General features: G+C 75.3%; 49 protein-coding genes and 1 pseudogene (1 of these 50 running past the window's edge). 24 read left to right on the top strand and 26 right to left on the bottom strand.

The window, feature by feature from the left end:
* Positions 1 to 432: the 5' portion of a large conductance mechanosensitive channel protein MscL gene (gene mscL / locus ACIA8Q_RS29135; RefSeq protein ID WP_360222286.1), read on the bottom strand. The gene continues 18 nt to the left of window position 1, outside the view; the window shows 432 of its 450 coding nt (coding positions 1-432); its start codon is at positions 430 to 432; its stop codon lies off the left edge, out of view.
* 286 nt (positions 433 to 718) lie between these two features.
* Positions 719 to 1,864 carry a glycosyltransferase family 4 protein gene (locus tag ACIA8Q_RS29130; protein WP_360222289.1) on the bottom strand — a complete coding sequence of 382 codons (1,146 nt, stop codon included), beginning with the start codon at positions 1,862 to 1,864 and terminating at the stop codon, positions 719 to 721.
* A 378-nt stretch (positions 1,865 to 2,242) separates the two neighbouring features.
* On the opposite strand from ACIA8Q_RS29130, the gene ACIA8Q_RS29125 reads away from it, so the two are divergent.
* The 3 genes and pseudogenes from ACIA8Q_RS29125 to ACIA8Q_RS29115 form a co-directional block, all read left to right on the top strand.
* Positions 2,243 to 3,457, top strand: a complete 1,215-nt coding sequence (locus ACIA8Q_RS29125) for a glycosyltransferase family 4 protein (RefSeq protein ID WP_360222292.1) — start codon at positions 2,243 to 2,245, stop codon at positions 3,455 to 3,457.
* A 223-nt stretch (positions 3,458 to 3,680) separates the two neighbouring features.
* A complete protein-coding gene (locus ACIA8Q_RS29120) occupies positions 3,681 to 4,355 on the top strand; it encodes a thiol:disulfide interchange protein DsbA/DsbL (RefSeq protein ID WP_363365572.1) in 675 nt (224 codons plus the stop codon).
* Positions 4,237 to 4,572, top strand: a pseudogene (locus tag ACIA8Q_RS29115) (alpha/beta fold hydrolase); the annotation flags it as partial. The gene ACIA8Q_RS29120 and the pseudogene ACIA8Q_RS29115, both read left to right, overlap by 119 nt.
* A gap of 53 nt (positions 4,573 to 4,625) precedes the next feature.
* Here the strand turns inward: ACIA8Q_RS29115 and ACIA8Q_RS29110 are convergent.
* Together ACIA8Q_RS29110 and ACIA8Q_RS29105 are read right to left on the bottom strand one after the other, a co-directional pair.
* A complete protein-coding gene (locus ACIA8Q_RS29110) occupies positions 4,626 to 5,372 on the bottom strand; it encodes a class I SAM-dependent methyltransferase (RefSeq protein ID WP_360222295.1) in 747 nt (248 codons plus the stop codon).
* 78 nt (positions 5,373 to 5,450) lie between these two features.
* On the bottom strand, positions 5,451 to 6,599 hold the full coding sequence (locus ACIA8Q_RS29105; RefSeq protein ID WP_360222298.1) for a glycosyltransferase: 1,149 nt from the start codon (positions 6,597 to 6,599) through the stop codon (positions 5,451 to 5,453).
* A gap of 57 nt (positions 6,600 to 6,656) precedes the next feature.
* On the opposite strand from ACIA8Q_RS29105, the gene ACIA8Q_RS29100 reads away from it, so the two are divergent.
* Positions 6,657 to 7,430 (top strand): glutamate racemase, encoded by a 774-nt coding sequence (locus tag ACIA8Q_RS29100; RefSeq protein WP_387907192.1) that lies wholly within the window; start codon positions 6,657 to 6,659, stop codon positions 7,428 to 7,430.
* 739 nt (positions 7,431 to 8,169) lie between these two features.
* On the opposite strand, the gene ACIA8Q_RS29095 is transcribed toward ACIA8Q_RS29100, so the two are convergent.
* The gene (locus tag ACIA8Q_RS29095; protein ID WP_396317947.1) at positions 8,170 to 8,310 is read right to left on the bottom strand and encodes a hypothetical protein; all 141 of its coding nucleotides are present in this window, start codon (positions 8,308 to 8,310) and stop codon (positions 8,170 to 8,172) included.
* 745 nt (positions 8,311 to 9,055) lie between these two features.
* On the bottom strand, positions 9,056 to 10,138 hold the full coding sequence (locus tag ACIA8Q_RS29090) for a polysaccharide deacetylase family protein (protein ID WP_396317946.1): 1,083 nt from the start codon (positions 10,136 to 10,138) through the stop codon (positions 9,056 to 9,058).
* A gap of 349 nt (positions 10,139 to 10,487) precedes the next feature.
* On the opposite strand from ACIA8Q_RS29090, the gene ACIA8Q_RS29085 reads away from it, so the two are divergent.
* From ACIA8Q_RS29085 to ACIA8Q_RS29075, 3 genes are all read left to right on the top strand, one after another.
* Positions 10,488 to 10,760, top strand: a complete 273-nt coding sequence (locus ACIA8Q_RS29085) for a hypothetical protein (RefSeq protein ID WP_360222307.1) — start codon at positions 10,488 to 10,490, stop codon at positions 10,758 to 10,760.
* 225 nt (positions 10,761 to 10,985) lie between these two features.
* Positions 10,986 to 11,534 carry a sugar transferase gene (locus ACIA8Q_RS29080; RefSeq protein ID WP_363365569.1) on the top strand — a complete coding sequence of 183 codons (549 nt, stop codon included), beginning with the start codon at positions 10,986 to 10,988 and terminating at the stop codon, positions 11,532 to 11,534.
* Between the two features lie 26 nt (positions 11,535 to 11,560).
* Entirely contained in the window at positions 11,561 to 12,049 is a 489-nt protein-coding gene (locus ACIA8Q_RS29075; protein ID WP_360218614.1) for an NUDIX domain-containing protein, read from the top strand.
* A gap of 168 nt (positions 12,050 to 12,217) precedes the next feature.
* On the opposite strand, the gene ACIA8Q_RS29070 is transcribed toward ACIA8Q_RS29075, so the two are convergent.
* Positions 12,218 to 12,754 carry a PTS fructose transporter subunit IIA gene (locus ACIA8Q_RS29070; RefSeq protein WP_360218617.1) on the bottom strand — a complete coding sequence of 179 codons (537 nt, stop codon included), beginning with the start codon at positions 12,752 to 12,754 and terminating at the stop codon, positions 12,218 to 12,220.
* Positions 12,755 to 13,071: 317 nt separating this feature from the next.
* Here ACIA8Q_RS29070 and ACIA8Q_RS29065 point away from each other — a divergent pair, with 317 nt between their 5' ends.
* From ACIA8Q_RS29065 to ACIA8Q_RS29055, 3 genes are all read left to right on the top strand, one after another.
* Positions 13,072 to 13,311 (top strand): DUF397 domain-containing protein, encoded by a 240-nt coding sequence (locus tag ACIA8Q_RS29065; protein WP_360218712.1) that lies wholly within the window; start codon positions 13,072 to 13,074, stop codon positions 13,309 to 13,311.
* 869 nt (positions 13,312 to 14,180) lie between these two features.
* Positions 14,181 to 14,675, top strand: coding sequence for a hypothetical protein (locus ACIA8Q_RS29060; protein ID WP_360218620.1), 495 nt, complete (start codon positions 14,181 to 14,183; stop codon positions 14,673 to 14,675).
* Between the two features lie 317 nt (positions 14,676 to 14,992).
* Positions 14,993 to 16,453, top strand: a complete 1,461-nt coding sequence (locus ACIA8Q_RS29055) for an acyl-CoA dehydrogenase family protein (RefSeq protein WP_396317945.1) — start codon at positions 14,993 to 14,995, stop codon at positions 16,451 to 16,453.
* Positions 16,454 to 16,463: 10 nt separating this feature from the next.
* On the opposite strand, the gene ACIA8Q_RS29050 is transcribed toward ACIA8Q_RS29055, so the two are convergent.
* Positions 16,464 to 17,678 carry a phosphotransferase gene (locus tag ACIA8Q_RS29050; protein WP_360218626.1) on the bottom strand — a complete coding sequence of 405 codons (1,215 nt, stop codon included), beginning with the start codon at positions 17,676 to 17,678 and terminating at the stop codon, positions 16,464 to 16,466.
* Positions 17,679 to 18,149: 471 nt separating this feature from the next.
* Between ACIA8Q_RS29050 and ACIA8Q_RS29045 the strand changes: the two genes are divergently transcribed.
* Positions 18,150 to 19,631: a hypothetical protein gene (locus ACIA8Q_RS29045; RefSeq protein WP_360218629.1), complete on the top strand. Its 1,482-nt coding sequence runs from the start codon at positions 18,150 to 18,152 to the stop codon at positions 19,629 to 19,631.
* A 123-nt stretch (positions 19,632 to 19,754) separates the two neighbouring features.
* On the opposite strand, the gene ACIA8Q_RS29040 is transcribed toward ACIA8Q_RS29045, so the two are convergent.
* Positions 19,755 to 20,396 (bottom strand): hypothetical protein, encoded by a 642-nt coding sequence (locus ACIA8Q_RS29040; RefSeq protein ID WP_396317944.1) that lies wholly within the window; start codon positions 20,394 to 20,396, stop codon positions 19,755 to 19,757.
* Between the two features lie 288 nt (positions 20,397 to 20,684).
* On the opposite strand from ACIA8Q_RS29040, the gene ACIA8Q_RS29035 reads away from it, so the two are divergent.
* Entirely contained in the window at positions 20,685 to 22,172 is a 1,488-nt protein-coding gene (locus ACIA8Q_RS29035) for a HEAT repeat domain-containing protein (protein WP_360218635.1), read from the top strand.
* A gap of 211 nt (positions 22,173 to 22,383) precedes the next feature.
* On the opposite strand, the gene ACIA8Q_RS29030 is transcribed toward ACIA8Q_RS29035, so the two are convergent.
* The 3 genes from ACIA8Q_RS29030 to ACIA8Q_RS29020 form a co-directional block, all read right to left on the bottom strand.
* On the bottom strand, positions 22,384 to 23,226 hold the full coding sequence (locus ACIA8Q_RS29030; protein ID WP_387907251.1) for an undecaprenyl-diphosphate phosphatase: 843 nt from the start codon (positions 23,224 to 23,226) through the stop codon (positions 22,384 to 22,386).
* Positions 23,227 to 23,414: 188 nt separating this feature from the next.
* On the bottom strand, positions 23,415 to 24,263 hold the full coding sequence (locus tag ACIA8Q_RS29025) for a class I SAM-dependent methyltransferase (protein ID WP_360218641.1): 849 nt from the start codon (positions 24,261 to 24,263) through the stop codon (positions 23,415 to 23,417).
* Between the two features lie 66 nt (positions 24,264 to 24,329).
* Entirely contained in the window at positions 24,330 to 24,866 is a 537-nt protein-coding gene (locus tag ACIA8Q_RS29020; RefSeq protein WP_360218644.1) for a PadR family transcriptional regulator, read from the bottom strand.
* 175 nt (positions 24,867 to 25,041) lie between these two features.
* On the opposite strand from ACIA8Q_RS29020, the gene ACIA8Q_RS29015 reads away from it, so the two are divergent.
* Positions 25,042 to 25,833: an alpha/beta hydrolase gene (locus ACIA8Q_RS29015; RefSeq protein WP_360218715.1), complete on the top strand. Its 792-nt coding sequence runs from the start codon at positions 25,042 to 25,044 to the stop codon at positions 25,831 to 25,833.
* A gap of 55 nt (positions 25,834 to 25,888) precedes the next feature.
* Positions 25,889 to 26,815: an aminoglycoside phosphotransferase family protein gene (locus tag ACIA8Q_RS29010; protein WP_396317954.1), complete on the top strand. Its 927-nt coding sequence runs from the start codon at positions 25,889 to 25,891 to the stop codon at positions 26,813 to 26,815.
* Between the two features lie 101 nt (positions 26,816 to 26,916).
* On the opposite strand, the gene ACIA8Q_RS29005 is transcribed toward ACIA8Q_RS29010, so the two are convergent.
* From ACIA8Q_RS29005 to ACIA8Q_RS28985, 5 genes are all read right to left on the bottom strand, one after another.
* A complete protein-coding gene (locus ACIA8Q_RS29005; protein WP_360218647.1) occupies positions 26,917 to 27,807 on the bottom strand; it encodes a biotin-dependent carboxyltransferase family protein in 891 nt (296 codons plus the stop codon).
* A gap of 15 nt (positions 27,808 to 27,822) precedes the next feature.
* Entirely contained in the window at positions 27,823 to 28,461 is a 639-nt protein-coding gene (gene pxpB, locus ACIA8Q_RS29000) for a 5-oxoprolinase subunit PxpB (RefSeq protein WP_360218650.1), read from the bottom strand.
* Positions 28,458 to 29,234, bottom strand: a complete 777-nt coding sequence (locus ACIA8Q_RS28995; protein ID WP_360218653.1) for a 5-oxoprolinase subunit PxpA — start codon at positions 29,232 to 29,234, stop codon at positions 28,458 to 28,460. Before ACIA8Q_RS28995 ends, pxpB begins: the two co-directional genes overlap by 4 nt.
* A 132-nt stretch (positions 29,235 to 29,366) precedes the next feature.
* Positions 29,367 to 29,939 (bottom strand): hypothetical protein, encoded by a 573-nt coding sequence (locus ACIA8Q_RS28990; protein ID WP_360218656.1) that lies wholly within the window; start codon positions 29,937 to 29,939, stop codon positions 29,367 to 29,369.
* Positions 29,940 to 30,230: 291 nt separating this feature from the next.
* Positions 30,231 to 31,268: an IPT/TIG domain-containing protein gene (locus ACIA8Q_RS28985; RefSeq protein ID WP_396317943.1), complete on the bottom strand. Its 1,038-nt coding sequence runs from the start codon at positions 31,266 to 31,268 to the stop codon at positions 30,231 to 30,233.
* 174 nt (positions 31,269 to 31,442) lie between these two features.
* Between ACIA8Q_RS28985 and ACIA8Q_RS28980 the strand changes: the two genes are divergently transcribed.
* The 4 genes from ACIA8Q_RS28980 (at position 31,443) to ACIA8Q_RS28965 (ending at position 39,492) form a co-directional block, all read left to right on the top strand.
* Positions 31,443 to 32,981, top strand: coding sequence for a hypothetical protein (locus tag ACIA8Q_RS28980; RefSeq protein ID WP_396317942.1), 1,539 nt, complete (start codon positions 31,443 to 31,445; stop codon positions 32,979 to 32,981).
* Between the two features lie 145 nt (positions 32,982 to 33,126).
* Positions 33,127 to 34,002 (top strand): hypothetical protein, encoded by an 876-nt coding sequence (locus ACIA8Q_RS28975; protein ID WP_360218661.1) that lies wholly within the window; start codon positions 33,127 to 33,129, stop codon positions 34,000 to 34,002.
* A 37-nt stretch (positions 34,003 to 34,039) separates the two neighbouring features.
* Entirely contained in the window at positions 34,040 to 38,623 is a 4,584-nt protein-coding gene (locus ACIA8Q_RS28970) for a hypothetical protein (protein ID WP_396317941.1), read from the top strand.
* A gap of 104 nt (positions 38,624 to 38,727) precedes the next feature.
* Entirely contained in the window at positions 38,728 to 39,492 is a 765-nt protein-coding gene (locus tag ACIA8Q_RS28965; protein ID WP_396317940.1) for a metallophosphoesterase, read from the top strand.
* A gap of 52 nt (positions 39,493 to 39,544) precedes the next feature.
* On the opposite strand, the gene ACIA8Q_RS28960 is transcribed toward ACIA8Q_RS28965, so the two are convergent.
* Both ACIA8Q_RS28960 and ACIA8Q_RS28955 read right to left on the bottom strand, forming a co-directional pair.
* Positions 39,545 to 39,898 (bottom strand): hypothetical protein, encoded by a 354-nt coding sequence (locus tag ACIA8Q_RS28960; protein ID WP_360218670.1) that lies wholly within the window; start codon positions 39,896 to 39,898, stop codon positions 39,545 to 39,547.
* Positions 39,899 to 40,134: 236 nt separating this feature from the next.
* Positions 40,135 to 40,830, bottom strand: a complete 696-nt coding sequence (locus tag ACIA8Q_RS28955; RefSeq protein WP_360218673.1) for an FCD domain-containing protein — start codon at positions 40,828 to 40,830, stop codon at positions 40,135 to 40,137.
* 154 nt (positions 40,831 to 40,984) lie between these two features.
* Between ACIA8Q_RS28955 and ACIA8Q_RS28950 the strand changes: the two genes are divergently transcribed.
* Both ACIA8Q_RS28950 and ACIA8Q_RS28945 read left to right on the top strand, forming a co-directional pair.
* Positions 40,985 to 41,539: a gluconokinase gene (locus ACIA8Q_RS28950; RefSeq protein WP_396317939.1), complete on the top strand. Its 555-nt coding sequence runs from the start codon at positions 40,985 to 40,987 to the stop codon at positions 41,537 to 41,539.
* Positions 41,539 to 42,927, top strand: a complete 1,389-nt coding sequence (locus tag ACIA8Q_RS28945) for a gluconate:H+ symporter (RefSeq protein ID WP_360218679.1) — start codon at positions 41,539 to 41,541, stop codon at positions 42,925 to 42,927. The genes ACIA8Q_RS28950 and ACIA8Q_RS28945 overlap by 1 nt, the downstream gene beginning before the upstream one ends.
* A gap of 163 nt (positions 42,928 to 43,090) precedes the next feature.
* Here ACIA8Q_RS28945 and ACIA8Q_RS28940 read toward each other — a convergent pair whose 3' ends face one another.
* Positions 43,091 to 43,711, bottom strand: a complete 621-nt coding sequence (locus tag ACIA8Q_RS28940; protein ID WP_360218682.1) for a TetR/AcrR family transcriptional regulator — start codon at positions 43,709 to 43,711, stop codon at positions 43,091 to 43,093.
* A 61-nt stretch (positions 43,712 to 43,772) separates the two neighbouring features.
* Here ACIA8Q_RS28940 and ACIA8Q_RS28935 point away from each other — a divergent pair, with 61 nt between their 5' ends.
* A complete protein-coding gene (locus ACIA8Q_RS28935) occupies positions 43,773 to 44,993 on the top strand; it encodes an amidohydrolase family protein (RefSeq protein ID WP_396317938.1) in 1,221 nt (406 codons plus the stop codon).
* A 55-nt stretch (positions 44,994 to 45,048) separates the two neighbouring features.
* Here ACIA8Q_RS28935 and ACIA8Q_RS28930 read toward each other — a convergent pair whose 3' ends face one another.
* The 6 genes from ACIA8Q_RS28930 to mmuM form a co-directional block, all read right to left on the bottom strand.
* The gene (locus tag ACIA8Q_RS28930) at positions 45,049 to 45,546 is read right to left on the bottom strand and encodes a hypothetical protein (protein WP_396317937.1); all 498 of its coding nucleotides are present in this window, start codon (positions 45,544 to 45,546) and stop codon (positions 45,049 to 45,051) included.
* Between the two features lie 312 nt (positions 45,547 to 45,858).
* Positions 45,859 to 47,454, bottom strand: coding sequence for a glycerol-3-phosphate dehydrogenase/oxidase (locus ACIA8Q_RS28925; RefSeq protein WP_360218688.1), 1,596 nt, complete (start codon positions 47,452 to 47,454; stop codon positions 45,859 to 45,861).
* 152 nt (positions 47,455 to 47,606) lie between these two features.
* The gene (glpK, locus tag ACIA8Q_RS28920) at positions 47,607 to 49,127 is read right to left on the bottom strand and encodes a glycerol kinase GlpK (RefSeq protein WP_360218691.1); all 1,521 of its coding nucleotides are present in this window, start codon (positions 49,125 to 49,127) and stop codon (positions 47,607 to 47,609) included.
* Between the two features lie 90 nt (positions 49,128 to 49,217).
* Positions 49,218 to 49,955, bottom strand: a complete 738-nt coding sequence (locus ACIA8Q_RS28915; protein ID WP_387908364.1) for an MIP/aquaporin family protein — start codon at positions 49,953 to 49,955, stop codon at positions 49,218 to 49,220.
* A gap of 273 nt (positions 49,956 to 50,228) precedes the next feature.
* Positions 50,229 to 50,993, bottom strand: a complete 765-nt coding sequence (locus ACIA8Q_RS28910) for an IclR family transcriptional regulator (protein WP_360218697.1) — start codon at positions 50,991 to 50,993, stop codon at positions 50,229 to 50,231.
* 118 nt (positions 50,994 to 51,111) lie between these two features.
* Positions 51,112 to 52,056 (bottom strand): homocysteine S-methyltransferase, encoded by a 945-nt coding sequence (gene mmuM / locus ACIA8Q_RS28905; protein ID WP_360218700.1) that lies wholly within the window; start codon positions 52,054 to 52,056, stop codon positions 51,112 to 51,114.
* 159 nt (positions 52,057 to 52,215) lie between these two features.
* On the opposite strand from mmuM, the gene ACIA8Q_RS28900 reads away from it, so the two are divergent.
* Genes ACIA8Q_RS28900 through ACIA8Q_RS28890 form a run of 3 tightly spaced genes read left to right on the top strand, consistent with a single transcriptional unit; the run spans position 52,216 to position 55,865 of the window.
* Positions 52,216 to 53,118, top strand: coding sequence for an NUDIX domain-containing protein (locus ACIA8Q_RS28900; protein ID WP_360218703.1), 903 nt, complete (start codon positions 52,216 to 52,218; stop codon positions 53,116 to 53,118).
* Positions 53,119 to 53,152: 34 nt separating this feature from the next.
* Entirely contained in the window at positions 53,153 to 53,701 is a 549-nt protein-coding gene (locus tag ACIA8Q_RS28895; protein ID WP_360218706.1) for an NUDIX domain-containing protein, read from the top strand.
* 43 nt (positions 53,702 to 53,744) lie between these two features.
* On the top strand, positions 53,745 to 55,865 hold the full coding sequence (locus ACIA8Q_RS28890) for an acetoacetate--CoA ligase (protein WP_387908369.1): 2,121 nt from the start codon (positions 53,745 to 53,747) through the stop codon (positions 55,863 to 55,865).
* Positions 55,866 to 55,983: the final 118 nt, after the last annotated feature.

Genomic DNA, 55,983 nt, shown 5'->3' with positions numbered 1-55,983 from the left:
CTGCGTCTGCGCCGGGAGACCCGGCCGGCCGGACACCTCCGAGGTGCAGAAGGAGCAGCGGCTGGCCGCGGCCGGGATCGAGCTCAGGCACTCCGGGCAGTCCACCTTCGCGGCCGGCGCCGGCTTGGCCGATTCGAACCGCGCCTGCAGCTTGCCGACCGGCACCACCACGGCGAAGTAGATCACCGCGGCGACCAGCACGAACCCGATCAGCGCGTTGACGAAGACCCCGTACGGGAAGCGGGTGCCGGCCACCTCGAAGGTCTTCTGGGTGAAGTCGCCGACGGCCCCGGTCGCGACCCCGATGAGCGGGGTGAGGAAGGCGGTGACGAAGCCGGTGACCACGGCGGTGAAGGCCGCGCCGATCACGATGCCGACCGCGAGGTCCACCACGTTTCCGCGCAGCAGGAAGCTGCGGAATCCCTTGAACACCGGGTGACTCCAAATCCGAAGGGGGCAGGGGGAGATGGGGCGGCGCGCCGGGCCCCGGCCGGACATCCTGCCGACCTGGCCGGGTCGAGGTCCAACCGCGTTCACCCGAACCGCGTAACCGGCCCGGCGCCGCGCGGGGCGTCCCCGGGCCTCGCGGGGTCGCTCCGCGTACGGGCCGATCGCGTGCCTGCTGCGCGTGCGGGTCGGTCGCGTTGCCCGCTGCGCGTGCGGGCCGTTGGCGGCCCCGCTCCGCGTACGGCTCGGTTGCGTGCGCCCGCGCCCCGGCTCAGACCGGCCGCACCCGCAGGGCCCGCTCGTAGAACTCGACCATCTGCGCCGACACCTGAGGCAGCGTGAAGGACGTCAGGAACCGCGCCCGCGCCGCCTTCGCCCGCTGCCGCGCCGCAGCCCGGTCGTCCAGGGTGTCCGTGAGCGCGGCCGCCAGAACGGCGGGTTGCTCCGGCGGCACCAGCCGCGCGTAGTCCTCCGAGCCGACCGTCTCGCGCAGTGCCGGGACGTCCGTGCAGACCAGCGGCACCCCGATGCCCATCGCCTCGATCGCCGTGCCGCCCTGGCCCGCCCAGCGGGACGGCACGGCGACGGCGTCGGCGGCGGCCATCAGGTCGGCGACGTCCTCGCGCGGCCCGAGCAGACGGACGTTCCCGGCCGCCTCGGCGAGCGTCCGCAGCCGTCCGCTCTCCGGGCCGGCCGCCCCCGCCAGCAGCAGCACGGCCTCCGGTTGCTCGCGCCGGACCGCCGGCCAGGCCGCCAGCAGGACGTCCAGGCCCTTGCGGTACTGCTGGCACCCGGCGGCGAGCACCACCGGTGCGTCCGGGGCGAGTTCCAGCGCGGCGCGGACGGCGGCCCGCCGCTCGGGGGTGGCGGTGCCCAACAGGTTCGGGTCGAGGCCGCGCGGCACCACGTCGATGCGCCGCCGGGGCACCCGCAGCCGCCGCGCCATGGTGGTGGCGACGTGCCGGGTGAGCGCGTGGAAGCGGCGGGGGCCCCGGGCGGTGGCCGTGTCGAGGGCCCGTCCGGCGCGGGTCCGCCAGGGGCCGCCGTCGTGCGTGCTGAGCTGCGCGGGCCCGTACGCCGGGTCGAGCAGGCTGGAGACCACGGGGGTGCGGGTGGCCAGCGCGGTGGCCCGGCCGAGCACGTCCGTGGTGTGGCGGGTGGTGTGGAGGAGGTCGGGCCGGCGTTCGCGGACCAGGCGGCGCAGCGCCGCGGCCGTCCCGGCGCGGCTGAGCCGGCCGACGGCGAACACGGTGGCGCCCGCCGCCGTCAGCTCCGGCTGCCAGCCGCCGGGGGAGTCGTGCAGATGGGCGACGTCCAGGGTGACGCCGGCGCGCACCAGGTGGGGCGCCATCTCGACCAGGGCGCGCTCGGCCCCGCCGGTCCGGTTGACGCTGTCGAGCAACACGAGTACCTGCACCGGCCACCCCCGCCCGCTGCGGGCGCGCCCGTTCTCCCGTGCCGGACGCCCCCTGACTGGCGATCAGCATCGCAGGTGACCGACCGGCCCGCCAGCGATTTGGCCCGCCCGGGTGGCGAACTCCCGTCGTGCGGGCGAAGGTTGGGGGGTGGCCGGGTTACGCCGCGGGGTCGGCCGGGGTGGTGCCGGGGTGGTGCCGGGGACCGGACGCGACCGACGGCTCGGGGGTGGTGCGTGTCACGGGGCGCACAGCGGTCGCAACCGGCGCACGGCCGCGGCCGACCCGCGCACGACAGGTGTATTCGCGCGGGCGCACGGGCCACCACCAGGTTGCGCGAAGGGGCTGTACCGCGCGGGGCGCTGTGCCAAGGTCGGTCCATGCCCGACCATACGTCGGCCGATCCGGCCGGAGCCCGTCCCCGTGTCCTGCACCTGATCAGTGATCCACGCCGCGGCGGCGCCCAGAACCTCGCCCGTGACCTCCACCGGGAACTGCGCCGCCGGGGCCAGGCCTCCGCCCTGTGCGCCCTCGCCCCGCAGCCCGCCGCGCCGCCCGCGCGGTTCGCGGCGCCCGCGCTGCCCGGGCCCCGCGCCGAGGACGGCGGCGAGGACGAGCCGGACATCCTCCCCGGCGCCTGCGCCGGGCTCCCGGGCGCGGCCAACGCCGCGGTCCTCGGCGCCGGGCGCCTGCGGCCCGGCACCCTGCGCTCGCTGCGCGCCGCCGCCCGCGCCGCCGACGTGGTCCTCGCGCACGGCTCGGACACCCTGGCCGCCTGCGCCCTCGCCCTGGCCGGCACCCGGACGCCCTACGTCTACGTCTCCGTCGGCCACCCCCGCTACTGGACCGCGACGCGGCTGCGCCGGGTGCGCGGGGGTGCGCTGATGCACCGGGCGGCCGCCGTCACCACCCTCACCGACGAGGCCCGGATCGTCCTGGAGGAGCAGTTCCAGCTGCCCGAGGGCAAGGTCCGGGTGATCGCCAACTCCCGTGCCGCGGAGAGCTATCCGCCGGCCGGCGGCCGGGACGACAGACGTGCGGCCCGGCACGAGCTCGGCCTGCCCGCGGACGTCCTGCTGGTCGCCTGGATCGGGGCGATCGCCCCCGAGAAGCGGCTCGACCTCGCCCTCGACGTCCTGGACCGCCTGCCGGACGTGCGGATGGCCGTGGCCGGGGACGGCCCGCTGCGCGAGGCGCTGGCCCGCCACCCGGCGGCCGCCCGCGCACACTTCCTCGGCGCCCTGCCCGACCCGGCCCCGCTCTACCGGGCCGCCGACGCGCTGCTGCTCACCAGCGACAGCGAGGGGGTGCCGGGCGCGCTGATCGAGGCGGCGCTGGCCGGCGTGCCGGCGGTGGCCACCGACGTCGGCTGGGTGCGCGAGGTGGTCCGGGACGGCGCCACCGGCGCGCTGGTGGCGCCCGGTGACCCGCTGGCCCTCGCCGAGGCGCTGGCCAAGGTGCTGGCCTGCAACCGGGCTGGCCTTGGCGCGGCCGCCCGGGCGCACGCACTGGAGAACTTCGAGCTGGGCGCGGTGGTGGACGACTGGCAGCGGCTCGTGGCCGAGGTGTGGGCGGGATCGGGGCCGGGCTCCTGACGGTGCCGGCGGGGCGGCCCCGGCGGTCGGTGGCGGACGGCGGCGGACGGCCCTCCGCGGGCGGCGGCGGCCGGGGCGGTTCCCCTCGGCCGGGCCCGGTTCCCGTCGACCGGGCCCGGTTCCCGCCGGTCGGGCGGTGGGGGCTGCGCCGTTCGGGCGAATCCGGGCCGCCGGCCCGGGGCCGACTCGACGGTAACGAACCGTCACCGGCACACTGCCCGGTGTGAACTCGAAGTCGCTGCTGCGGTCCGCCGTCCTGCTCGCCGTCGCCGCGGGGATCGCCGCATTCCCCGTCCAGGCCGGCGCGGCGTCCCACCAACCCCCCTCCGAGGGGGCCCAGTTCGTGAGGCTCGACCATCCGCAGCCGGTGCGCGAGAGCGCCCGCGCCGAGGCGGTCGAGTTCTTCTGGTACGACTGCGGCCACTCCCAGCAGCTCGAACAGCCCCTTCAGGCCTGGGCCGAGAAGCACCGCGCGGACGTCGACCTGCGCCGGGTGCCGGCGATCTGGCCGGGCAGTCCGGAGGAGGCCGTGCAGCGCGGCCACGCCCGGCTCTACTACACGCTGGAGCGCCTGGGCCTGGTCGAGCGCCTGCAGGTCGCCGCCTTCCGTTCGGTGCACACCGACAAGGCCGACCTCACCTCCGAGGTCACCGCCACCGACTGGGCGGTGCGCCACGGCGTCGACGCCGAGGTCTTCCGCACGGCGTACCGCTCGCCGGAGGTCAGGCGCGCGGTGGACGACGCCGCGGCCCAGTTCATCCGCTACGGGATCAACGAGCTGCCGACGGTGGTCGTCCAGGGCGAGTACCGGACCTCGCCGAGCAAGGCCGGTGGCGTCGACGCGATGCCCGAGGTGCTGGACTACCTGGTGCAGCAGGAGCAGCTCCAGCACAACTGACCGTGGACGAGGCGGTGGTGACGCGGGATCGGTGGATTCGCTGGTGCTCTGGGGCCGCAACGACCCCTTCTTCACCGAGGCCGGCGCCCGCGCCTACCTGCGCGACCTGCCCGCGGCCGAACTCCACGTCCTCGACACCGGGCACTTCGCCCTCGAGGAGAAGCTGCCCGAAATCGCGCCGCTGATCGACGACTTCCTGGCCCGCACGCAGAAGTAGGCACGTCCGGGCGGGCGTTCGGCCAGTACGGGCCGTTCCGGCCGGCCGGCCGTTCAGTTCCGGCGCAGCAGGTAGGTGACGAAGCCCAGCGTCCCCCGGTAGCCGTGCAGCCACTCCCGGCGGTGCCGGTCCACGGCCTCCCGGGCGGCCGGCGCGTCCGGGTGCTCCGGGTGGTCCAGCACCCACTCGGCCAGCGAACCCGTCCAGGCGAACTCGTAGTCGTCCCACTCCTGCGGGCTGCTCACGTACCCGGACACCGGCGTCCAGCCGTCCGCCAGCACCCGGTCCGTGGTGGCCGCCAGGTCCGCGTAGTCGTCCCGCTCGGCACCCAGCCCGTCCAGCACCGCCCGGGACGGCTCGCGCTCCCAGAACGCCTCGCCGACCATGACCAGGCCGCCCGGGGCCAGGTGATCGCGGGCCGCCGCCAGGGTCGGCGACAACCCGCCGAAGGCGTGCGTGGAGCCGACGCACAGCACCAGGTCGAAGGGCTCGACGGCGGTGAACTCCCGGGCGTCCAGGTGGTGCAGGCCGAGCCGGCGCACCACGCCGAGCGCGGTCGCCGTCTCGCGGGCCCGGGTCAGCGCGGCCGGGTCGAGGTCCACTCCCACCGCCCGCCAGCCCGGGCGCGCCGCCAGCGCGCGGACCAGCCACGCGCCCTCGCCGCAGCCGAGGTCCAGCGCGCGGCCGGCCTCCGTCCGCGCGGTCGCCCGGTCCAGCAGCCTGGCCACCGACTCGTCGGCGATCGGCGCGGCGATCGGGTGGTGGGCGTGGGCGAGGCGCGAGATCGTCTGACGGTCCATCCGAGCAGTATGGAGCGGACCGGCCCGCGGCGCCCGGCTTTGCGCCGGGTCCGGCCGACGGGGAACCGCCGGCGGGGCTCAGGCCTGCGAGTACGTCCGGCCCTTCCACGCCGCGCCCCGGCCCCGCCAGTGCTGCACCGCCGAGTCCACCGTCATCAGCAGGTAGAGCGCGGCCGTGAACGGCAGCAGCAGCACGGCCGCCGCCGGCTGCCGGTAGTAGCGGACCATCGGCAGGTACGTCCCCGCCATCAGCGCCCAGGCCGCCCCGCCCGCCACCGCCACCGCCGGCACCCCCGCCACCAGCCCGGCCACCGTCGCCAGCGGTGGCACCAGGTACACCAGCCCCAGCCCCAGCACCGTCCCGGCCAGCAGCAACGGCGAGTGCCGCAACTGGGCGTAAGCACTGCGCGACACCATCCGCCACAGCTGCTCCAGCCGCGGGTACGGGCGGACGCTGTCCACCTCGTCGGCCAGCCCCAGCCAGGTCCGCCCGCCGGAGGACTTCACCGCGCGGGCCAGCGAAACGTCGTCGATCACCGCCCCGCGGATCGCGGCCACCCCGCCCGCCCGCTCCAGCGCCTCCCGCCGCACCAGCGAACAGCCGCCCGCCGCGGCGGCCGTCCGGCCACCCGGGCGGTTGCTCCGGCGGAACGGGTACAGCTGGGCGAAGAAGTAGACGAAGGCCGGCACGATCAGCCGCTCCCAGCCGGTCTCCACCCGCAGGCGCGCCATCTGCGACACCAGGTCCAGCCCGTTGGACTCCGCCGCCGCCACCAGCTCCGCCAGCGACTCCGGGCCGTGCGCGATGTCGGCGTCCGTCAGCAACAGGTACTCCACGTCCGGACCGGCCAGCTCCACCCCGTGCCGCAGCGCCCACAGCTTGCCCGTCCAGTCCGGGGGCAGCGGGGGCGGCGTCGTCACGGTCAGGTCCAGTCCGTCCAGCGTCCGCAGCTCCGCCGCCAGCGCGCCGGTGCCGTCCGAACTGTGGTCGTCCACCAGGATCACCCGCGCTCGCCCGGGGTACTTCTGCGCCAACAGCGTCGGCAGGCTCACCGGCAGCACCTGCGCCTCGTCCCGGGCCGGCACCACGACCACCGCCTCCGGCCATCGCACCGGCGGACGACGCGGCGGCAGCCGCACGTCGGTGCGCCAGAACGACCCGTGGCAGCACGCCAGCCAGAGCCAGACCAGCAGGGAGGACGCGGCGATCCACAGCAGGACGGTCACCCCGGCAGTCTGCCGCAGAACCGGCCCGGACGGGCGGATCGACTAGAGTCTTGCCCCGTGAAGATCGCACTGATGGACTCCGGAATCGGCCTGCTGGCCGCCGCCGCCGCCCTTCGGAAGCTGCGCCCGGACGCGGATCTGGTGCTCTCCTCCGACCCGGCGTCGATGCCCTGGGGGCCGCACACCCCCGAGGAGATCACGGACCTCGCCCGCGGCTGCGCCCTGGCGGCGGCCGCGCTGGAGCCGGACGTGCTGATCATCGCCTGCAACACCGCCTCCGTGCACGCGCTCGCCACCCTGCGGGCCGAGCTCGAACCCGCACTGCCCGTCATCGGGACGGTCCCCGCGATCAAGCCGGCCGCCGCGCTCGGCGGCCCGGTCGCCATCTGGGCCACCCCGTCCACCACCGGCAGCGCCTACCAGCGCGGCCTGATCCGGGACTTCGGCGGCACGGCCGAGGTCACCGAGGTCGCCTGCCCCGGGCTCGCCGACGCCGTCGAGCACGGCGACGACGAGGCCATCACCGCCGCCATCGCCCACGCCGCGGCCCGGACGCCCGAGGGCACCGCCGCGCTGGTCCTCGGCTGCACCCACTACGAACTCGTCGCCGACCGCATCCGCGCAGCCGTCGCCCCGACCGCCTCCCCGGCGCTCGTCCTGCACGGCTCCGCCGAGGCCGTCGCCGCCCAGGCCCTGCGGCGCGTCGCCGACCCCACCCGCACCGGCTCCGGCACCCTCACCGTGCTCCACGCCGGCGCCCCGGCCACCCTCCCGGCCGCCGCCGCCCTCTACCCCCAGGGCCGCGCCCTCCCCAACCCCCTCCCCGCCTGACCCGCCCCGCGCGGCCCCGGCCCCGCAGGGGACAAATCTTGGCCCCCGCTCTCCGGCACCTCGCCTGAGCCCCGGCGGCCCGCGGGACGTGTCCCACCTCAGAAAGCCGGCCGCAGCGCGAGGCTCCGTCTCCGGAGGTCGTCCGGGCCGACTTCATACGCGGGACGTGACGCCTCGGGCGAAAGGCGCCCTCTGTGCTCCCCCCCACCCGTAGCCGACGCAGGCTGCCCCCACCGCAGGCTCCCGTCACGGGAAGTCGGCGGCCCGACTTCCTGCGCCGCGAGCCGATCCCGCCACACGACTCCCCGGGGCCCTGCGGGCCGAGGGGTTGGCTTCAGCGCGGGTGTTCGCCTCCGGAAGTCGACGGAGCCGACTTCCCGTGCGCAGCGCGATGCCTCGGGCGCCGGGCGCCCTTCGCGTGCCCACGCCCGTAGCTAACTCAGGCTGCCCCCACCGCAGGCTCCCGTCACGAGAAGTCGGCGGGCCCGACTTCCTGGGCGAGACGCGCTGCCGGGGGCACATGGCGGCCTTCAGCGCCTTGAGCCCGCGGCCGTTCGTGGGCGGAGGGACTGGCTGTAGCACCGGTGTCCCGCATGGGAAGTCGATGGGGCCGACTTCCCAGGGCGGTGAGTCGGCGTGGCATCGTGTCCTCCGTCGGGAGGTCGATCAGACCGACTTCCCACGTGGGATGCGCTGCCTCAGGCGCATGGCCGCATGCGGCGCCTCTCGCTCGCGCCTGTCAGTCGCCCGAGGAGGCCGGCTGCAGTGCAGGTGCCCGTCGCAGGAAGTCGGCGGGGTCGACTTCCGGGGCGGTGAGTCCGAGCTGCCTCATCCGCTGGCAGGGCAGTTCGACCGGGTGGATGCCGCTGCCTCGATCCATGCTGGCCTTCGGCGCCTCGCCTCAGGCGCTGTCCGCGGCCGGAGGAGATTGGCCACGGGGCCGGTGTCCAGCGCGGGAAGTCGGCGGGGTCGACTTCCCGCGTGGGACCTGACGCCTCGAGTGAAAGGCGGCCTCTGTGAGCCCCGCGCCCGTGGCCCGAGAGGGTCGGCCGAAGCGCAGGTGTTCGTCACGAGAAGTCGGCAGGGCTGACGTCTGGAGCGGTGAGTCCGAGTGGCTTCGATCCCTCTGCGTGGGAGGTCGGTCGGGCGGACTTCCCGGGCGAGGTGCGCTGCCTCGGGCGCATGGCGGCCTGCGGTGCCTTGCGCCCATGCCCCTCCGCGGTTGTCCGCGACGCAGGTCGTCTCCGCCGGAAGTCGGCGGGGCTGACTTCCTGCGCGGGATGTGACGCCTCGGGTGCGGGGTGGCGCCTCGGCGCCTGGCACCTTGGCTGGAGGTGGTTGGCCGCAGGGTGGGGGTTCGGCACGGGAAGTCGGCGGGGCCGACTTCTGGGGGTGGCGGCTTTGCGTGGCCCCGTGCCCGTGTGGGGTGCCTTGGGTCGGGCGCCTGGCGTCGCCGGTTGCAGCGCAGTGCCTGCGGGATGCGCTGCCTCAGGCGCATGGCGGCATTTCGGTGCTTCGTGCAGGTGGTGGTCACGGGAACTCGGTGGGCGTGGCGCTGATCGCTCCACGGGGGAGTCGGGTGGGCCGACCTCCCCCGCGGAGGGGCACATGTTGGCCCCTTGGGGTCAGGCCACGGCCTGACGGCGCCAGCGGCGGTAGGCGGGTTCGAGGCCGGAGAGGATGGTGTCGAACCGGCGGGTGCTGGTGGTGGAGTCGACCTGGAGGCGGCTGATCTGGAGCGGGTGGGAGGGGATGCGGGGGCCGAGGCGGTGGTCGGAGAGGAAGCCGAGGCGGTAGCCGAGCTCCTGCAGGACGGCTTCCGCACGCGGGTCGTGGCCCCCGTCCGGGTAGGCGAAGGCGATGGGCGGCTCGCCCAGCCACCGGGTGAGGGCCTCGTGGGCGCCGGTGATCTCGGCGCGGACGGTGGCGTCGTCGCAGCGGCCGAGACAGGGGTGCCCCTGGGTGTGGTTGCCGATGGCGACCCCGCCGTCGCGCAGGGCGAGCAGGTCGGCGGGGGTGAGCTGTTCCTGGCTGGGCGGTCTGCGGTGGGCGCTGACCCGCAGTTCGTGCAGGCTGCGCCGCCGGTCGGGGTCGGGCATGGCCTTGAGCCGGGGGAGCAGCTGGGAGGGGTGTCCGCAGTCGAGGGAGCGGGCGCGGCCGCCGTGCCGGGCGAGGAAGTCGGCCTCGTGCCACCAGAACGGGCGCTCGGTGCCGATGAGCTCGGAGATGACGAAGGCGGTGGCGGGGATGGAGCGGGCGTCGAGGGCGGGCAGGGCGTGGGTGAGGACGCTGCGGTCGGCGTCGTCGAAGGTGACCAGGACGCTGCGGGGCGGTAGCGGCCGCCGTTCGGTGACGGCCTGGAGCACGGCGTTGAGGGAGACCGGGGTGGCGAGTCTTCGGAGCCGGTCCAGCTGGGCGCCGAACGACCGGTGGTCGGTGACGCCGTGGTAGGCGAGCACGGCGAGGCGCTGTGCGGCGCGGGCGCGGAAGATCGGCTGGACGGGGGCGAAGCGCAGCCACTCGCCCCGTGCGTCCGGCCGGCAGCCGTCGACCGGCGGCCGGCGGAGCCCGGCGGTGGTGGCCGTGACAGTGGTGGCCGTGGCAGCGGTGGTCGTGGTGGTGGCCGCCGCGGGCGGCAGCGCGCGCACGCGTGGGGCGGGCCTGGTGGGGGCCATGGAGATCGACGTGGTGGACTGGGACTGCGGCACGGTTCCCCCTCGGTCGCCGAGCGGCGTGGCGGTACCGCCGGAGGGCGGAGCCCGGCCTCCGACTCCAGGGGACGGCGGCTCCGCCCCCTGGGTATTCCTGTTCGCGGTGGGGGCTCGCGCCCTCCCGTGAACGGCTCCTGGATCGCTCAATGCCATTGAGACCGCTGCGCCGAGCGGATGGTTGTACCGGGGGGACGAGGATTTTTCGTGGACTGATTGTGGAGCCGTAATGCGCGTGCGCGGCCGGATCGGACCGGGCCCGAACGGCTTGGCGGCCGGTGGCGCAGGGTGGCCGAATGTTCACTCCCTGCGGGCTGCCCGCGGCACCGGCCCGGGGTACCTTGGGCTCATGGCAGATGCGGACCGTGATCCCTTCCACCTGCACGGCGCGACCAGGATGGCCCGTGCCTGGAGCGGCGGCGCCCTGGTCACCCACCAGCTCCCGCTGGCCGTGGTGGGTCTGGCCTGCCTGGCGCTGGGCATCGTGGTGGCCGTGGTGGTGCCGGACAACGACGGCCCGGCCTGGGCGATGGCCGTGGCGGGTTGCCTGGCGGCCGGGGTGCTGCTGCTCGGACGGATCGCTTTCGGCCTGTTGCGCTACCGGCGGGGCGCCACGCTCTGACTACTTCGATTGCCCTCGGCATTACGAACGCAGATCGAGCGATATTGGTCAGATCGACCGAATTTCGGCCTGTCGGGCAATGTTCTGCCCACTTCTTTCACTATTTCCGGGTGGCGGCACACCGGCCCCACTTACAGTGAATGCGTTCTTGTGCCGGACGAGGCCGTGGAGGGGAACGATGGGCGGGGAGCCGGGCCCGATACCGCGTGCCGCCGTGTCCGTCTCATGAGACGCGGTGGGGACCTCGCCCTCGCCGCCCTGGCGGGGATCGTCGCGCTCCCGCTGGCCCTGGCGATCGCCGCGCTGCTCCGCTGCACCGACGGCGGCCCGGTGCTGCTGAGGCAGACCCGCGCCGGCCGGCACGGCCGGGAGTTCCAGGTGCTCCGGTTCCATACCCGCAGGACCGGTCCGGGCGGACGGCTCGGCGCACTGCTCCGCCGGACCGGCCTGGACGAGCTGCCGCGACTGTGGAACGTCGCCCGCGGCGAGATGGGGGTGATCGGCCCGCGCCCCGCCCGCCCGGACCAGGTGGTCCGCTACTCCCGCCGCGAGCGCGGTCGCCTCGACGTCCGCCCCGGGCTGACCGGGTGGGCCCAGCTCCAGGCCGGCCGCCCGCTCGCCCGCGCGGACTGGGCCGAACTCGACCTCTGGTACGTCGAGCACCGCTCGCTCCGGCTGGACCTGCGGATCCTCGGGCTGACGGTGCTGGCCCTGCTGCGCCCGGGCCCGCCCCCCGCGCACCGCCCCGGGGGCCCCGCGGTGCCGCCGACCTGACGCCCCGTCTCGGTAGGCTGCGGCGCATGGCCATTCCCGCGTTCCTCGCCGACCTCCGCACCCTCGTGGGCCACCGCCCGCTCTGGCTGAGCTCCGTCGTCGCCGTCGTCCTGGACGACCGCGACCGGGTGCTGCTCGTCAAGCGGGCCGACGACGGCCGGTGGGCGCCGGTCGGCGGCATCCTCGAGCCGGGGGAGCAGCCCGCCGACGGCGTGGTGCGGGAGTGCCTGGAGGAGACCGGGGTGACGGTCGTGCCCGAGCTGCTCGCCTCCGCCACCGTCCCGCCGCCCGTCTCGTACCCGAACGGCGACGTCGCGCAGTACCTGGTGCTGACCTTCCGGTGTCGGGTGGTCGGTGGTGAGGCGAGGGTCAACGACGACGAGTCGCTGGAGGTCGGCTGGTTCCCCCTGGACGCGCTGCCGCCGATGATCGACGTCGAGCAGGACCGGCTGCGCCACGCGCTGGAGTGCGAGGGGCCGGCGGTCTTCGCGTGGGAGGGCAAGGAGCGGCCCTGACCTGCGTGCCGCGGGCGGTCCCGGGCATCCCCGCCTCCCTTCCCCAGACGGCACCGGGGCCGGCGCCGCGTCCGTGCCGATGGTAGCGGCCCGGTCACACCGTGTGGAAGAGGGTCGTGGGCGAATGCCGTGGCACCGGCCCGGTGGGGGCCGGACCCTGGGGCTGCCCTAGTCCTTGTGCTGCCGGTAGGCCTCCTCCGCGGCGTCCAGCACGGCGGCGAGGTCGCCGCCGGCCGTGGCGGTCGCGGCGGCGGCCACCGCCCCCTCGACGAACGGGGCGTTGGCGAAGCGGACGGGGAACGGGAGGCCGTGCTCGTCGGCGTCGGAGAGCAGCGCGCGGACCGTGGTGACCGCGCTGCCGAGGTCGGCCAGCACCACCACGCCGTGCCCCTGGTCGACCCGGCGGGTGGCGGCGGCGACCAGGACGGCGCTGATGCCCGGCCCGGCCGGATCCCCTCCGGTCGCGGCGACCGGGGCGGGGGTGTCGGATCCGGTCAGCGCGAGCGCCACGGAGCGGACGGCGGTGGCCAGTTCCTGGCTGTGCGACACCAGGACGACCCCGACCCGCCCGTGCGCGGGGGGCCGGCCGGGGGTGGGACGCGGCAGGGTGGCCGGCGAGGGCGGGGTGCGGGGCGCCGGGGGGTGGGCCGAAGGGGCGTCCGAGATGGGGATGACGTCGGCGCGGGTGCCGTCCCGGCGGCTCATCGGCTGCTCCTGGGGGTCTCGGTGGGCGGGTTCGGGCGGAGGCGCGGACGGAGGCACGAGCGGAGGTGCGGACGGGCCGTCGGTCGCCGGGCCCGTGGACGGCCGGCGGGGGCGTGTGCGCGCCCTGTCGAGCACTCTGGCAGCTCCGGTGTCCCGCGCCCGGCGGGACACGCGTTGAGCGGGCCTCCGGCGGCGCCCGTTCCCGGCTGGGGCGGTCCTCGTCAACCCGCTGACCGGGGCGGGTGGGTGTGGCTAGGCTGGACGTGGAACCGCCGTCGGGAGGAGACCGGATCGTGGCAGTCAACAGCGGGATCGACGTGGAGGCGGCCGGCGTGCAGCCCGGACCGGCGCCGAGCGGCAAGCCGAAGGTGGACTTCACCGGGGCGACGTGGCTGTGCAGCAGCCAGGGTGTGGGGGACGTCCAGATCGCGTTCGTGGACGGGTACATCGGGATGCGGGACGGCCGCCAGGAGGACGGGCCGGTGCTGGTGTTCACCCCGGGGGAGTGGCGTGCCTTCGTGCTCGGCGCCAGGGACGGCGAGTTCGACCTCACCTGAGGGTGTGTCGGGCCCGCCGGGATCCGTGAAGGCCCGTCGGGAGCCCGGTGAGGGCCCGCGCCCGGGCGGCGCCGGCGGCGCCGCCGTCACCCGGGATTCGCCCGGAGGTCACGCAGGGGTCGCCCCCGCGTCGCCAAGGATTCATCCGACGTTCGCCCGGGCCGTGGTCCGACGGCTGTGGAGCGGTCCCCGGGCGGGGGTCGCTCCACAGGTGATTTCGGGCCCGAACATCACAAGTGATGATCTATTGAGCGTGCCCCGTCAGAATTTCTGTTGACTGTTAGACAAACGCAGCTCAGAGTATGAGCACAGGCAGACGCCGTGCCCACCGCCCCCACGCGGCCAGACACGGCGCCTGCTGTGCGGCCCGGCAGCAATGCCAGGCCATCCTCCCAGTCATCCCCTGCGCACCGGGGGTGCGTCGGCCGGTCCCGGCCCACGAAGGGCCGGCAGTCGCCGGGAGGCTGGCGCCGAAGCCGAGAGCGACTCGGCGACGACACCGTTTGCTCGGGACCCGCACGCCCCCACGCGGCGGCGTCCCGAGCAGATCCACGGGAGCGACGGGCCGGGGCCCCGCGGATCTGGCTTGTGGTACGTGGAACTGTTGGCTTGTGTGCTGTGCTGTGTGCGACGACGAAGCTGGGTGCTCGGCAGTTCGGCACGACAAAGTGCACAGTGAGGGATACGCGTGTAGGGCCGCGTTGCGACATGCCGTCCCCCCGGAGGGTGAAACCCAGAACGGCTGTCGTGCTGAACCGAACGTAGCCCGGACGGTTGCTCAGAGTCAACATTGGTCTCTGAGCGTCGATCTCCCGCCGGTGCCCCACCCACCTCGCGAGCGTGGTGTGCCGGGCACGTACGATGTTCCCATGTCTTTTCTCCGCCGTCGCTCCGGACAGCCCGCCGGCCCGGACTTCGACGTGCTCGCGATGGACCCGGGCGACTGGCCCGGTGACTTCGGTGCGGCCATGATGACCGGCCCGGACGGCTCCTGCCAGGGGATTTTCCTGCGCTACGACCTGTTCGGCGGCAGAGGCCCGGCGATGTTCATCGGCAACCTGCCCGAGGGCTCGCCGGCCCGGGACACCGGCGACGAGGTGCCCTTCGAGGTGCGGCAGCTGCTCGCGGCGCTGGAGAACGACGAGCCGGTCGAGTTCGTCTCGGCCGAGGACTTCCCGGTCATGCTCGGGGACGACCTGCTGATCGTGAAGAAGGTCAAGGTCAGCGAGGAGCGGGTGTTCTGCGCGCAGTTCGGGCGCAGCGACGGCGTCCAGGTCACCATCGCGTCCTGGGACCGACCGATTTCGGACGACCTGTATCAACTGCTGAAGCCGCTCCCCTCGGACATGTTCCAGCAGGGCTGACCGACCCCTGCCCGGGGCCCGGACGCCGCTTGACGGTTTCGATCACCGGTTCGTACAGTCGCGAACATGTCGTGCCGTCTCCCGCTGCTGACCCGCCGCAGCTATCTGGACCTGCGGCGCACCGCCAGCGCGGTGTGTCCGGGCCGCTGAGGGGGATTCGTCCCCGTGGCGGCGGGTGCCGGGCCGAGTGCGGTCGGTGCCCCATCCGGGGGCGGGCAGCGACCTGACCTCCGGGGCCGCCCGCCGGTACCGCGCGCCCGTCCGGCGTGCCGCCCGCACCTGCCGAGCCCACGCTGCCGCCCGGAGGCCCCACCGCCATGACGACCACCACCGCCGACCGTTCGCCTGCGGACCGCCCCTCCGCCCCGTTGCGGGGCACGGCGGGACGGTCGGATTCCGGCCAACCCGCATCCGGCCGAAGCGCCGCAGCGGACGCCGCACCCGAAGCACCGGCGACCGGCCAACCCGCATCCGGCCGGACCGCATCCAGCCGGACCGCGACCGGCGATGCCGCGACCGGCAGCGCCGCCGCCGCCGACGCCGCGCCCGACCGCACGGCGGTCACCGCCGCCCTCGCCGGCCTGCCCCGGGTGGTCGACCTGCTCGCGGCCCGCGCCGAGGAGCACGACCGCGACGCGACCTTCCCGTACCAGGGCATCGAGGCGGTGCACGAGGCCGGGCTGCTGACCCTGACGGTCTCCCGGCGCTACGGCGGGCCGGGCGGCACGCTCGCCGACGTCGTCCGGGTGCTCGCCCAACTCGGGCGCGGGGACGCCTCGGTGGCGGTGGTGACGGCCTTCACGCTGCTCCAGCACGCCGAGCAGGCCCGCCGCGGGGCCTGGCCGACCGCGGGCTACCGGCGGCTGCTCGTCGAGTCCCGGCGCGGGCCTGCGCTGGTCACCACGCTGAGCGCGGAGCCGGGCGGCCGGCCCGGCGAGCTGCCGGGGACGCTGGCCCGACGGGACGGCGACGGCTGGTCTTTGACGGGCCGGAAGACGTACTGCACCGGTGCCGAGGCGCTGGCCTGGATGGCGGTCACCGCGCGGACCGACGAGCCGGAGCCGAGGGTCGGGACCTTCCTGGTCCGCGGCGAGAGCGAAGGGCTGGAGATCGACCCGACCTGGGACCAGCTCGGTCTGCGGGCCAGCGCCAGCCACGACGTGGTGCTGGAACGGGTCCGGGTCCCGGCCGATCTCGCCCTGGGCCTCGGTCCGGCGCGGCCGATGGGTGCGAGGGCGGGTGCGGCGGGCGCGAGGTCGGGTGCGGCGGCGAAGGCGGACGGGCCGGCGGGGGCGGACGCCCAGGAGGCCGGGGCCGCCGAACTCACCCGGGCCTGGCACGACCTGGCGCTCTCCGCGGTGGCGATCGGCGTCGCCCGCGCCGCCGAGGCCTGGCTGGTCGGCTTCCTCAACCAGCGGACTCCGGCCAACCTGACCGAGCCGCTCGGCACCCTGCCGCGCTACCGCTGCGCCCTCGGCGAGATCGAGGCCCAGCTGATCGGCGCCGAGGAGCTGGTGGCGGGCCTGGCGCCCCGGGTGGACCGGGGCGAGCCGGACGCCGTCGCCCGGACCGGCCCCGCCCACCTGCTGGCCACCCGGGCCGCCACCGCGGCGGTCCAGCAGGCGGTGGCGCTCACCGGCAACCCCGGCCTGAGCCGGCGTCACCCGCTGGAGCGCTACCTGCGGGACGTGCTCAGCAGCCGGGTGCACCTGGCCCCGGACGAGGCCGTCCTGGAGGCCGCGGGCCGGGCCGCGCTGGAGCGCGGGGGCCGGCCCTGAGACTCCGTCCTCAGCGGGTGCCGACCGCCGCGCGGACGGCCCGCCGGGCGAGCGCGGCGTCGTCGTAGAGCCGACGGATCATGATCCGCTGCTCCTCGCCGGCGCCCGGCACGTCGTACAGGCGGATCTCCCGCATCAGCACCAGCACCAGGTTGACCAGGAACGCGTCCCGGGCCATCGTGCCGCCGCTCTGCGCGAGTTGGCTGATCTGGCGGCGGGCGGCGGTGTCGCCGGAGAGCACGCTCCACAGCACCGCCAGGTCGTAGCCGGGCAGGTACCAGCCGGCCTGCTCCCAGTCGACCAGCACCGGGCCGGACGGCGCCAGCAGCATGTTGCTGAGCAGGGCGTCGCCGTGGCAGAGCTGGAGCGGGGTGTGGCCGAGGCCGTGCAGCAGGCCGCGAAGGTCGCCGGCGTCCCGGTCGGTGAGCTGGCCCACCGAGTGGTAGCGGGCGACCTCCAACTGGTAGTCCATGCGCGGCTGGAACACGTCGGTCGGCGGCCGCCACAGGTTCAGCGTCCGGACGGCGGTCAGCAGCGCCCGCACCTCGCCCGGGGTGGGCGCGTTGACGGGGTGGCGCTCCCGGGCCGCCGGGCGGCCGGGGACGCGCTCCATGACGAGCACGCAGCGGTCGTGGTCGGCGGCGACCAGCCGGGGCAGCCGCACCGGCGGGCGGTGCCGGACGAACGCCCGGTAGACCGCGACCTCGTGGTGGAAGTCGGCCACCAGCTGCTCGAAGTGCCCGCTGCGCACCGCCTGCGGGGCCAGGCACTTGGCGACCACCGGGGCCCGCCCGATGGTGCCCGCCACCAGGATGTGGCGGCTCCCCTCGCGCAGCACCTGGCGCGGGGTGAACGCGGGACATATCCGCGCGACGCTCGCCAGGGCGGCCCGTACCGCCGGGGTCTGCAGCGCCGACGGGTCGATCCGTTCGGGGCCGCCGACCTGGCCGGGCCGGTGCGGCTGGCGCAGCACCCGGCCGTCGGCCTGCCGGGCGAGCGGGACCCGGCCGCCGGCGGGCGGGGCGGTCTCGGGGCCGCGCAGCCCCAGCGCCGTACGGCCGGCCGGGACCCGGGCGTCCGTGGACCGGCCCTCGGTGCCGCGCGGAGCCACCGGGCGGCTCGACGGGGGCACCTGCTTGGGGCCGGGACGGCCGGCGGCTGCGGTGGGGGGGCGCAGCGCGGTGCGGGTCGCGGTCGGCGTGGGGGTCGTCGCTGAGGAGTACATGGGGTGAGGGTGGTCCCTTCCTGTCCGTCGGCGGGTGCGCCCCGCGGTGCGGGGAGGGCCGGTGCCGCGTGCTTCCTGGCGTGACGGCGGCCCTGGCTCGGAGCGGTGGGTGGTGCGCGGGCGCCGGGCACGGACGCGGGGGTCGGGGGACCCCTCCTGCGGCGGTCCGCCCGTCCGCACCCTGGGGAATGCGGTCGGTCGGACTGCCGTGGCCGTGCCCGGCGCCCCCGCGCCACCCGGCCGCGCCACCCCCTCGGGTGAGGACCGGAGGCGTCCCGTGCCACGGACGGGGGACTGCCCCGACGCTGGTGGGACGCCGCCCGACCCTGGGGCGAGGTGGCGCACCCCTACAACACACCCGCCGTGCACTGGCTTAGTAGTCTGGCGGGCCCTGGCGAACGGTGGCGAATGCTCGCCTGGCACTTGCCCGAGCCTCTAGCCTCGAACCAGCCGAGGATCCTGGGGGCTTCATTGAGCAGGGGACCCAACACCCGACTCGCCGACCTGTTCGTCCTGACCGGATGGTCGAAGGGCGAACTGGCACGGCTGGTCAACCGTCGGGGTGCCGCGATGGGACAGCAGCAGCTGTCCACCGACACGTCGAGGGTACGGCGCTGGATCGAGCAGGGGGAGGTCCCCCGCGATCCGGTCCCGAGGGTGCTGGCGGCCGTGTTCACGGAGCGGCTCGGCCGTGTCGTCACCACTGAGGACCTCGGTCTGGAACGACACCGGCCAACCAGGTCCGGAGCGGCACCGTCCGCAGCAGTGCCATGGTCGCCGGATCGAACGGCCGCGGTCCTCACCGAGTTCACGGGAATGGACCTCATGCTGAACCGACGTGGATTGGTGGGCGCGGGCGCCGCGCTCACGGCCGGAACGGTCATCGCCGACTCCCTGAAGGGCTGGCTGGGCGGGGACGCCGTCGCGTACGCGGCCTCGGTGCCCGGACCGCGCCAGGTCATCACCGCCGGCGGTGCCCGCCCGGTGGTGGACGTGTACGACGCGGGCCCGGTCGGGCTCGACGAGGTGGAGTCGCTGGAGCACTCCGTGCAGGTCTTCCGGGCCTGGGACGCGGCCCGCGGCGGCGGGCTGCAGCGCAAGGCGGTGGTCGGTCAGCTCAACGAGGTGGGCGGCCTGTTGACGCACCGGCACGCCGCGGTCGTCGAACAGCGGTTGTGGCTGGTGGCGGCCAACCTGGCCGTGCTCGCGGGCTGGATGTCCCACGACGTCGGCCTGGAGCCCACCGCGCAGCGGTACTTCATGATCGCGGCGGAGGCGGCCAAGGAGGCCGGCGACCGGCCGCGGGCCGGCGAGGCGATCTCGCGGGCCGCGCGGCAGATGGTCCACCTGGGCCGTGCCGACGACGCGATCGACCTGATGGGGGCGGCCAAGGCGGCCGGCGGCCGGGTGCTGCCGAGAACGCGGGCCATGCTCAACACCGTCGAGGCGTGGGCGCACGCCTCGATCGGGCACTCGCAGGACACCTGGCGGCTGCTCGGCGAGGCCGAGGACCTGTTCGCCGAGGACGCTCCGGAGCCGCCGCCGTCCTGGATGCAGGTCTTCGACGAGGCCGAACTGCGCGGCATGCAGGCGCTGGTGCTGCGGACGCTGGCCGAGCACGACCCCTCGGCGGCCCCGCAGGCGCAGCGGCACGCGGAGCGGGTGATCGCCCTGCGGGAGGGCACCGGGCAGCTGCGCTCGGCGCTGTTCGACCGGATCACCCTCGCCTCGGTGCACTGGCTCACCGGCGAACCGGACGCGGCGGACTTCCAGGCGAAGATGGTGATGAACCTGATCGGCCAGAACTCCTCGCACCGGACCTGGGACCGGCTGCGCGAGATGTACCGGCTGACCGCGCGCTACCGGGGGCTGCCGCTGGTGGACGAGCTGCGGGCCGAGCTGGGGCGGGAGCTGCGGGCGGCGGACGCCAAGAACCGGCCGAAGCCGTCCTGAGGAGGCCGTCGTCGGAGGGGCACCCGGCGGGCCCCCGGCGGGAGCGGCCGTCGGGGCTCCCGGCCGGGTCTGCGCGGAAGGACGGGCCTGCGGGGAAGGACGGGCCGGGCCCGGCCGGACGGGTCAGCGCGCCGGTCGGAGCAGCATGCGCAGGGCGGTGACGGTGCCGTCCGCGCCGAGGACGGGCTCGCCCGCGCACTCGACGTCGGCGGGCCGGCCGCCTCCCCGGTGGATCCGCAGGGTGCCGGCGGAGGTGCGGCCGTGGATCAGGGCGTCGGTCATCATCCGGCGCAGCAGCGGCCGGTCGGCCTCGGGGAGGCGGTCGGGCAGCCGGTCGAGGCTGAGCGGTCCGTCGCCCGGGTCGCAGCCGAGCAGGAGGTACGCCTCGGCGGTCCAGTGGACGCGGTCGGTGACGAGGTCCCACTCGGCCGAGCCGACGACGTCGCGCGGGCCCGTGTCGCGCTCGCGACCGTGGGGGGAGCGACCGTCCCGGGAACGGCCGTCCTGGGAACGGCCGTCGGGGGAGCGACCGTCCGGGGCGGGGTCGCCCGGGGCGGGGCCGTCGGGGGAGGGAACGTCCTCTTGGCCGAGATCGGGGCCGGACGGCTCCCGTGCCGTGCCGTCCACTCTGCCGTCCGTTCCGCTGTCCGCGTCGCCCGCGTCCCCGGAGCCGCCGTCGTGGGCGGTGCGGTCCGTCGTGCCCGCCGGGGCGCCGTCCACCGTGGCGGTGTCCGGCGGGCGGGCGGCGCCTAAGGGCATGTTCATGACCGGCCCATCGCTCGGGTGCGGCCCGTTCTGCACGGGCTCTCGGGTGGTGAGAAGACTGTCGCACAGCGTGCCCGCCCCTTGCGGGCGATTTGGACAGAACGCAGGCAAAATTCCTCTGGCATATGCCACCCTGGCGGGAGCCTTCGTCGCCCTGTGTGCGGCGGGGGGCCCGAGGCGGTAACCTTCGGTGATTCCGGCGCCCGGGCGCCCACCGCAGTACCGACCAGAGACCCCGGCGACGGAAATCCCGTTGCCACTACGACCGCCGCAACGGATGCTGACCTCATGTTCGAGCCAGTGATAGCACCTAGCGCCAGCCTCCTCGGCCTCCTGCAGCGAGGCCGCGGTGACGGGCAGCTCCACGCGCTGGCCGCCGACCGTACCGAGGCCGTCGCCGCGCTGGAGGAGTGCGTCACCAGGGATCCGCGAGCCGACTGGCAGGTCGAGAGCCGCTCCCTCTACTACGCCCGCCTCTACATGGAGCTGGAGGCGCCCCTCGACGGCATCGAGGACCACCTCCACTCCGCCGAGGACCTCGTGACCGACGACGAGAGCCGCACCGGCCTCGCCCTCTCCGTCCTGGGCCACCTCGCCGCGTACGGCCGGCGCGACGCGCTGCTGATGCTGCGCGAGTACGCCGCCACCGGCGCGAACTGGTCCTGGGCCCTCGACGAGCTCGCGCTGCGCGACGACGACCGCGGCCTGCTGCTGCTCGGCACCGCGGTGCTGGACCACTTCGCGCCGGGCCCCGAGGGCGACGCCGAGCTGCGCGAGTTCATCCGCAACGCGTACGAGCCCCGGCCCTGGCGGCTGTGGGCGGCCTACCACCCGAGAGTGGCCGCGGCCAGCGAGCAGTCCCCCTTCGACCTCTGGCAGCGCCAGCTCAACCGCGGCGGCGTGACCCCGGGCTGGTCGACCGCCGACGTGCTGGCCTGGGCCGACCAGGGCGACCTCGGCGGCCTCGGCGCCGGCGCCTTCCTCGGCCGCCCCGAGGGCCGGCCCGAGCCCGCCGCCGACCCGTCCGCCCCCGACGCCGTGGACCGCCGCGCCGCCGCGGCCGCCCGCTGCCTGACCGCCGTCGTCCGGCCCGAGGACCGCCCCCTCCTGCTGGAGACCGCCCGCGACGGCCTGCCCGGCGCCCGCCGGGCGGCCCTGCGCTACCTCGTCGACCAGCGGGACTCGGCCGCCGTCGAGCTGATCGAGGCCGCCGCCGCCGACGTGGACGACCGGGTCGTGCGCGCCGCCCTGGAACTGCTCGGCCGGATGCGCGGCCCCGAGGTGCTGGCGCAGGCCCGCCGCTGGGCCGACCCGGCCACCGGCGGCGCCGACAGCGCGCTCGGCGAGGCCGCCGTCAAGCTGCTCGCCGACGCCGGGGAGCCGGCCGACGCGCCGCTGGTCGTCGACGGGCTGCGCCGCTGGATCTCGGTGCGCGGGGTCAGCGGTACCGGGCTCGGGTCGCTGGTCGACGGTGCGGGGCGGCTGGCCGCCGCCGACGCCGTGCCCGTCCTGCGCCACATCTACGGCGAGGCCGCCTCCTCGGAGCTGCGCGGTCGCGCCGCCCGGGCGCTCGCCGCGACCGACGTGCACTTCCCGGAGGGCCCCGCCGTCGAGTGCCTCTGGGACTGCGAGGAGTCCACCCGCGAGCTCGCCGCGCGCCACGTCGCCACCACGGGCGACGCGCGCGTGCTGGAGCGCCTGCGCCGGCTCGCCGCCGACCCGGCCGAGGAGGCCGAGGTCCACGCCGCCGTCCGCGGCCGGCTGACCGCCGGTTAGCCACCCGGTCCGACGGGCCGTGGGCCGGACACCTCGAAACGGTGTCCGGCCCACGGTCGTTCCCGGGTGCGGGTGCGGGTGCGGGTGCGGGTGCGGGTGCGGGTGCGGGTGCCGGGTGCCGGTGGCCCCCCTCCGCCGCGCCCGGGCCTCCGCAGCCGTTCCCGTTCGGTCGCCCGCGGGTCGCTCCCGGGTGTTTTTCTGAAACGCCGTTCTACTTCACCACGCCCGCGTCCGGGGCCAGGACGCCGCCGGCCACCAGTCCGATGATCAGGACGCCGAGCAGCACCCGGTAGACCACGAACGGCAGGAAGCTGTGGTGCGAGATGTACTTGAGGAACCAGGCGATCGCCGCGTAGCCGACCGCGAACGCGATCAGGGTGGCCAGGACGGTCGGCCCCCAGGCCGGGGCCGGCCCCTCGCCGATCTTGAACAGCTCCAGCGCCCCCGAGGCCAGCACCGCCGGGATCGCCAGCAGGAAGGAGTAGCGGGCCGCCGCTTCCCGGCTGTAGCCGAGCAGCAGGCCCGCGCTGATCGTGCCGCCGGAGCGGGACACCCCGGGGATCAGCGCGAGCGCCTGGGCCAGGCCGTAGACGCCCGCGTGCGGCAGGGTCAGCTCGGTGATCGGCCGGGCGTGCCGGATCGCGCGGGTGCGGTCGGCGAGGGCCAGGATCACGCCGAACACGATCAGCGTGGTGCCGATGATCCGCAGGTCGCGCAGGTGGGTCTCGATGGTGTCCTGGAACAGCTTGCCGAGGATCCCGATCGGCAGGGTGCCGATGATCACGAACCAGCCCATCCGGGCGTCCGGCTCGGAGCGCAGCGCCGGGCGGAACAGTGACAGCGTCCAGGTCCGCACGATGGCGGCGATGTCCCGGCGGAAGTAGATCAGCACCGCGGTCTCGGTGCCGAGTTGGGTCACGGCGGTGAAGGCCGCGCCCGGGTCGTCCCAGCCCAGGAGGGCGGAGAAGACCCGCAGGTGGGCGCTGGAGGAGACGGGCAGGAACTCGGTCAGCCCCTGGATCAGGCCGAGCACGGCCCCGTGGAACCAGTCGATCACCGGACACCCGTCCGGGGTATCCGTGGGTCGTCGTACATGTGGGGTCCTCGCAGGTCGGTACGGGCGTACGGGCATGCCGCGGCGCTCGCCCCCGGCATGCGGACGACCGTGCCCGCCCGTCCCTCGGGTCGCGCGCGGGCCCGGCGCGCGGCCGATGGTACGGGGTCAAAGTGACGACTTGCCGTTCACCTGTTCGGCGGACCCTCCGGAGGCTCGGTGGACGGCCTGGCGAGGACCCAGGTGCGGTCCGCGGTCAGGTAGCGCTCGACCGTCAGGCCGGCCTCCGCCAAGGCCTGTTCGAACGCCGCCGTGCTGAGCGGACGGGCCAGGAAGGTCTGCGTCCAGCGGCCGCCCGGGAACTCGTACTCGGCGAGCACGGAGTTGACGCCGTCCCCGACGGGGGTGGCGGAGAGGATCCGGCCCCACCCGTCCCCCAGCCGGCGCTCCCGCGGCACGGTGCGGTGCCAGTCCTCGCCCTCGCGCTGCACCAGCACGCAGCCGTCCTCGGCGACGTGGCGGCGGCAGGTCTCCAACAGCCCCTGGCGGACCGCAGGGTCGCCCGCGTGCACCAGGAAGGAGCCGAGCAGCACCACGTCGAAGCGCTCGCCGAGGTCCAGCCGCTCGATCGGGCTGCGCACGGTGCGCACGTCCGGGCGCACCCGCGCCAGCATCTCGGCGGACTCGTCGACCGCGGTCACGGCGAAACCCCGGTCGGCCAGCGGGTGCGTCACCCGGCCGACGCCGCAGCCCAGTTCGAGGAGGGTGGCGCCGGCCGGCACCGCGGCCCCGATCACGTCGGGCTCGTCGCGGACGGGCAGCAGTGACCACATCTCGACCGCGCAGCCGTCCGGGGTGATCGCGCCGGGGCCGGTGCCGTCGTACCCCGGGCGCCGCGCGTCGCCCGCCTGCGTGCCGACACCGCGCGCCTGCCCGTCGTGGCCCGTCCGTCCGTCGTGGCCGGTCTGTCCGACGTCGCTCGTCCGCTCGTCGTCGTCCGGATTCCTGCCGTCGCCGCTCTCCGTGCCGTTGCCCATCGGGCCATCGGAGCACGCGCGGCGTGGCGGGGGAAGGGGAGGGCGACCGGCCGGGGCGGGTTTCGGTCAGTCCGTCAGTGCACCCTCGAGTTCGGCCAGGGTGGCGCGCAGCCAGGCGAGTTCGGCCTCGCTGGTGGCGCGGGCGATCAGCAGCAGCCCGCGCCGGAACGGGTCGGTGAACTCCTCGGCGCCGACCGGGCGGTCCCCGTCGTAGAAGAAGCTGGCCGGCTCGGTGAGGAAGGCCAGCCGTCGGTGGAGCACCGCGGCCTGGGCGGCGGGGTCGTCGAGGTGGCGCAGGAAGGCGAGCAGGGTGAACCAGCGGTTCTCGTCGCTGATGTCCAGCGCCTCGGGTTCGCGCAGCCGTGCCAGCAGGGCGCCGCGGCCCTCCTCGGTGAGGTGGAGGGTGTGCCGCGGGGCGGCGGCGCTGCCGGGCTCGGTGACGCGGACCAGCAGGCCGTCGGACTCCAGGCGCTTGATCGCCGGGTAGAGCGTGCCGTCGCTGATCGGGCGGACGTGTCCGGTGAGCGCGGCGAGGTGGCGGCGCAGCTGGTAGCCGTGCAGCGGGCGGTCGTAGAGGAATCCGAGGATCGCGAGCTTCAGCATGGGGCCACTCTCTCAGACCCGTCCCTCGGGGCATCGGTATATCGCTTCCAGGGTACCTCGTTGTCGAGGTATGGTCTCGATGGTCCGAGTCGAACGACGTCCCGCGTCGAGCGACGTCCGGCGTCGGAGCTGTTCCGAGTCGAACGACGTCCCGCGTCGAAGGAGGAGTCCCGTGCTGCGCCACGCCCCCGTCACCCCGAACGGCGACCTGATCCGCTGGGTCGAACTGCCGGGAGCCGAACCCGCCCGGCTCTACCTGCACGGCCTGGGCGCCAGCTCGCCCGTCTACTTCGCGGCCGCGGCGGCCCACCCGGTGCTCGCCGGTCGCCGCTCCCTCCTGCTCGACCTGCTCGGCTTCGGCATCAGCGACCGTCCCGCCGACTTCGGCTACACCCTGGAGCAGCACGCGGACGCCGTCGCGGCCGCGCTGGCCGCGGAGGGGCTCACCGGTGTGGAGGTGGTCGGCCACAGCATGGGCGGCGCGGTCGCCGTGGTCCTCGCCCACCGGCACCCGCGGCTGGTCTCGCGGCTCCTCCTGGTCGACGCCAACCTGGACCCCGCCGCCCCCGGCCCGCGGCCCGGCGGCAGCGGGATCGCGGGCTTCACCGAGGAACAGTTCCTGGCCGGCGGCCGGGAACTGGTCGCCGAGCGGGTCGGCCCGTCCTGGTGGTCGACGATGCGCCTGGCCGGGCCCGAGGCGCTCCACCGCAGCGCCGTCCACCTGGCCCGGGCGACCACCCCCACGATGCGCGAACTCCTGGTCGGCCTCGACCTCCCGCGCACCTACCTCCACCCGCAGGCCGACGGGGAGCCGCGCGACGCCGACGGGCTCCGGGCGGCCGGTGTCCGCGTGGTGGCCGTTCCGGACTGCGGGCACAACATCATGCTCGACAACCCGGAGGCCTTCGCCGACGAGGCCGCGGTGGCGCTCGGGCTCGACCCCGCCGCCGGCCCCGGCCCCCGCTGAGGGCCCGGACTCGGCCCCGGCTCAGGGCTCGTAGCGTGAAGGCGTGACGAGACCGATGACGGGAATCGAGGCCCCGCCCGCGCTGGCCGCCTCGCTAGACCGGTTCCTCGGGCCGGCCGGGCGGGCCTGGGCCGCCGGACTCCCGGCCCTCGCGGACGGCCTGCTGGACCGCTGGGAGCTGCGCCCGGACGGCCCGGCGGCACACGGCGCGGTCGGGCTGGTCCTGCCGGTGCTGCGGGCCGACGGCAGCCCCGCGGCGCTCAAGCTCCAGCCGGTGGACGAGGAGACGGCCGGCGAGCCGCTCGCCCTCCGCACCTGGGCGGGGTGCGGCGCCGTCCGGCTCCTCGGCCACGCGGAGGACTCCGGGGCGATGCTGCTGGAACGGCTCGACGCGGGGCGGTCGTTGCTCGACGTGCCGGACGAACGCGCGGCGCTGCGCGCGCTCGCCGAGCTGCTGCGGGAACTGACGCAGCGTCAGGCTCCGTCGGGTCTGCGCACGCTGGCCGAGGTCGCGGACGACGTGCTCGCCCGGGCCCCGGCCGCGGTCGCCGCCCTCGCCGACCCGGTCGAACGGGGGCTGCTCGCCGGCTGCGCCGCCGCCCTGCGCGAGGTCCGCGCCGAACCCGGCGACCGCCTGCTGCACTGGGACCTGCACTACGGCAACGTGCTCGCGCCGCTCGACGGCGCGGACCGCGGCGACTGGCTGGCCATCGACCCCAAGCCGCTCGCCGGACACCCCGGCTTCGAGCTGCTCCCGGCGCTGCGCAACCGCTGGGACGACGTGGTCGCCACCGGCGATGTCCGGCGGGCCCTGCGGCGGCGGTTCGACCTCCTGACCGAGGCGCTGGCGTCCGACCGGCAGGCGGCCGCGGCCTGGACGCTAGGGCGGGTGCTGCAGAACGCGGTGTGGGCGGCCGAGCAGGGCGAGGCGGCATTGGACCCGGCGCAGCGGGTCCTCGCGGAGCTGCTGTCGGGGCGCTGACCGGACCCCCGTCCGTTGCGGCAGTGCCCCGTCTCGGCGCCAGCCTCACCGCTCCTGCCTCAGCCTCCCCGCGTCACTGCTCCCGCGTCACTGCTCCCGCGTCACCGCTCCCGCAGTGGTGCGAAGCGCAGCGGCGTGCCGGGCCGCGCCTGGGCGGCGGCGGCCAGGTCGGCGGTCGGGACGACCCCGATCACGGGGTAGCCGCCGGTGGTCGGGTGGTCGGCCAGGAAGACCACCGGCTGTCCGTCCGGCGGGATCTGCACGGCGCCCAGCACCATTCCCTCGCTGGGGAGTTCGCCGGTCCGGACGCGGGCGACGGCCGGGCCCTCGGTGCGCAGGCCGATCCGGTTGCTGGCGGCCGCGACGCGGTACCCGTCGCAGCCCAGCCGGGTGACGGCCGCCGGTGCGAACCAGTCGGCGCGCGGGCCGAGTCGCAGACGCAGCACCAGTTCGGCCGGGGGAGCGGGCAGCGGCACCAGGTCCGGCCGGGCGCCGGGGGTCGGGGGAGGGCCGACGGGCAGCCGGTCCCCGGCGGCCAGCGGGGCCGGGCCGAGCCCGGAGAGCAGGTCCGCCGAGCGGCTGCCGAGGACCGCCGGGACGGCGACCCCGCCCGCCACCGCCAGGTATCCGCGCACGCCGGCGGTCGCCGGGCCGACCTCGACGAGGGCGCCGGCCGGCACCGCGACCGGGGCGCCCCACGCGGCGGCCCGCCCGTCGACGCGCACCGGGGAGGGGGCGCCGGTGACGGCGACGACCACCGGCCCGAGGGCGCGCAGCGCGACCCCACCGAGCGTGGTCTCCAGGCCGGCGGCCTCCGGGCCGTTGCCGACCAGCCGGTTCGCGGCCCGCAGCGCAGGCTCGTCCAGCGCCCCGGCCCGGGGCACCCCGAGGTGGGCGACACCGCGCCGCCCGAGGTCCTGCACGGTGGTCAGCGGCCCGGGCCGCACCACCAGGAGCCCGTTCGCCGGATCCGTCGCCGGTGCCCGTGTCACGTCCCCGCTCCCTCCCTACGCCCGTACCGCGGTGAACCGCACCCGTACGCCCGGGGCCAGCAGCGCCGCCGGTTCGCGCCCGGTGTCCCAGAGCGTCAGCGCCGTCCGCCCGAGCAGCTGCCACCCGCCGGGGGAGGATCGCGGGTAGACGCCGGTGTACGGGCCGGCCAGGGCGACCGACCCGGCCGGGACGGCGCTGCGCGGGGTGGCCCGGCGGGGCACCCCGTACCGCGGCGGCAGGCCGGTGAGGTAGCCGAAGCCGGGGGCGAAGCCGCAGAAGGCGACCACGTACGCGGGCGAGGTGTGGATCCGGACGGCCGCTTCCTCGGACACCCCCCACAGGGTGGCGACCTCGGCGAGGTCGGCGCCGTCGTACACGGTCGGGACCTCCACCGGCGGGCCGCTCGTCGCGGCCGCGGCCGTCGGCCGGGCGGTGCGCAGCAGGGCGGTCACCGCGTCGATGTCGGCCACGCCGTCCAGCAGTACGGTGCGGGCGGCGGGCACGATCTCCTCCACCGCGTCGAGTGCGCCGGGGGCCTCGCCGGCCTGCCGTTCGCGCAGCCAGCCGTACAGCGCGGCGACCGCGGCCTCGTCGGCGAGCTCGACCAGCAGGGACCGCTCGCCGACCCGGCGCACCGTGGCGGGCGCCGTCACGTGAACGCCTCCACCCGGACCCCGGCGGAGGCCAGCGCGCCGCGGATCCGCCAGGCGAGCTGTGCGGCGCCGGGGGTGTCCCCGTGCACGCACAGGGAGCGGGCCTCCACGGAGATCCGTTCGCCGCCGACGGCCTCGACCGAGGCGTCCCGGGCGATGCCGACGGCGCGGGTGATCACCGCTTCGGGGTCGTGCACGACGGCGTCGGGCTCGCGGCGCGGGACGAGGGTGCCGGCCCAGGTGTACGCCCGGTCGGCGAAGGCCTCGGTGACCACGGGCAGTCCGACGCCCTCGGCGACGGCGAGCAGCCGCGAGCCGGGCAGGCCGAGCACCGGCAGCGGCCCGTCGCAGACGGCCCCGGCCCGTAGCACGCCGGCGACGACGGCCTCGGCCTGTTCCGAATCGGCGACCACGCGGTTGTAGAGGGCGCCGTGCGGTTTGACGTAGGAGACCCGGGAGCCGGCGGCCCGGGCGAAGACCTGGAGGGCGCCGATCTGGTACGCGATCTCGTCGGCCAGCTCCTCCGGTGGGACGTCCATGGCGCGCCGGCCGAAGCCGGCCAGGTCGCGGTAGGAGACCTGGGCGCCGATCCGGACGCCGCGTTCGGCGGCCAGCGCGCAGACCCGGCGCATCGTGGACGGATCCCCCGCGTGGAAGCCGCAGGCGACGTTGGCGCTGGTCACCACGGACAGCAGCGCCTCGTCGTCGGTCAGCGTCCAGCGTCCGAACCCCTCACCGAGGTCCGCATTGAGATCGATCACCGCATCGGCCACGCCCGTCCGCCTCCCAGCAGCTGTTGAGCCAGATGGTAGGGCCTGCGGATGAAGGCCGTTGCCCGTGACCCGGGCCCCCGGCGGGCGCCCCGGCGTGCGGGCCCGCCGCGCACGCCCCGGGACGGCTCCGACTCAGCCCGCGGCCACCGGTCCCCGGAAGGAACGTTCCAGCGGGCGCAGGGCCCGCAGCACGATCAGCAGGGGGATGACACCGATGACCCCGAACGACATGTCGATGAATCGCCAGGCGAGCGGGATGCCCCGGATCGGGCCGCAGACCAGGGCCAGCGGGATGACGGCGCCGCAGGCGAGCACCGCCCAGCGGATCACCCAGACGTTGCGGACCGGGTCCTTGATCGGGCCCCAGAAGGCGGCGGCGATGACCAGGTGGGCGAAGGCCAGCCAGTCCGTGCCGTAGGCGAGGAAGGGGTAGCGGGCGTCGGTCTCGGCCACTCCCGTGCGGACCCGCTCGATCCAGTCCAGTGCGCCGGGCACGCGCTCGACCAGCGGGGCGGCCGGTCCGCTCGCGAGGTCGGCCAGCCAGCGGGTCTCGGCCACCAGGGGGAAGGCCGTCAGGCCGCTCAGCACCAGGCAGACCACGAAGGTCCGGAGCCACCGCCGGACCCGCCGCAGTGCCGCCGCGGTCTCGGTGCCCGGCGCGGTGCCCGTCGCGCGGTCCGTGCCGTGGTCCCGCTCGCTCTCCATGGTGCGAACCTCCAGGTCGAAGGGCAGACGGGGCCGTGTCCCGACTGTGCGGAACCGACTCTAGACCTTCGATTTGAACGCGTTCAACTCGGCCCCGCGCCCCGCGGAAGGGTCCCGGCGTCCCGCCGACCCGGACCGCGGGCCCGCCGCAGGGCGCCCAGCCCCGACCGGCTGCCCACCCCCGACCGGCTGCTGACCGCCGACGGCTGCCGACCGCCGACCGGCCGGCCCCGGACGCGACGGTGCCCGGACACCGAAGCGCCCGGGCACCGGGGGAGGCGGTCGCCGCGGCTACGCGGTGTACGTGTAGGTCACCGGGGCGCTGGTGCCGCCCGCCGTGGTCACCGTGACGCCCACCGGACCGGGCCCCGCCGCAGCCGGCGCGGTGGCCGAGCAGAAGGACGGTCCGCAGGAGACGTGCGCGGCCGGCACCCCGCCGAACGCGACCGTCCCGTAGGTCAGGTTGCTCCCCTGGAGGTAGACCAGGGTGCCGCCGGCGGCCGGGCCGCTGGTGGTGGTCAGGTTGGTGACCGCCGGGGCGGCCGGCGGCGGGGGCGGGGCGCCCGTGTAGTCGAAGGTGACCGGCGCGGTGGCCGTGCCGCCGGGCGTGACCACCGAGACGGGCACGCTGCCGGAGCCGCCCGGGGTGGTCACCGTGCACGCGGTGTCGGTGCAGCCGCCGGCCGCCGGGACGCCGCCGACCAGCACCATGCCGTGCGCCAGGTTGCTGCCGTTGACGGTGACGGCGGTGCCGCCCGCGCCCGGACCGGTGGTGGTGCCGAGGCCGGTGACGGCGGGGGCGGCCTGGGTGGTCGGCGGCTGCGGGCCGGTGCCGAGCAGGTAGGTCGACACGTGGCCGGTCGGGTCGGTGTCGTTGGGGTTGCCGACCGTCACGGTGATCGGGCCGGTGGCCGGCGCCGTCCCGTTGGTGGCGACGTAGACCTTCATGAAGTTGCTGACGCCCGGCTTGCGGGTGCCGGTGAAGACGGCCTCCAGGTGCCGGCCGTCGGGCGAGACGGTCTCGGTGAAGGTGTAGTCGTACGGGGTGTTGTAGAAGGCCGCGCCGCTGGTGGTGACGCCGGGCGGCAGGTCGACGGTGAGGTGGGTGGGACCGGTGAGGTCGGCGGTGCCGGCCGAGGTCCAGGTGACGGAGAAGTTGGTGCTGTCGTGCGCGAAGATCGGGTAGTTGCCCGCCTGCGACACGGTGACGTGCTGGGCCGAGGCCGAGCGGACGGCGGCCGGGGCGGCGGTGGCACCGGCGGCGCCGGCGGCGAGGGTGGTCACGGACAGCGCGGCGGCGAGGCCCACTTTTGCCAGTCGGGTGATCATAGGTCGATCATCACCGAACTACCGCGCCGCCCTCACGGTTTTCTCGAATGCCGGTTCGAGAATGGCGAAATCCCGTTCCGAATTGGCTCTGCGCGCCACCCGTGGCCTGCCGCTGCGCCCGCCCGCAAGGCTCGTTTCGGTCGATGTCGGTGCGAACCTCTAATCTTGTCCACCGTGACCGCCATCGCTGACCCGCCCACCGAGCACGGCACCCGGCCGCCCGCCGGGCCCGCCGCCGCCCGGCCCGCGCCCGGCCCCGCCGCCGACGAGGGCCTGGCCCGCCGGCTCAAGGCGCTGGCCTGCACCGCCCCGCTGCACGACCTGGACAACCGCAAGGTCAACCTGGCCGGCGAGTACGGCGGCTACGCGATGGCCGAGGTCGGCCTCGCCGCGATCGACCTGGTCACCCTGCACATGGACTTCGACACCGGCGCCGACCGCGACATAGTGCTCGCCCGGCTGCTGCCCAGGGTCGCCGCCCAGGCCGTCGGCCGGCCCGGCACCGAGCACGAGCGGGTCGCCCGCTGGGTGCTGGAGTCGCTGATCAACGTCGGCAGCGTGGACCGCGGCTTCCGCGCCGTCTACGGCACCTTCGGGGCGGACGGCGAGTACGTCCGGCGCGACTACGACTTCAAGCTGATCGAGGAGGTGCCCGGCCCCGACGGCGGCGTCTACCTGCGCACCACCGACGAGGCGGTGAACGTCCTCGTCGGCGCGCTCGACACCGACGTCACCTCGGCCCAGATCGCCGCCGAGGTCAAGCTGGAGGTGCTGATCCGCCGCGGCCGGCTGGCCGACGCCCAGCTCGCCGCCGAGCAGGCCCGCTACCGCACCGTCCAGTACGCCGAGACGCTGCGCCGCGCCCTCGACGCCACCCGCCGCAACGTCCGCGCCGTCGACTGGATGCGCGCCGTCCCCGACCTCATCGACGAGGCGCTGGACCACATCGCCGACCGCTACCGGCACGAGAACGCGATTCTCACCAACATCCGCAAGGCCCGCGACGAGGCCGAGGAGCCGGAGCACAAGCGCCGCGCCGCCGAGCTCGTCGACATCGTCAAGGACTGCATCCGCCGCCACACCCAGCTGCAGACCCGGCTGCTGGAGGCCGGCCCGCTGTTCCGCGCCGAACAGGACCGGCAGGCCTTCGCCACCCCGGGCGCCCGCAGCGGCATCGACCTCTACGGCCAGCTGCTCGCCCCCGTGCTGCGGCTGCCGCTCGAACAGGCCGTCCGCCCCACCGACGCCTTCTTCGCCCGCGGCACCGGCCTGCGCACCCCCGCCTCCGTCCGGGTCGCCGACCTGGTCGACCTGCTGCTCACCCCGCCGGTCGAGCGCGAGCACCTCGGCGCCGAACTGCCCGACCCGGACCTCGTCGCCACCCCGGACGACAGCCGCTTCTCCGAAGCCCAGCTGGAGGCGGCCCTGGTCCTGCTGGACCTGCCCGCCGACGCCCCGCGCCGGCTCTCCGGCCTGCTCGCCGAGGCCCGCGAACAGGACCGCGAGCTGCCCTACCTGGTCGCCCTGCTCGCCGTCCACGCCGCCAGCCCACCGGTCGGCACCGCCTACCGCCAGGGCGAGGAGCGGCTGCTGTTCGCCGTGGACGACGGCACCCCGCTGCAGGACGAGGAGTTCGGCGGCGCCGACCTGATCGTCGGCAGCGCACTGCTGGACGCGGCCGGCATGGCCGCCGACCGCAAGGACGCCGGCTGAGCGGCCGGCCCCCGTCGACCGCCCAGGCCCCGCCGCCCGCGCCCCGGACCGCCCCGGCGACGGCCCCCCGTCCCGGAACCCGACGCACCACCCGAACCCGATGCACCGCCCGTACCCGACGCACCACCCGCGAGGAGCACCGCCCGTGACGACCCACCACGACACGTCCTGGGCGGCCGAGACCGAACCCGCGGCCCCCACGCCGATCACCCCCGCCGACGTCGCCGACGCCGCCCGGCTGGTCTCCTTCGGCCTGCAGGCCAAGCTGCTCCCCGCCCGCGACGCCGAGTACGCCGAACTCGTCCGCCGCCACCGCGAGGACCCGCCGTTCGCCCGGCTCGCCGACGCCGTCGCGACCGGCATGGGCCTGGTCGTCCTGGAGGTCTCGCCGCGCGCCGGCATGGCCGTCGCCGCCGCCGAGGACTCGCTGTTCGCCGTCCGGATGGGCGACTACTCGCGCCGCGCCGCCTCCGAGTCCACCGACCGGTTCCTGCACGGCCTGGCCCACCTCGCCGTCGCCGCGATGGCCTTCCCCCGCCCCGAGGACCTCGCCGACGACGGCTACCTCGGCCGGATCACCGTCAACGGCGTCGACGCCTTCGTCCGCCAGGCCTGCCGCCGCCTCGAGGAGCAGGCCGACGCGGAGGGCGCCAACACCGACCCGCAGTCCGACGCCCCCGGCCTGGAGGCCGCCTGGCGGGTGTGGGCCCGGCGCACCGCCACCGGCGCCACCAAGGACGCCCGCCGGCTCTCCGGCTCGACCACCGGCATCGTCGCCAAGGCCGTGATGTTCCTGGTCGACTCCGGCTTCCTGCAGAAGGTCGCCGACGACGCCGGCGGCACCTACCGCACCACCGCCCGCTACCAGCTCCAGGTCCGCGACCTGGCCGGCAGCGCGGCGATGGCCGAACTGCTCGACCTCGGCGTCGTCCCCGTCTCCGACGGCACCGCCAGCCTGCTGCCCCCGGACACCGGCGACGAGCTGGTCGCCGACGCCGGCCTGCCGTTCCACTCGCTCTGACGCCCCCTCCCACCACCCTCACGGAGAACCGCCGCACATGTACGAGCTCAACCGGGTCCGCCTCTACTCGATCGGACCGGCCGGCGCCCGATACGCCGACACGGTGCTCGACCTGCGCGGCGTCGGCGAGCCCGTCGCCGACCCGGCCCCCCAGCAGATCGGCCTCTTCGGCGAGGACACCGACGGCCCGGTCCGCCGCCCCGCCCCGGCCGGCGTGCTCTTCCTGGAGAACGGCGGCGGCAAGTCCGTCCTGCTCAAGCTGATCTTCTCGGTCATGCTCCCCGGCCACCGCAACACCCTCGGCGGCGCCAGCTCCGGCGTGCTGCGCAAGTTCCTGCTCGCCGACGACTGCGGCCACGTCGCCCTGGAGTGGCAGCACACCGTCACCGGCGAGTTGATCGTGGTCGGCAAGGTCAGCGAGTGGCGCGGCCGCCAGGTCTCCTCCGACCCGCGCAAGTTCGCCGAGACCTGGTACTCCTTCCGCCCCGGCCCGGGCCTCACCCTGGACTCGCTGCCGGTCGCCGAACGGGTCAGCCTGGCCGGTGACCAGAAGGTCCGCGGCCGCCGCCGCACCATGAAGGGCTTCCGCGACGCCCTCACCGAGGCCGGCAAGGCCCACCCCCACCTCGACCTGGTCTTCGAGGACGGCCACGACCGCTGGACGGAACACCTCGGCGAGCTCGGCCTCGACCCCGAACTCTTCCGCTACCAGCGCGAGATGAACGCCGACGAGGGCGAGGCCGCCGGCCTCTTCGCGGTCAAGCACGACAGCGACTTCACCGACCTGCTGCTGCGCGCCGTCACCGACACCCGCGACACCGACGGCCTCGCCGACCTCGTCCACGGCTTCGCCGCCAAGCTCGGCCGCCGCGCCGAACTCACCGCCGAACGCGACTTCACCGCCGGCTCGCTGGACCTCCTGGAACGCATCGTCGAGGCCACCGGCGCCCGCGAGACCGTCCGGGAGGCGCACCGCACCGCCGAGCGCCGCACCCGCCGCCTCGCCCACGCGCTCACCTCCCGCGCCGCCGCCGAACGCGACCGCGCCCAGGACCTCGCCATCGAGGTCGCCGCCGCCGCGGGCGCCGTCACCGCCGCCGAGGCCGACCGCACCCGGCACACCCTGATCACCGCCGAACTCACCCACCGGCACGCCACCCTGGGCCTCACCGCGGCCACCACCGAGGCCGCCGCGCTGCGCCGCGAACTCATCGAGGCCCGCACCCTGCACTCCGCCTGGCAGGCCGCCGAGGCCGTGCTGCGCCAGCGCGCCGCGGCCGACCGGGTCGCCCGGGTCGCCGTCGCCATCCGCGAGGCCGAACTCGACGCCGCCCCCGCGCTCGCCGCCCGCGCCCGCGCCGCCACCGCCCTGGCCCGCGCCCTGGAGGCCGCCGCCGCGGCCGCCGAAGGCCGCGCCGACACTGAGGAACAGCGCGCCGGGGAGCTCCAGGAGGACGGCGCCAAGGCCCAGTCCGACGCCACCGAGGCCGCCACCGCGGCCCAGAAGGCCCGCAGCGAGGCCGAGCACCTGCGCCAGCGCCTCGCGGAGGTCGAACAGGAGACCGCCGCCGCCGTCGAGGCCGGCTTCATCGACGCCGACGGCGACGTCGATCCGGCCCGCGCCGCCCTGCACGCCGCCGACGTCGAGAAGGCCGCCTGCGCCGCGCTCGCCCAGGCCCGCGCCGCCGCCGAGGCCGGCGCCACCCGGCTGCGCGAGGCCGCCGCCGCCACCGGCCGCGCCGAGCTCGCCGCCGAACGCGCCGGGGACGCCCGCCGGGCCGCCGACCGGGCGCTCGCCGCCGAACGGCGCACCGCCGCCCTGCTCGCCACCGAGCAGCGCCTCGCCGACCTGCTCTCCCTGACCCCCGCCCCCACCGAGTGGAACGAGGACGGCGCGGGCGTCGAGGAGGACGCCGGCTTCCTCACCCCCGACGTCCTGGACCGCAACGCCGAGTACCTGCGCGAACTCCTCGACGAGTCCATCGCCACCGCCGAGCGCACCCTGTTCGACCTGCGCACCGCCGCCGCCGACGACTCCCGCATCCTCGCCGCCCTCGGTGACGGCGGCCTGCTGCCGCCCGGCCCGGACGTCCTGGCCACCGTCGAGTACCTCGCCGAGCACGGCATCCCCGCCCTGCCCGGCTGGCGCTACCTCGCCCAGTCCGTCGACCCGGCCGACCACGAGGCGATCCTCGCCGCCCGGCCCGAACTCGTCGACGGCGTCGTGGTCACCGACCCGAGCTCGCTGGAGCGCGCCCGCGAGGCCCTGCAGGCCGCCGCCCTGCTGCCCCGCTCCACCGTCGCGGTCGGCGCCGCGGCCTCGCTGATCGCCCCGATCACCGACCAGCCCGCCTTCTTCCTGGTGCCGCCGAACCCGGCCATGCACGACGAGTCCGCCGCGGACGGCGAGCGCCGCGAGCTGCGCGCCCGGGCCGGCGCCCGCGAGGAGCACATCCGCGAACTCGCCGCCCGCCTCGGCGCCGACCGGGCCCTCGCCGCCCGCCTCGCCTCCTGGCACGCCTCCTGCCCGCCCGGCACCCTCGCCGAGCTCGCCGCCGCCGCCGGGGCCGCCCGTGAGCACGCCGAGCAGGCCGCCGCCGCCCTCGCCACCCTGCGCACCGACCACGACGAGGCCGAGACCGACCACGCCGTCGCCGCCGCCGCCCACGAGGAGCACAGGGAGAGCGCCCAGCGCGCCCGGCGCCGCGCCGACGCCCTCTCCGGCCTGGCCTTCCGGCTGCGCGAACGCCCGACCTGGGCCCGCCGCCAGCGCGAACTCGCCGAGGACGCCGCCGAGTGCGACCGCCGCCAGGCCGTCTGCGCCGAGCGCGCCCGCACCTGCGACGAGGACCGCCGCGCCGCCCAGCGCGCCGCCGACGACGCCCGGCGCACCGCCCGGACCCTGCGCGCCGAGCGCGCCGAGATCCCCGCGGCCGAGCAGACCGACGAGCCCGCCGATGCCGCGCCCGCCGCCCTGCCCGCCCTGCGCGAGGCCTACCGCGCCGCCTCCCAGCTGTACGAGAAGGTCGGCGTCGGCGCCGACCTGCGCGCCGAGCAGGCCCGCGCCGAGGGCGACGAGGCCGCCGCCGCGACCGAACTCGACCGCCTCACCAACAAGGTCCGCACCCGCGCCGAGGAGCTCCTCGGCAGCCCCGACGGCGCCGACGGACCGGCCCGCCAGGCCGCCGCGGCCCGCGCCGAGGACCTGGTCGCCACCATCGAGGCCCGCTCCGCCGCCGCCAGCGAGCAGCTCGGCCGGCTGCGCGGCGAGGCCGAGCGCTCCGCCCCCGCCGACGGCGAGGCGCACACCGAACTGCCCGAGGACCTCGTCCCCACCGACCCGGAGCACGCCCAGGCCCTGCTGCGCACCGCCACCGGCCGGCTCGCCGAACGCCGGGAGGCGCTGGACGCAGCCCGTACCGCGCACGCCGACCTCCAGCGCACCTTCGACGCGGCCCAGGCCGCCGCCGCGGACTTCGACGAACTCGCCGGCCAGCTGCGCGACGGCCTGCGCGAGCACCAGGAGGACGACGGCCGGCCCGTCGAGCCGCACCTCGGCTCGCTGCCCGAGGCCCGCAGCACCGCCACCGAGGCCCGCCGCGCCCTGCGCACCGCGGCCGGCGAGCTGTCCTCCGCCGAGCTCGCCGTCCGCGACGCCTCCGACGCCCTCGTCCGGCACGCCAACGCGGCCCGGTACGAGGCCGTCCGCACCCCCGCCCGCCAGCAGATCCGCGAACTGCCCGCCGCTGCGCTGCCCGAGCACGCCGCCAGCTGGGCCGCCGCCTTCGCGCCCCGGCTGCGGGTGCTCACCGACGAACTCGCCCAGCTGGAACGCAACCGCGGGTCGATCGTGGACCGGCTGCGCGGCCTGGTCGAGTCCTCGCTCACCACCCTGCGCGCCGCCCAGCGGCTGTCCCGCCTCCCCGAGGGCCTCGGCGAGTGGTCCGGCCAGGAGTTCCTGCGGATCCGCTTCGAGGATCCGGACCACGCCACCCTGGTCGAGCGCCTCGGCGAGGTCATCGACGAGGCCACCCGCGCGGCCGTCAGGAAGAACAGCGACCTGCGCCGCGACGGCATGTCGCTGCTGCTGCGCGGGGTCGCCGCCGCGATCGGCCCCAAGGGCGTCAGCGTCGAGATCCTCAAGCCCGACGCGGTGCTGCGCGCCGAGCGGGTCGGCGTCGGCCAGATGTCCGACGTGTTCTCCGGCGGTCAGCTGCTCACCGCGGCCATCGCGCTCTACTGCACGATGGCGGCGCTGCGCGCCAACGACCGCGGCCAGTCCCAGCTGCGGCACGCCGGAACGCTCTTCCTGGACAACCCGATCGGGCGCGCCAACGCCACCTACCTGCTGGAGCTCCAGCGGGCGGTGGCCGACGCGCTCGGCGTCCAGCTGATCTACACCACCGGCCTGTTCGACACCACGGCGCTCGCCGAGTTCCCGCTCGTCATCCGGCTGCGCAACGACGCCGACCTGCGGGCCGGCCTCAAGTACATCTCCGTCGAGGAGCACCTGCGCCCGGGCCTGCCCGCGCCGCAGGACCCGGACGGCCCGGCCGTCCACGGCGAGATCACCGCCACCCGGATGTTCAAGCGCCCGGCGGAGGTGCCGGCCCAGGCCTGACCGGCCGGAACCGGTCCGGGCCTGGCGGCGCCCGGGCCCGGCGGCCGGTCCGCGCTGGCCCGGCACGGTACCGGCCCCGCCCCGAACTGGCTAGCGTGACGGGCATGCTGACGATCGCGCACTTCAGTGACATCCACCTCGGCCAGCAGCACCGCCGGGACCGCGGCCGGCGGGCCAGGCGCCGGGCCGAGCAGGTCATGGCGTACCTCGACGCCCTGCCCGGCCCGCTGGACGCCGTGCTGGTCACCGGCGACCTCGCCGACCACGGCCTGGCCGCCGAGTACCAGCAGGTGGTCGAGGTGCTGGACTCCCGGCACCCGGTGCTGATCTGCCCCGGCAACCACGACCGGCGCGGCCCCTACCGGGAGGTGCTGCTCGGGGAGGCACCGACGGAGGAGCCGGTCAACCGGGTGCACCGGCTGCCCGGCGCGGACGTGTTGATGCTCGACTCGTCGATACCCGAGCGGGACGACGGCCTGCTCACCGACCGGACGCTGGACTGGCTGGACGCCGAACTGACCGCCGGGCGGAGCGATCTGCCGGCACTGGTGGCCTTCCACCACCCGCCCGTCGTGCTGCACCTGCCGACCGTCGACCGGATCCGGCAGTTCGAGGAGGAGCGGCTGGCCGCGGTGCTGCACCGGCACCCCCGGGTGGCGGCGCTGTTCTGCGGCCACTCCCACACCGCGGCCGCGGCCTCCTTCGCCGGCCTGCCGCTGCTGGTCGCCCCCGGCGTGGTCTCCACCGTCATGCTGCCCTGCGAGGGCGGGCGCGGCATCTCCTTCGGCCAGCCGCCGATGCTGGCCTTCCACGTCCTGGGCGACGAGCGCGCCCTGACCACCCATTACCGGGTCGTGCCCCAGGACTAGATCCGCCGGACAGAACCTAGGGGCTCCGAGGCACGACCGGGCCCCGCCGGCCTCAGGCGGGCAGCCGGGGCCGGTGCTGCGGCGGCTGCCCGCCGGGCCGGGGGAGGGGTCGGGGGGCGAGCGGGTCGGGAGCGCGGCTGCCCGCCATCGGGTACGCGGAGCCCGGTGCGCGCAGCCGTTGGGCGGCGACCTGGCGGGAGATCAGGATCTCCAGCAGACACCACATGGTGCCGAACACCCCGAGGCCCATCGCCATCAGCGCGGGCGTCATCAGCCAGCTGTCCGCGTACGAGGCCAGGGTCGCGACCATCACCCCCACCAGGGTGAAGGACAGGCAGAGCACCGCCCGGACGGCGGCGGCGCGCACCTCGTCGGGAAGGCGGCGACGGCGGCGTGGCACGGACATCGAGCGACCCCCAGGCGCGGACTCGGCGGCGGGCACGGGACGGGCGCACACGAAACGCGCCCCCTCGCGACACTCTGCCCCGTCGCACCCGGACTACGCGTCAGAATCGACCGAACTGCCGCCAAATCATGTGATCCGGGCCGATTCACCCGGCGCTCGCGGCCGGGCACGCCCCGGCCGGGCACGCCCGCGGCCGGGGTACCGCGGCCCGGCACCTCCCGGCCCGTCGACCGCGCTCAGCCCAGTTGCTGGTTGAGCTCCTCCAGCGCGCCGGTCACGATCGTCCGCATCCCCTGCTCGGCCCGGACGGCGTCCCCCGCGCAGATCGCCTCCGCGACCTCGCGGTGCAACCGGATCGCGTACGGCTCCGGTTGATGGGGCATCAGATGGTACTCGGTCCGCCCGGTGAGCACCGCCCCCACGGTGTCGCCGAGGTGGGCGAACATCTCGTTGCCGGAGGCGCGCAGCACGGTGGCGTGGAAGTCGATGTCGTGCCGGAGGAAGGTGGTCAGGTCGGCGGCCCGGGCGGACATGGTCAACTCGACGGCGAGCGCGCTGAGTCGTCGCCGGTCGTCGTCGCTCGCGTGGGCCGCGGCGAGCGCGGCGGCGGCCGGTTCGACGGCGACCCGCAGGGAGCCGAGGGAGCGCAGCTGGGCCGAGCGGTCGGCGCCGGCGAGGCGCCAGCGGATCACCAGCGGGTCGAAGACGTCCCAGACCGACTTGGGCTGCACGGTGATGCCGACCCGTCGGCGGGAGGCCACCAGGCGCATCCCCTCCAGGATCCGCACCGCCTCCCGGACGACCGTCCGGGAGACGCCGAAGCGGTCCTCGAGTTCCTCGCCGCGCAGTACCGCGCCCTCGGGGATCTCCCCGGACGCGATCGCCGGCCCGAGTTCGTCGAGCAGCCGGCCGGGCAGTCCCTGGATCTCCATCCGTCCAGCCTAGGGCCCGCCCCCGGCCTCCTCCCGGCCGCCTCCACTGCGACCCACTCCACAGCCCAAAAGTATGACGATTTGGTTTCCGAGACTTGAATACGTCATATCTTTGGGGCGATAGTGACGGCCAGGCAACGAAGGAGCACCACCCATGGCTCTCAGCGTCGAGAACCACGCCGTCCCGGAAGGCCCCCTCACCGTCGTGGTGATGGGCGTCTCCGGTGTCGGCAAGACCACCCTGGCCCGCCTCCTGGCCGACCGCCTCGGCCTCCCCTACGCGGAGGCGGACGACTTCCACCCGCCGGCCAACATCGCCAAGATGTCGGCCGGCGTCCCGCTGGACGACGAGGACCGCGGCCCCTGGCTGCAGGCCCTCGGCGCCTGGCTGGGGAGGCGGGCCCGGGCCGGCACCGGCGGCGTGGTCACCTGTTCGGCGTTGAAGCACCGCTACCGCGACACCCTGCGCGCGGCCTGCCCGGGCGCCTTCTTCCTGCACCTCAGCGGTGGTCACGAGCTGGTCGAGGACCGGCTCGTCCACCGCACCGGCCACTTCATGCCGCCGTCGCTGCTCGAATCGCAGTACGCCGCCCTCGAACCCCTGGGCGTCGACGAGCACGGCGCCGTCCTGGACGTCGGACCGTCCCCAGAAGAACTCGTCGAGATGGCCGTGGCGCTGCTGCGGCCGGTCAATGGAGACCTCGCGTGATGTCCCCCACCCTCCTCGCGGCCGCCCCACCGGCCCTGCCGCACACCGACAGCGACACCCAGCTGCTGGTGGCGGTCCTGCTCAGCATCGGTGCGATCGTCCTGCTGATCACCAGGCTGAAGCTGCACCCCTTCCTCGCCCTGACGCTCGGCTCGGGCCTGCTGGCCGCCGTCGCGGGCGTTCCCTTCGACAAGCTGCTGAGCAGTTTCTCCACGGGCTTCGGCGCCACGGTGGCCGGCGTCGGCCTGCTGATCGGCCTGGGCGCGATGCTCGGCAAGCTGCTCGCCGACTCCGGCGGCGCCAACACCATCGCGGACACCGTGCTGGCCCGGTCCGGGAACCGGGCGCTGCCCTGGGCGATGGCGCTGATCGCCGCCGTCCTCGGCCTGCCGCTGTTCTTCGAGGTCGGTGTCGTCCTGCTGATCCCGATCGTGCTGCTGGTCGCCCGCCGCGGCAACGTGCCGCTGATCCGGATCGGCATCCCCGCGCTGGCCGGGCTCTCGGTGCTGCACGGCCTGGTGCCCCCGCACCCGGGCCCGCTGGTCGCCGTCGACGCGCTGAAGGCCGACCTCGGGGTCACCCTGGCGCTCGGTCTGCTGATCGCCGTGCCGACCCTGATCGTCGCCGGCCCGCTGTTCGCCCGGGTCGCGGAGCGCTGGGTGGGCCCGTTGGAGATCCCGAAGGCCACCGCGCCGGAGGAGACGGCCCGGCCCGAGCGCACGCCGTCCTTCGGGGCGGTGCTGGCCACCATCCTGCTGCCGGTCGTGCTGATGCTCGGCAAGGCGCTCGCCGACGTGGTGATCGACGACCCGAAGGCGATGGTCCAGCGGGTGTTCGACTTCGTCGGCTCACCGCTGATAGCACTGCTCGCCGCGACCCTGCTCGGCATGCTGACCCTCGGCCGGGCGGCCGGGTTCGACAAGGCGCGGATCTCCGAGACCGTCGGCAGGTCGCTCGGCCCGATCGCCGGCATAGTCTTCATCGTCGGTGCGGGCGGCGGCTTCAAGCAGACCCTGATCGACGTCGGCGTCGGCAACGCGGTCAGCGAGTGGTCGAGCAAGTGGCACATCTCCGCGCTGCTGCTGGGCTGGCTGATCGCGGTCCTGATCCGGCTGGCCACCGGGTCGGCCACGGTCGCCACGATCACCGCGGCCGGCATCGTCGCCCCGCTCGCCGCGGACATGTCCTCGACCCACGCGGCCCTGCTGGTGCTCGCGATCGGCGCCGGCTCGCTCTTCCTGTCGCACGTCAACGACGCCGGCTTCTGGCTGGTGAAGGAGTACTTCGGGATGAGCGTCGGCCAGACGCTGAAGTCCTGGTCCGTGATGGAGACGGTGATCTCGGTCGTCGCGATCGCCCTGATCATGCCGCTCAGCCTGATCGTCTAGGCCCGTCCGCAGGGCCTGTCCGGTGCCCGGCCGTGGGGCCGGGCACCGGCTCGCGCAGGAAGCGCCGCCCGGGGGCGGCACCCGTACCGTACGGGTGCCGCCCCCGGGCGCGTCGCGGGCCCGGCGTCGCGGTCGGGGCCCGGCGTCGCGGTCCGGGCCCGGCTCAGCCCAGCAGCCCGGCGAGCACGGCCGCCGTCGCGTCCAGCAGGTCGTCGGCCACCGCGCCGCCGGCCGCCGTCCGGGCCAGCAGCCCCTCGCGCGCGGCCAGGATCACGGCGGCGGCCTGCCGGGCGGTGGCGCCGGGCGGCACCAGTTCCGGCAGCGCCCGCTCCAGCACCTCGGCCAGCGCCGCGGAGACGGCGTGGTCGTGCGCGGCGACCTGCTCCGCCAGCCCCTCGCTGCGGGCGGCGACCAGCCGGAACTCCAGGAAGAGCAGGATCCACCCGGTTTCCGCCGGTTCGACCCTCAGCAGCGCCTCGACCAGCACCCGGGCCCGTTCGGCCGGGGTGAGCGCGGCGCGGACGGCGGCCAGTTTCTCCAGTTCGGCCATCCGCTCGGTGGCCTGGTCGTCGAAGAGCGCCAGCAGCAGGTCCTCCTTGCCGGCGAAGTTCGAGTAGAAGGCGCCGCGGGTGTATCCGGCTGCGGCGCAGACGTCCTCGATGCTCGTCCGCGCGAAGCCGACGGTGAGGAAGAGTTCGCCGGCCGCGGCCAGCAGCCGGGCCCGGGTGTGGACGCGGCGGCGGGGCGGCTTGGGGGCGGTGGCATCGACGGGGGGCGGGTTCACAGCAGAACGATACATGGTGTATTCAATACAGGTCGTATTGAAACCGGGGAGGACCACCGCCATGAGCCGACTGCTGATCACCGACGCCCACCTGCTCCACCCCGAGGACGGCACCCGCACCGACCGCGGCTGGCTGGAGGCCGCCGACGGCCGGATCACCGCCACCGGCACCGGGCGACCGCCCGCCGCGGGCGAGGACGTCCGGGTGCTCGACGCCGCCGGTGCCACCGTGCTGCCCGGCCTGATCGACGCGCACGTCCACCTGCTGGTCACCACCCTCGACCTGCACGACGTCGCGAACTGGACCCCCGGCTACGCCACCGTCCGCGCCCTCGCCGAGGCCGAACGCATGCTGCGCCGCGGCTTCACCACCGTCCGCGACGTCGGCGGCGCCGACCACGGCATGGCCCGTGCCCTGGACGAGGGGCTCGCGCTCGGCCCCCGCCTGCTCCACGGCGGCAAGGCGCTCTCCCAGACCGGCGGCCACGGCGACCTGCGCCCGCGCGGGGACGACGCCCTGCCCTGCTGCGAGTCCCGCCCGAACTTCGGGCGGATCGCGGACGGCGTCGACGCCGTCCGCGCCGCGGCCCGGGACGAGTTCCGCAAGGGCGCCCGGCACCTCAAGGTGCTGCTCTCCGGCGGCGTCGCCTCCCCGCACGACGAGATCGCCGCCGTCCAGTACAGCGAGGAGGAGATCCGCGCGGCCGTCGAGGAGGCGGAGAACCACAACCGCTACGTCACCGTGCACGCCTACCACCCGCGCGCGATCGACCGCGCCCTGCGCGCCGGGGTGCGCTGCGTCGAGCACGGCAACCTGCTGGACGACGGCACCGTCGCGCTGCTCCTGGAGAAGGACGCCTACCTGGTGCCCACCCTGGTCGCCTACGAGCAGACCGCACGGCTCGGGGCCCGCTCCGGCCTCCCGCCCGCCTCCCTCGGCAAGCTCGCCGAGGTCCGCGACCAGGGCCTCGCCGCCCTCGAACGCGCCCACCGCGCGGGCGTCAACCTGGTCTACGGCAGTGACCTGCTCGGCCCGCTGCACCCCGCCCAGCTCGAGGAGTTCACCCTCCGCGCCCGGGTGCAGCCGGCCGCCGACGTGCTCCGCTCGGCGACCACCACCGCCGCCCGGCTGCTCGGCCTGGAGGGCGAGATCGGCACCCTCGCCCCGGGTGCGCACGCCGACCTGCTCGTCGTGGACGGCGACCCGCTCGCCGACCTCGCCGTCCTCACCCGCCCCGACCGCCACCTGCGCCACGTGATCAAGGCCGGCACGCTCGTCTGACCGAACCGGAAGGGCGGACACCACCCTCGGGGCGTCCCTTGCTGCCCCGGCCCCGCTACCTCAGGACGACCTGCCAGCCGTCCCCGCCGTCCCGCCCCGCCGGCCGGAGCAGCAGCTCCTTGACCTGGCCGGTGTCGTGGAAGGTGAGCACGACGGTCTGCCGCTGCGTCGGGTCGTCCTGGAAGTCGGCGGTGACCGGCCCCTGGGCGCCCCGGCGGTACTCGCGGATCCAGGCGTCCGAGGTGACGCCGGCGTCCCCGCCGTCCGTGGTGCCGAGCTTCGCCAGCCGGTCGCGGGATCCGTCCGCGAGCCGCCACATTACCTGCTGGACCAGGCCCAGCGTCTCGGTGACGGGGTACCCGGTGACCTCCAGGTGCAGGTGGGCGGCGTAGTCGCCCGCGTACTCCAGCTCGGCGTCCGACGGGCCGCCGCACCCGGCCACCAGGGCGGCCGAGAGGACCGCCGCCAGCGCGGCCGCGACCGGCCGTCCCGGGGCCGTCGGCCGGTCCAGGGCGGCCGGACGACGACGAACCCACTCGATCGGGGGATGCATGGGTACTCCTTGACTCGCTCTTGGTCGGAGCGATCCGGAGCATAGGGAAGATCACCGGGGCAGATGATCACGGCAAGTCGGGACGAATCCGCCCAGACCCCGAAGATCCTCCGGGGAACTTGATGCGATCGTGACGGACGGCGCATCCGCCACAGCGGAAGGGCGGACACCCGGGAAACCCCGGAGTGTCCGCCCTTGGCACGGATCCGTCCCGCCCACGCGGTCGGCGCGCTTCGCGAGGCTGCGCCTACTCGCCTCCGCGCTTCGCCGCGAGGCTGCTCTTACGTGGTTCCGCGCTTCGCGAGGCTGCTCTTACTTGGTTCCGCGCTTCGCGAGGAAGGCCTCGACCTCGTCCCGGATCTCCGGCGTGTCCAGCCCGCGCACGGTCATCGTGGTGCGGCGGCGCAGCACGTCGTCCGCCGTGTACGCCCACTCGTTGTCGGCCGCGTAGGCGACCTGCGCCCAGACGTCCGGCCCGTCCTCGTGGATCGGGCGGCCCAGCTCCGGGTTCTCGTCGATCATGCGGGCGATCTCGAAGGAGAGGGTGCCGTAGTGGCTGGCGAGGTGCTTGGCCACCAGCGGCTCCATCCGCGAGCCGGGCTCGCGGTCGATCAGCAGCCGGTGCGCGACGGCGTTCGGCGCACCGACGCCCGGCAGCGGCACGGTCGCGGCGATCGGGGACATGTCCTCGCCGAGCGTGGTGCCCGGCACGTGGGCCAGCTTCTCCAGCACGGTGCGGCCGATGTGCCGGTAGGTGGTCCACTTGCCGCCGGCGACGGAGAGCATGCCGCCCTTGCCCTCGGTGACGACGGTCTCGCGCTTGGCGGCGGCGGTGTCGCCGGGGCCGCCGGGGAGCACCCGCAGGCCGGCGAAGGCGTAGGTGATCAGGTCGCGGTCGAGGTGCTCGTCGCGGATGGCGTGAGCGGCCTCGCCCATGATCTGGTCGATGTCCGCGTCGGTGGCCCGGACGTCCTGCGGGTCGCCGGTGTACTCCTCGTCGGTGGTGCCGAGCAGGACGTGGTCCTCCCACGGGATGGCGAAGGAGACGCGGTACTTGTCGATCGGGATGGTGAGCGCGGCGCGCCACGGCGAGCGGCGCTTGACGACGACGTGGGCGCCCTTGGAGAGGCGGATCGACGGCGCGGCGCCGGCGTCCTCCATCCGGCGCAGGTGGTCGACCCACGGGCCGGTGGCGTTGAGCACCAGGCGGGCGTCGACGCCGAACTCGGTGCCGTCCAGGCGGTCGCGCACCTCGGCGCCGGTGACCCGGCCGCCGGTGAAGCGCAGGCCGGTGACCTCGGCGTGGTTGAGCACCACGGCGCCGGCGTCGACGGCGGCGCGCACGGTCATCACCGCGACGCGCGAGTCGTTCATCTGGTGGTCGCCGTAGACGGCCACCGAGCGCAGGCCCTCGGTGCGCAGCGCGGGCACCTGCTGGGCGGCGTGGGCGGCGGTGGAGACCCGGCCCATGCCGTCGCGGAAGGCGGACAGCGCGGAGTAGAGGAAGACGCCGGCGCCGAGCTTGGGCGCGCTGTGCGGGCCGCCCTTGTAGACCGGCACGAAGAAGGTCAGCGGGTTGACCAGGTGCGGGGCCACGTCGGTGGCGAGCGCGCGGCGCTCCTTGTGGTTCTCGGCGACCAGCTTGACGGCGCCGGTCTGCAGGTAGCGCAGGCCGCCGTGGACGAGCTTGGAGGAGGCGCTGGAGGTGGCGCCGGCGAAGTCGCCGCCGTCGACCATGGCGACCTTCAGTCCGGCCTGGGACGCGGTCCAGGCGACGGCCGTGCCGAGGATGCCGCCCCCGATCACCAGCAGGTCGTAGGTGGCCTTGCCGAGCAGCTCGCGGGTCTCGGCGCGGGAGGCGGTGCGGCCGGCGAAGCGCTCGGCGCCCAGGGTCGGGATGGTTGCCATGGTGGTTGTGTACGGCGCGCGCGGGTCGGGCGGCGCCGTTACTCCTCTCGTGTGCGGTGCGGCCCCTGCGGGAGAGGCCGGTCGGCCCGGTGCGGCGGGCCGGTGAAACGGAACTTGCCGGTCGGGGCCCGGGGCCCCGACCGGCTCGTCGATCAGTCGGTCTCTTCCTCCTCCACCCAGCCCATGGTGCGCTCCACGGCCTTGAGCCACTTCTTGTACTCGCGCTCCCGGGTGGCCTCGTCCATGCGCGGGGTCCACTCGGCGGCGCGGTGCCAGTTGGCCCGCAGGGTGTCGAGGTCGTTCCAGAAGCCGACGGCGAGACCGGCCGCGTAGGCGGCGCCGAGGGCGGTGGTCTCGGCCACGTACGGGCGCTCGACCGGGGCGTCCAGGACGTCGGCGATGTTCTGCATGAGCAGGTTGTTGCTGGTCATGCCGCCGTCGACCTTGAGGGCGGTGAGCTCGACGCCGGAGTCCTTCTGCATGGCGTCGACGACCTCGCGGGTCTGCCAGGCGGTGGCCTCCAGGACGGCCCGGGCCAGGTGGCCCTTGGTGACGTACCGGGTGAGGCCGGCGATCACACCGCGGGCGTCGGAGCGCCAGTACGGGGCGAACAGGCCGGAGAACGCCGGGACGAAGTAGGCGCCGCCGTTGTCCTCGACGGTGTTGGCGAGGGTCTCGATCTCGGCGGCGGTGGAGATGATGCCGAGCTGGTCGCGCAGCCACTGGACGAGCGAGCCGGTGACGGCGATGGAGCCTTCCAGGGCGTACACCGGGGCCTGGTCGCCGATCCGGTAGCCGACGGTGGTCAGCAGGCCGTGGTACGAGTTGACGATCTTCTCGCCGGTGTTGAGCAGCAGGAAGGTGCCGGTCCCGTAGGTGGACTTGGCCTCGCCCTCGTTGAAGCAGGTCTGGCCGAACAGGGCGGCCTGCTGGTCGCCGAGCGCGGACGCGACCGGGACGCCGGCCAGGTCGCCGACGGCCTCGCCGTAGACCTCGGCGGAGGAGCGGATCTCCGGCAGGACGGCCATCGGCACGCCCATCGACTCGGCGATGCTCTCGTCCCAGGCCAGGGTCTTGAGGTTCATCAGCATGGTGCGGCTGGCGTTGGTGACGTCGGTGACGTGCTTGCCGCCGTCGACACCACCGGTGAGGTTCCAGATGACCCAGGTGTCCATGGTGCCGAACAGGATGTCGCCGGCCTCGGCGCGCTCGCGCAGGCCCTCGACGTTGTCCAGCAGCCAGCGGATCTTCGGGCCGGCGAAGTAGCTGGCCAGCGGGAGGCCGGTCTCGCGGCGGAAGCGGTCCTGGCCGACGTTGCGGCCGAGCTCGCGGCAGAGGCCCTCGGTGCGGGTGTCCTGCCACACCAGCGCGTTGTGCACCGGCTCGCCGGTGTTCTTGTCCCACAGGACGGTGGTCTCGCGCTGGTTGGTGATGCCGATCGCGCGGATGTCGTCCTTGGTCAGACCGGCCTTCTCCAGCGCGCCGCGGACGACGGACTGCACCCGGGTCCAGATCTCGGCGGCGTCGTGCTCGACGTAGCCGGGCTGCGGGAAGATCTGCCGGTGCTCCTGCTGGTCGACGGAGACGATCCGGCCGTCGGCGCCGAAGATGATGCAGCGGCTGGAGGTGGTGCCCTGGTCGATCGCGGCGATGTAGTTGCCAGTGGAGGTCATGGAGGGTCCTCGGCTCGGGGTTCGGGGGATACGGGGTGGGTGGGCCTGACGCAGGGGTCAGTCCCCGTGCTCGGCGGGTTCGAACCCGGCCTAGAACATCGCGTTGTACAGACCGCCGGCGAGCGCGCCGCCGATCAGCGGGCCGACCACCGGGACCCAGGCGTACGACCAGTCGGAGCCGCCCTTGTTGGGGATCGGCAGCAGGGCGTGCGCGATGCGCGGGCCCAGGTCGCGGGCCGGGTTGATGGCGTAGCCGGTCGGGCCGCCCAGCGAGAGGCCGATGCCGACGACGGTGAAGGCGACCATCAGGGTGCCGGTGCCGGTCTGCGAGAGCCCGGTGTTGGTGCCGATGGTGAGGATCGCGAAGCAGAGCACGAAGGTGCCGATGACCTCGGTGAGCACGTTCTGGACCGGGTTCCGGATCTCGGGACCGGTCGAGAAGATGCCGAGCGTGGGCTCCTGGTTGGCCTGGAACTGGCCGAGGTAGGTGGCCCAGACCAGAACGGCGCCGATGATCGCGCCGAGCATCTGGGAGCCCAGGTAGAGCGGGACCTGGCTCCAGTCGCCGCTCTTGATGGCGAGGGCGATGGTGACGGCCGGGTTGAGGTGCGCGCCGGACTTCGGAGCCGACATGTAGGCGGCGATCAGGACCGCGAAGCCCCAGCCGAAGGTGATCGCCAGCCAGCCGGCGTTGACGGCCTTCGACTTCTTGAGGGTCACAGCGGCGCAGACGCCGCCACCGAGAAGTATCAGGGCGGCGGTGCCGAGGGTTTCGCCGACGAAGACGTCGCCGTTGGAGAACGCGGACACAAAGACTCCCTTGTCCATATGGCCCGGAGGTGCGGGTGGGGGAAGGAGGCCGGGCGATCGCTGTGCGGGTGAGCGCATCGTGGGAGTGATCTTCCCGGCCATCGTTCGACAATGTCGACCGTCATGCGGAAGCTTCCTCCCCAGGTCGGCTCCGCGTCAAGCAGGGGTTACGCAGCTGTGACCCTTGCCTCGAAGTTACCCAGCGGAGCGCCCCGAACCGGGGCAAAACGCCAAGGCGCGGACAGGCCTCCAGCCCGTCCGCGCCTCAGCGTGACGAAAACGCCCCGGGTGTCAGAACCGCCCGGCGCCCAGATCGCGGGAGATCGCCCGCGCCGCGCTGCGCACCGAGGCCACCAGCGAGGGCTTCACGAAGCCGTCCTCGCAGACCCGCTCCACCGGGCCGCTGATGCACACCGCGCCCACCGGGTTGCGCCGCCGGTCCTGGATCAGCGCGCCGATCGAGGCGACGCCCTCCCAGGTCTCCTCCACCGAGTCCGCCCAGCCACGTTCCCTGGTCAGCGCGCTCTCGGCGTCCACGTCGGCCGCCTCGGTGAGCGTGCGCAGCGTGTACGGCTGGTACGGCCCGTCGCCCAACTCGCCGCGCGCGACCGGGTCGTAGGCCAGCAGCACCTTGCCCAGCGCGGTGCTGTGCAGCGGCTGCATCGAGCCCACCTCCAGCACCTGCCGGGTGTCGTCCGGCCGGAACACGTGGTGCACGATCAGCACGCCCTGCTGGTGCAGCACCCCCAGGTAGACGGTCTCGCCGGCCGCCCGGGCCAGGTCGTCGGCCCAGACCAGGGCCCGTGCCCGCAGCTCGTGCACGTCCAGGTAGCTCTGCCCCAGCCGCAGCAGCTCGGCGCCCAGCTGGTACTTGCCGCTCTCCGGGTCCTGTTCGACGAACCCCTCCTGCTGCAGCGTGCGCAGGATGCCGTGCGCGGTGCCCTTGGCGAGGTCCAGCGCCGTCGCGACCTCGGACAGGCCCAGACGGCGCTCACCGCCCGCCAGCAGGCGCAAGATGGCGGCGGCCCGGGAGAGCGACTGGATCGGGCCGGGCATGGGTACCTCCGCGCTGACAGGCGGTCGACATTGTCGACCGCAGTGGTGACGGGACGAGTCTGCCAGGCCCTCGGCCGTCCGTGCACCTTCCCCCTCGGTGATCCGCGTCGGATCCCCGTCAACCTGCGGCCCGCGCGCGCTGCGTCCGGAGCACCGCCACCTCCGCCGCCAGCGCGGCGATCCCGTCCGGGCCCACCCGGCAGCAGCCGCCCACCAGCCGGGCCCCGTCCGCCAGCCAGCCCCCCACCCGCGCCGAGCGGAACGTCGGCTCGCCGCGCCAGTCGCGCCCGGCGGCGTCCCACTCCTCCCCGCTGTTCGGGTAGACCACCACCGGCTTCCCGCTCACCCCGGCCGCCAGCGCCACCGCCCGGTCGGCGTCCTGCGGCGTGCAGCAGTTCACCCCCACGGCCAGCACCTCGTCCACCTCCGCCGCCAGCGCGAACGCCTCCTCCAGCGGCTGACCTGCCCTGGTCCGCCCGCCCGCCACGCTGAACGACAGCCAGGCCGGCACCCCCAGCCCGCGCACCACCTCCAGCAGCGCCCGCGCCTCCTCGGCGTCCGGCACCGTCTCCAGCGCCAGCACGTCCGGCCCCGCCGCCGCCAGCACCTCCATCCGCGGCCGGTGGAACGCCACCAGCTCCGCGGTGCTCAACCCGTACCGGCCCCGGTACTCCGAGCCGTCCGCCAGCACCGCCCCGTACGGGCCGACCGAGGCCGCCACCCAGCGCCGCCGGCCGCCCGGCTCGGTCCGGGCCGCCTCCCGGGCCAGCTCCACGCTGCGCGCCAGCAGCCGGGCGGCCTCCGCCCGGCCGGCCCCGCGCCGCGCGAAGCCCTCGAAGCTCGCCTGGTAGCTCGCGGTGATGGCGACCTCGGCCCCGGCCGCGAAGTACGCCCGGTGCGCCGCCACCACCGCCTCCGGCGCGTCCGCCAGCAGCCGGGCCGACCACAGCGCGTCCGACAGGTCGTGCCCGGCCGCCGCCAGCTGGTTCGACAGCCCGCCGTCCAGGACCAGGGGACCGGCCGCGAGCGCCGCGGCGAAGTCCGACGGGGGAGCAGTGGGCACGGCGGCCTCCTCGACGGTCGTTCCTGCTCACAGCCTAGGAGCCGGACGGCCCCGCCGGCCCGGAAAACCATTTGCCGCCCAGGAAAGCAGTCGCTACGTTGTGCTCAGCCAGAGAACGACAGCACCCCGTACGGCGGCGAGCGCGGAGAGGAGCCGGCCATGGCAGCGGACGACGCGTCCACCCAGCCCCCGACCGCGCCCGAGAACGAGCAGGAATGGCTCGCCGCCTACGACCCGCGCGCCTACGCCCCGATCGCGGTCACGGTCGACGTGGTCGCCCTGACCTTGCGCCGGGGCAGCCTGCACGTCCTGCTCGTCCAACGCGGCGCCCCGCCGTACCAGGGCTGCTGGGCCCTGCCCGGCGGCTTCCTGCGCGCCGGGGAGGAGAGCCTGGAGCAGGCCGCCGCCCGCGAGCTCGCCGAGGAGACGGGCCTGCTCGGCGGCTCCGAGGTCGAGGCCGCGCTCTGCCGCGTCCACCTCGAGCAGCTCGGCACCTACGGCGCCCCCGACCGCGACCCGCGCATGCACGTGGTCTCCGTCGCCTACCTCGCCTTCGCCCCCGACCTGCCCGACCCGGAGGCCGGCACCGACGCCGCGGCCGCCGTCTGGCACCCGGTCGCCGGCCTCGACCTGGGCGCCCCGTCCCCGGGCGGACCTCAAGCCGCCGGTGGGCCCGCCGACACCCACGGGGGTGGTGTCGGCGGCCCCACCGGCCCCTCCTCCCGCACGCTCGCCTTCGACCACGCCCGCATCCTGGCCGACGGCCTCGACCGGGTGCGCGCAAAGCTCGAGTACAGCCCGCTCGCCACCGCCTTCCTGCCCCACGACTTCACCATCCCCGACCTGCGCGCCGTCTACGAGGCCGTCTGGGACGAGAAGCTCCACCCCGGCAACTTCCACCGCAAGGTGCTCTCCGTCCCCGGCTTCGTCGAGAGCACCGGCGCCACCACCACCCGCGGCGGCGCCCGTGGCGGCCCCCGCGCCCGCACCTACCACGCGGGCGGCGCCAACCTCCTCCACCCCGCCCTGCTGCGCCCCACCCGTGAGCCCGAGCTCCCCTGACGGTCCGCCACCGGTCGGCCGCTACCATCCGGGCATGACCACCGACGACGCCGCCCAGCCGGTCAACCACCCCTTCTCGCACTGCCACTTCTGCGGCACCGCCTACCCGCCCGGCACCCGCGACTGGCCGCGCACCTGCCCCGGCTGCGCCGAGATCAGCTACCGCAACCCGCTCCCGGTCGCGATCACCGTCCTCCCGGTCACCCGGCCCGAGGCCGACCCCGCCCTCGTCGTCATCCGCCGCACCATCGAACCCGGCTACGGCGAACTCGCCTTCCCCGGCGGCTACGTGGACTTCGGCGAGACCTGGCAGCAGGCCTGCGTCCGCGAGCTCCGCGAGGAGAGCGGCATCCTCGCCGACGCGGCCGACGTCACCCTCTTCTCCACGGCCTCCGACCCGTACGGCCGCTTCGTCTTCCTCTGCGGACTGCTCCCCGCCCGCCCGCTCGCCGAGCTGCCGCCCTCGCACCCCACCGAGGAGACCGACGGCTGGCTGCTCGCCACCCCCGACACCCCGCTGGTCTGGGACTTCCACACCAACGTCTCCCGCTCCTGGTTCGCCGGCCTGCCCAACGCCCTCTGACCGCCCGACGCCCCCGGCCGACCCTGGCGCAGCGGCCGCTCACATGGCATGGTCTGCACCGACAGCCCAACCGGACGGGCCTGCCACAAGCACTCCCGTCCCCACCACCGGCCGGGAGACCACCACCGTGAGCACCCCCACCCAGGACCAGCCGCTCTGGCGCCCGAACCCCGCTCGCGCCGCCGCCACCAGCCTGGTGGCCTTCCAGGCCTGGGCCGCCGAACACCACGGCGCCCCGGCCGCCCCGCTGGCCCCGGCCGACGACGACCAGCAGGCCGCCCAGCGCTACGCGGACCTGCACGCGTGGTCCACGGCCGACCTCGACCGCTTCTGGACCGCGGTCACCCGGTGGTTCGACGTCCGCTTCACCGAGGCCCCCGAGACGGTCCTCGCCGACCCGGCCATGCCCGGCGCCCGCTGGTTCCCCGGCGCCCGCCTCAACTACGCCGAGCACGCCCTGCGCGCCGCCGAGCCCGGCCCCGACGGGGCGAAGTCGCCCGACGCCGACCGCCCGGCCGTCCTGCACCTCGACGAGACCACCGAGCAGCCGACCGTCCTCACCTGGTCCGAGCTGCGCCGCCAGGTCGGCTCGCTGACCGCCGCCCTGCGGGCCCGGGGCGTGCGGCCCGGCGACCGCGTCAGCGCCTACCTGCCGAACGTCCCGCAGGCCGCCGTCGCCCTCCTGGCCACCGCCGCCGTCGGCGCCGTCTGGACTAGCTGCGCCCCCGACTTCGGCGCCCGCAGCGTCCTCGACCGCCTGCAGCAGATCGAGCCCGTCGTCCTGTTCGCCGTCGACGGCTACCACTACGGCGGCAAGGACCACGACCGCACCGAGGTCGTCGCCGAGCTGCGCCGCGAACTCCCCAGCCTGCACACCGTCGTGCACGTGCCGCTGCTCGGCGCCCCGGCCCCCGAGGGCGCGCTGCACTGGGACGACCTGGTCGCCGACGACGTCGAACCGGTCTTCGAGGCCGTCCCGTTCGACCACCCGCTCTGGGTCCTCTACTCCTCCGGCACCACCGGCCTGCCCAAGGCCATCGTCCAGAGCCAGGGCGGCATCCTGCTGGAACACCTCAAGCAGGCCGGCCTCCACCTCGACCTCGGGCCGCGGGACCGCTTCCTCTGGTACACCTCCACCGGCTGGATGATGTGGAACTTCCTGCTGGCCGGCCTCCTGGTCGGGGCCACGATCGTCACCTACGACGGCAGCCCCGGCCACCCCGACACCGGCGCCCTCTGGTCGGTGGCCGCCCGCACCGGCGCCACCGTGCTCGGCACCTCCGCCGCCTACGTGATCGCCAGCCGCAAGGCAGACCTCCACCCCGGCCGCGACCTCGACCTCTCCGCCGTCCGCTGCATCGGCACCACCGGCTCCCCGCTGCCGCCCGACGGCTTCCGCTGGATCTACGACGAGGTCAAGGAGGACGTCTGGCTCGCCTCCGTCAGCGGCGGCACCGACGTCTGCTCCTGCTTCGTCGGCGGCGTCCCCACCCTCCCGGTGTACCTCGGCGAGATCCAGGCCCCCTGCCTGGGCGCCGCGGTCGAGTCCTGGGACGTCCGGGGCGAACCGCTCACCGACGCCGTCGGCGAACTCGTGGTCACCAAGCCGATCCCGTCCATGCCCACCGGCTTCTGGAACGACCCCGAGGGCACCCGGTACCACGACAGCTACTTCGACATGTACCCCGGCATCTGGCGCCACGGCGACTGGATCACCGTCACCTCCCGCGGGACCGTCGTCATCCACGGCCGCTCCGACTCCACGCTCAACCGCCAGGGCGTGCGGATGGGCTCCTCGGACATCTACGAGGTCGTCGAGCGCCTCCCCGAGATCGCCGAGTCCCTGGTCATCGGCCTCGAGGAGCCCGACGGCGGCTACTGGATGCCGCTGTTCGTGGTCCTCGCCCCCGGCGCCGCCCTCGACGACGACCTGATCGGCCGCATCCGGACCTCGCTGCGCACCGAGCTCTCCCCGCGCCACGTCCCGGACGAGGTGATCGCCGTCCGCGGCCTCCCGCACACCCTCACCGGCAAGCGGATCGAGGTCCCGGTCAAGCGCCTGCTCTCCGGCACGCCGCTGGAGCAGGCCGTCAACCCCGGATCCGTCGACAACCTCGACCACCTGCGCTTCTTCGAGCAGCTCGGCCGCGACCGCCGGTCCTGACCCACCCCGGGCGCGGCCGGTCCGCGCCGAGGAACGCCGAGAGGGGCGGGCCCCCCCGCGGGGGGGGGGGGGCCCCCGCCGCGGGGGGGGCGGGGCGGGGGGCCGGGGCGGGCGGGCC

The organism is Kitasatospora sp. NPDC051705, from assembly GCF_044453265.1.
Classification (GTDB): domain Bacteria; phylum Actinomycetota; class Actinomycetes; order Streptomycetales; family Streptomycetaceae; genus Kitasatospora.
The sequence above is the reverse complement of the archived record's forward strand: the minus strand, read 5'-3'. Positions and strand labels throughout refer to the sequence as shown.

Bases quoted from the DNA above. Each gene is read 5' to 3' on its own strand.
- ACIA8Q_RS29125 (WP_360222292.1), top strand. From the start codon at position 2,243: ATGCCCGACCATACGTCGGCCGATCCGGCCGGAGCCCGTCCCCGTGTC.
- ACIA8Q_RS29110 (WP_360222295.1), bottom strand. From the start codon at position 5,372: ATGGACCGTCAGACGATCTCGCGCCTCGCCCACGCCCACCACCCGATC.
- ACIA8Q_RS29095 (WP_396317947.1), bottom strand. From the start codon at position 8,310: ATGGATCGAGGCAGCGGCATCCACCCGGTCGAACTGCCCTGCCAGCGG.
- ACIA8Q_RS29085 (WP_360222307.1), top strand. From the start codon at position 10,488: ATGGCAGATGCGGACCGTGATCCCTTCCACCTGCACGGCGCGACCAGG.
- ACIA8Q_RS29080 (WP_363365569.1), top strand. From the start codon at position 10,986: ATGAGACGCGGTGGGGACCTCGCCCTCGCCGCCCTGGCGGGGATCGTC.
- ACIA8Q_RS29075 (WP_360218614.1), top strand. From the start codon at position 11,561: ATGGCCATTCCCGCGTTCCTCGCCGACCTCCGCACCCTCGTGGGCCAC.
- ACIA8Q_RS29070 (WP_360218617.1), bottom strand. From the start codon at position 12,754: ATGAGCCGCCGGGACGGCACCCGCGCCGACGTCATCCCCATCTCGGAC.
- ACIA8Q_RS29060 (WP_360218620.1), top strand. From the start codon at position 14,181: ATGTCTTTTCTCCGCCGTCGCTCCGGACAGCCCGCCGGCCCGGACTTC.
- ACIA8Q_RS29055 (WP_396317945.1), top strand. From the start codon at position 14,993: ATGACGACCACCACCGCCGACCGTTCGCCTGCGGACCGCCCCTCCGCC.
- ACIA8Q_RS29050 (WP_360218626.1), bottom strand. From the start codon at position 17,678: ATGTACTCCTCAGCGACGACCCCCACGCCGACCGCGACCCGCACCGCG.
- ACIA8Q_RS29040 (WP_396317944.1), bottom strand. From the start codon at position 20,396: ATGAACATGCCCTTAGGCGCCGCCCGCCCGCCGGACACCGCCACGGTG.
- ACIA8Q_RS29035 (WP_360218635.1), top strand. From the start codon at position 20,685: ATGTTCGAGCCAGTGATAGCACCTAGCGCCAGCCTCCTCGGCCTCCTG.
- ACIA8Q_RS29025 (WP_360218641.1), bottom strand. From the start codon at position 24,263: ATGGGCAACGGCACGGAGAGCGGCGACGGCAGGAATCCGGACGACGAC.
- ACIA8Q_RS29020 (WP_360218644.1), bottom strand. From the start codon at position 24,866: ATGCTGAAGCTCGCGATCCTCGGATTCCTCTACGACCGCCCGCTGCAC.
- ACIA8Q_RS29010 (WP_396317954.1), top strand. From the start codon at position 25,889: ATGACGGGAATCGAGGCCCCGCCCGCGCTGGCCGCCTCGCTAGACCGG.
- ACIA8Q_RS28990 (WP_360218656.1), bottom strand. From the start codon at position 29,939: ATGGAGAGCGAGCGGGACCACGGCACGGACCGCGCGACGGGCACCGCG.
- ACIA8Q_RS28985 (WP_396317943.1), bottom strand. From the start codon at position 31,268: ATGATCACCCGACTGGCAAAAGTGGGCCTCGCCGCCGCGCTGTCCGTG.
- ACIA8Q_RS28970 (WP_396317941.1), top strand. From the start codon at position 34,040: ATGTACGAGCTCAACCGGGTCCGCCTCTACTCGATCGGACCGGCCGGC.
- ACIA8Q_RS28965 (WP_396317940.1), top strand. From the start codon at position 38,728: ATGCTGACGATCGCGCACTTCAGTGACATCCACCTCGGCCAGCAGCAC.
- ACIA8Q_RS28960 (WP_360218670.1), bottom strand. From the start codon at position 39,898: ATGTCCGTGCCACGCCGCCGTCGCCGCCTTCCCGACGAGGTGCGCGCC.
- ACIA8Q_RS28955 (WP_360218673.1), bottom strand. From the start codon at position 40,830: ATGGAGATCCAGGGACTGCCCGGCCGGCTGCTCGACGAACTCGGGCCG.
- ACIA8Q_RS28950 (WP_396317939.1), top strand. From the start codon at position 40,985: ATGGCTCTCAGCGTCGAGAACCACGCCGTCCCGGAAGGCCCCCTCACC.
- ACIA8Q_RS28945 (WP_360218679.1), top strand. From the start codon at position 41,539: ATGTCCCCCACCCTCCTCGCGGCCGCCCCACCGGCCCTGCCGCACACC.
- ACIA8Q_RS28935 (WP_396317938.1), top strand. From the start codon at position 43,773: ATGAGCCGACTGCTGATCACCGACGCCCACCTGCTCCACCCCGAGGAC.
- ACIA8Q_RS28930 (WP_396317937.1), bottom strand. From the start codon at position 45,546: ATGCATCCCCCGATCGAGTGGGTTCGTCGTCGTCCGGCCGCCCTGGAC.
- ACIA8Q_RS28925 (WP_360218688.1), bottom strand. From the start codon at position 47,454: ATGGCAACCATCCCGACCCTGGGCGCCGAGCGCTTCGCCGGCCGCACC.
- glpK (WP_360218691.1), bottom strand. From the start codon at position 49,127: ATGACCTCCACTGGCAACTACATCGCCGCGATCGACCAGGGCACCACC.
- ACIA8Q_RS28915 (WP_387908364.1), bottom strand. From the start codon at position 49,955: ATGGACAAGGGAGTCTTTGTGTCCGCGTTCTCCAACGGCGACGTCTTC.
- ACIA8Q_RS28910 (WP_360218697.1), bottom strand. From the start codon at position 50,993: ATGCCCGGCCCGATCCAGTCGCTCTCCCGGGCCGCCGCCATCTTGCGC.
- ACIA8Q_RS28900 (WP_360218703.1), top strand. From the start codon at position 52,216: ATGGCAGCGGACGACGCGTCCACCCAGCCCCCGACCGCGCCCGAGAAC.
- ACIA8Q_RS28895 (WP_360218706.1), top strand. From the start codon at position 53,153: ATGACCACCGACGACGCCGCCCAGCCGGTCAACCACCCCTTCTCGCAC.
- ACIA8Q_RS28890 (WP_387908369.1), top strand. From the start codon at position 53,745: ATGGCATGGTCTGCACCGACAGCCCAACCGGACGGGCCTGCCACAAGC.